The organism is Sulfitobacter undariae, from assembly GCF_014196805.1.
In the GTDB taxonomy this organism is placed as follows: domain Bacteria; phylum Pseudomonadota; class Alphaproteobacteria; order Rhodobacterales; family Rhodobacteraceae; genus Sulfitobacter; species Sulfitobacter undariae.
Map to the genome: position 1 here is coordinate 277006 of NZ_JACIEI010000002.1, position 56995 is coordinate 334000.

Sequence of the window (56995 nt, forward strand, 5' to 3'; positions counted from 1 at the left end):
TATGTTCATTCCTCCAATGAATGGTAAGGCTCCGTTGTCCGATACTGTGCTGCGCCTGGTGCAGCCGAATGCGGCCCAAAAGGACAAGTGGAACCCCGATATGATCAGGGTGTTCTATGAGCGCCAACTGGCCTTTACCGCGGCCCGCCCTGAGACAAAAAAAGAACCTGATGCTGTCATCTGGCCGGAAACGGCTATTCCATGGAACCTGAACGACAGCGGTGTTGTGCTGGAAGAAATCAGCGCCGCTGCGGGGGGCGTGCCCGTTGTTTTGGGGGCGCAGCGCCGTGACGGACTGCGCTATTTTAACGCGCTGGCGTTACTGGGGTCACAAGGCCAAGTGCTTCAAACCTATGATAAACATCACTTGGTGCCTTTCGGAGAATACATGCCTTTGGGCGATCTGGCTGCCCGTTTCGGGATTTATGGCATGGCATCACAAAACGGTGCAGGATTTACTGCAGGACCGGGGGCGCAGTTGATGGACTTGGGACCCGTTGGCCGTGCTTTGCCGCTGATCTGTTACGAAGCCGTTTTTCCCGATGACGTAAATGCGGCGCCGACGCGGCCTGATTTTATCATTCACGCCACTAATGATGCGTGGTTTGGTCCCTTTGCCGGGCCGCAACAGCATCTGGCACAGGCGCGGATGCGTGCGATTGAGCAGGGCTTGCCTGTTGCCCGTGCTGCGAACACAGGCATCTCTGCCATGATCGACCCATATGGCCGCGTGCTGGATCGTATCGGAATGGGGCAGGCAGGTTATCTTGATGCTGCACTGCCACTTCCGCTGGCGCCAACGTTGTATAGTCGCACGGGGGATGTACCGGCTGTTGTGTTGTTGGTTTTGCTTTTAGGCGCTTTGGCATTGCGTAATTTTGGGGTAACCCGCGAAATACGGGAATAGTGATTGACCTGCAACGCAGGGAAGCCTAATCGGTTTGGGTTGCACCACAACGGCTTCCTGACGTGGTGCTTTAATTCATTGGAGCACTTTCATGTCCCGCAAATCATATATTTTCACTTCGGAATCCGTTTCTGAGGGCCACCCCGATAAGGTCTGTGATCGGATCAGCGATGCAGTACTCGACGCATTTCTGGCAGAAGAGCCCGAAGCACGCGTTGCCGCCGAGACTTTTGCCACGACCAACCGCGTTGTGATTGGTGGAGAGGTCGGCCTATCGGATAGCGCCAAGCTACGCGATTACATGGGCAAGATTGAGGGTATTGCACGCGCCTGTATCAAAGATATCGGATACGAGCAGGACAAGTTCCACCACGAGACTGTAGAAGTCACGAACCTGCTGCACGAGCAGTCGGCGCATATCGCGCAGGGTGTCGATGCTGCTGCGAATAAGGATGAGGGCGCTGGCGATCAGGGCATCATGTTTGGCTATGCAACCGATGAAACGGATGTATTGATGCCCGCGCCTCTGCACTATGCACATGCCATTTTGCGCCGTCTTGCGGAGGTGCGCAAAGACGGTTCCGAGCCGACATTACGCCCTGACGCAAAGTCCCAGCTTTCGGTGCGCTATGAAGATGGAAAACCTGTGGGTGTGACTTCGATTGTGTTGAGCACTCAGCATGCAGATGCATCTCAAACCAGCGCAGACATTCGCGACATCGTAGAACCGTATATTCGCGAAGTTCTGCCCGATGGCTGGATCACGGATGCAACTGATTGGTGGGTGAACCCGACGGGTACATTTGTGATTGGCGGACCAGATGGTGATGCGGGCCTGACAGGGCGCAAAATCATTGTGGATACCTATGGTGGTGCGGCCCCGCATGGCGGCGGTGCTTTCTCGGGTAAAGACCCGACAAAAGTTGACCGTTCTGCGGCCTATGCCGCGCGGTATCTGGCGAAAAATGTTGTTGCGGCTGGGCTTGCGTCAAAGTGCACAATTCAGCTGAGCTATGCCATCGGCGTTAGCAAACCCTTGTCGATCTATTGCGATACATTTGGCACTGGTGAAGTGGATGCAGAAGCGATCGAACGCGCAATTGGGCAGGTCATGGACCTGACACCACGCGGTATTCGCACCCATTTGCAACTGAACAAGCCGATCTACCAGCGTACTGCGGCCTATGGTCACTTTGGTCGCGCACCAGATGCGGATGGCGGGTTTAGCTGGGAACGCACGGATATCGCAGAGGCGCTCAAGTCAGCTCTTTAATGCCGAGGGCGTGATCTATCGCGTTTCGCGTTAAATTTGAATCACCTAACGTTGGCTGAAACAATAGATTTCAACGCGTTAGGTGATGCCCGTGGAAATCAATTGAACTCGAAACGCTTTAGTCGGGCCGCCGTCGGAAAATCACGGGTGGTTTGACGGATTTCGTCTGGGGTGGTTTGGCGTTTTTGGAGGCGGGGAGCTTCGACGGCACACGTGCGTTGATGCTGGCAGTCAGCGAGGGGCGCAGGCCGCGTGCTGGTGGTATCGTTGGTCTGGCTGATTCTTTAGGTTTGCCTTCGTGGTCCAAGAAATCCAAAAACACCCATAGACGGCGCAATGTCACTCCGATGGTTTCAATACGCTCAAGCGCATTTGGGTGAGGCAATTGATCCATGTCGTGCAGAATCTGCATTTCACGAATCTCGCGCATCATTTGGCCTACGATGGGCTTGATGTCTTGCACGTATCCGCTGGAACGGTTGTCAGTCGGCTCAGAGGCCGCATTTCTATAGTCTTCATGGCGTGCGACACCTCCAAATTGTTTCGCCTTGGAGTAGGCGCTCTCGATCGCTTGGAGGAGGGTTTCCAGCGACATCGCCTCTATTGTGATGAAGGCGCCGAAACCTGATCCAAAAGCCTGAATCGTTGTATCAGGCTGGTTGCATTCAGCAATCATGATCGTTGACGCGTTTTGATTTGTACGGTTGGTACGGATGAGCATATTTGCGGCCAAACCCGTGCCGTCGGGCAGATTGTTCGCTACGAAAATACAATCAAATTTTTCATGCGCGATTTTTTGGCGCATGGTTTTAATATTGTCTACTTCAGTGATCGCGTTGGCGACACCAAGCTTGCGAAGCAACCCTTTCACGTGCAGGCGATTAGACGGCTGGGAATCTACAATCAGGACCTTGGCGTGCATTGCTGCCAAGGTGGGCTGCTGGCCTTCTGGTGTAGATATTTTCGCCTGTTGGACCATCTGTCGCTCCTGCCATGTGGGTGCCTAGAGCAAATCTATATGGAAAAGACTTAACAATTGGTCACTGACAGGGCATTGCAGCGCCGCATTATCCCCGCTACATCCGCATTTATGAGCATGCCAACCAGACCCCGCCGCAACTTTTATGGCCGCCTCAAGGGCCACAATCTCAAGCAATCCCAAAAGGATTATCTTGACGAAGACCTGAGCGCATTGTCACCCGGCCCGGTGGATTGGGAGGCGAACCCCTCACGCACGATGTTAGACCCCGATGCAATGTTCGGTGGAAAACCAGCGTGGCTTGAGGTCGGCTTTGGTGGCGGTGAACATATGGTGCATCAGGCGGCCACAAACCCTGATGTGGGGATCATTGGCTGTGAACCCTATATCAACGGTGTGGCGATGCTGCTGGGTAAAATCCGCCGTGCGGGTGTCGAGAACGTCAAAGTTCACCCCGGTGATGTACGGGATATGTTCGACGTGCTGCCGGCCGAAAGCATCTCAAAGGCATTTCTACTTTACCCTGATCCATGGCCCAAGACCCGCCATCACCGCCGCCGTTTCGTGACCGAAGAGCATCTGGTCCCGCTTCACGGCGTGCTAAAACCCGGAGCCATTTTCCGCGTTGCGACGGACATCGAAGACTATGTGCGTCAAACGTTGGAAGAAGTGCCGCGTTACGGGTTCGAATGGTTGGCAGAGCGCCCCGAGGATTGGCGCAAGCCGTGGGATGACTGGATTTCCACCCGCTATGAACAAAAAGCACTGCGCGAAGGCCGTGTGCCGCATTACTTGACGTTCCGGCGGATCTGAAGCGGTACGGGCTGCTGCCAAAAGCGCCTGCATCCCATGGACCAGCTAGGGCTTGCAGGTTAGAACAGTTCAGAATGCAAAATGAGGGCGCTTTTATGTCGGGCCACGGTGATCCTATTCCAATGACGTCAACTGCCTGCGGGCCGTTGAAAGGCACGGCAAATGTGCCGGGTGATAAATCCATTTCTCACCGCTCACTGATTTTTGGCGCAATGTGCATAGGTGAAACAACGATCACTGGCCTTCTTGAGGGCCAAGACGTGCTGGACACCGCCGCAGCGATGCGGGCTTTTGGCGCAGAGGTGACAGACCTTGGCGGCGGCAACTGGTCGGTGCGCGGTGTTGGTGTGGGGGGCTTTGCAGAACCCTCAGGCGTCATTGATTGCGGGAACTCTGGCACAGGTGTGCGCCTGATCATGGGCGCTATGGCGACCCAACCGATCACGGCAACCTTTTCAGGTGATGCAAGTTTGAACAGCCGTCCCATGGCACGTGTCACAGACCCGCTAGCGCTATTTGGCTGCCAGACAGTGGGCCGTACGGGCGGGCGTTTGCCGATGACGCTGGTTGGCGCACGTGAGCCTGTGCCTGCGCGTTATGTGGTGCCTGTGCCGTCCGCACAGGTAAAGTCCGCTGTCCTGCTGGCAGGGCTGAATGCCCCCGGTCAGACGGTCGTGATTGAAAAAGAAGCCACACGCGACCACACAGAGCGGATGCTGGAAGGCTTTGGCGCGGAAATAACCGTGCGTGAAACCGATGAGGCCCGTGAGATTACCCTGACGGGTCAGCCCGAGCTGAAGGCGCAGCACATCGAAGTGCCGCGTGATCCTTCCTCGGCTGCATTTCCTGTCTGTGCGGCATTGATTGTACCGGGTTCGGATGTCTTGGTGCCGGGGATCGGGTTGAACCCCACACGCGCTGGCCTGTTTACCACCCTGCGTGAAATGGGCGCTGATCTGACCTATGAGAACGAGCGCATCGAGGGTGGCGAGCCTGTTGCCGATTTGCGCGCTAAATTCTCACCGGACATGCATGGGATCGAGGTGCCACCGGCGCGCGCCGCCAGTATGATCGATGAATATCCGATCTTAAGTGTTGTGGCTTCTTACGCGCAAGGTCAGACTGTGATGCGCGGTGTGCGTGAATTGCGCGTCAAGGAGAGTGACCGGATTGACGCGATGGCGACGGGGCTGCGGGCCAATGGCATCACCGTTGAAGATGGCGAAGACTGGTGGATTGTTACGGGGGCAGGCCACGGTAATGTCACAGGCGGTGCCACTTGCGCCAGCCACCTTGATCACCGGATTGCCATGTCTTTTTTGATCCTTGGTATGGCTGCCAATGCTCCCGTTAGAGTGGATGATGGCGGCCCAATTTCCACGTCTTTCCCGATATTTGAACCGTTGATGACGACATTGGGTGCCAATGTGACCCGCGAAAAAACTAATTTGAAAGGGTGATTATGCAAAATGGATTTACAGTTGCAATTGATGGGCCAGCCGCAGCAGGCAAGGGCACAATCTCCAAGGCCGTAGCGGCGCATTTCGGCTTTGCGCATCTAGATACAGGGCTGCTCTATCGTGCGGTTGGCGCCAAGGTCTTGGCGGGTAAGGACGCTACTGAGGCGGCGCAAACGCTTATCGTAGAAGATCTGGAAGACGACAGCCTGCGCACATCCGAAGTGGCACAAGCGGCCAGCAAGGTTGCTGTGATTGCGGATGTCCGTGCTGCCTTGCTGGACTTCCAACGCAGCTTTGCTGCACGTCTGGGCGGTGCAGTCTTGGACGGGCGTGATATCGGAACGGTGATATGCCCCGAAGCGGCCGTAAAGCTGTTTGTCACGGCCAGCGCCGAGGTCCGTGCGCAGCGGCGTTTTGCAGAGCTGTCAGGCAAAGGCCATGCAGATACGTTTGAGCAGGTTTTGGCAGATGTACAGGCACGTGACGCACGCGATGCCGACCGCGTCGAAGCGCCCATGCGGCCAGCGCAGGACGCCATTTTAATCGATACCTCCGAGTTGTCGATTGAACAGGCCGTTGCCGAGGCGATTACCGCTGTGCAAGCCAAGCGCGACTGATTGCGGCCATAGGGCATAACAGTCGTTGAGAAACGGCTAATACGCGCTTCGCCGCATTTGGGTAAGTTAAGCTCTGACCTTGTCGATTGCGCGAAATTGCTTTGCCCTTTTGCGGGGGGGGGCAGGGAAGTCCGTCGCGTGCTTTGAAGGGCCCGAGTTTTTTCAATCTGTAGAACTAGAAAACAGTGTTTTCTTTGGTGAATAAAAAGGATTACGATCAGAGCTTGTATTGCTTAAGCGGGATCGGTCGTTATGCCATTTATTATTCTCATTCTGTCTGCCCTTGGCGGCGCGCTCTGGTTTTGGGCGCGCAATAATCCGCGTGACGCGATTAACGCAGCGCAAGATGCTGTGACAACGATCAAAAACGCCCCCAGACGTTTGGCATTCAGGCGGCAAACCAATGAACATCCGGTTGAAGGAATAGACGATTCCCGCATTGCTATCGGCGTCATGGCGCAAGCCTTTATTGAGCTGGATGATCTGCCGACCAAAGACCAACGTGAACACCTGAATGCGATGCTGAAGTCAAAATTGTATTGCTCAAGTGACGAAGCGCAGGAAATTCTGGTGCTGAGCAGATGGCTGATTGATCAATGCAAAGGGCCCGCACAAGCGATTCCGCGGGTTGCCCGACGGCTGTATAAACTAGAGGGCGATAAGTCTTGGACCGTTTTACAAGAAGTTCTGGCGGAACTTGTTGAGGGGGAGCTATCCTCCAAGCAAATTGGCGCTATTGATGACATTCGTCTGGCCTTGCGTAAGTGACGGGCTGGGCGTGATGGCATCCACTGTTTGCTGATCAACACATGGCTCAGCCCTTGCCACCTCGCTCACACTCCTTTATATGCGCGGTTGTCTAAGGGGCGGATACACGCACCGGGCACGATAAATCAGGCAGGGTCGGACATATCCGGCCCTCTTTGTGTATCGTGGTCGGTTTTTTCCTCCCGAGGTCCAATTTTCATTCAAGACCGGCGGAGACAACCGCACGGCCAGATACAACATATCAAAGGATACGATACGCTACATGGCGAATATGATGGACGAGTTTGAAGCACTCTTGAACGAAAGCTTCGAAATGGACACGCCCGATGAGGGTTCTGTTGTCAAAGGTAAGGTTATCGCGATCGAAGCGGGCCAAGCCATTATCGACGTAGGCTACAAGATGGAAGGCCGCGTCGAGCTTAAAGAATTTGCCGAACCAGGCGAAGCTCCCAAAGTTGAAGTCGGCGACGAAGTCGAAGTGTTCCTGCGTCAAGTAGAGAACTCCAAAGGCGAAGCTGTTATCTCTCGTGAGATGGCGCGCCGTGAGGAAGCTTGGGACCGTCTGGAGAAAGCCTACGCTGCTGAAGAGCGCGTTGAAGGTGCGATCTTTGGTCGTGTTAAAGGCGGCTTTACTGTTGATCTGGGCGGCGCTGTTGCGTTCTTGCCGGGCTCTCAGGTTGATGTACGCCCCGTGCGCGATGCTGGCCCATTGATGGGTCTCAAGCAGCCGTTCCAGGTTCTGAAAATGGACCGTCGCCGTGGTAACATCGTTGTATCGCGCCGTGCGATCCTCGAAGAATCACGTGCAGAACAGCGTGCCGAAGTCATCGGTAACCTTACCGAAGGCCAAGAAGTTGACGGCGTGGTCAAGAACATCACCGAATACGGTGCATTTGTTGACCTTGGCGGCGTAGACGGCTTGTTGCACGTAACAGACATGGCATGGCGTCGTGTAAACCACCCGTCCGAGATCCTGACAATTGGCGAGACCATCAAGGTTCAAGTCATCAAGATCAACAAAGAGACACACCGTATCTCCCTCGGTATGAAGCAATTGCAAGAAGATCCATGGGATGTTGTTGCTGCGAAATACCCACTGGAATCCTCACACACTGGCCGCGTGACCAACATCACCGATTACGGCGCCTTTGTTGAGCTGGAGCCAGGTGTTGAAGGTCTGGTTCACGTTTCAGAAATGTCTTGGACAAAGAAAAACGTACACCCAGGCAAAATCGTGTCTACTTCACAAGAAGTCGAAGTCATGGTTCTGGAAATCGATGGCGCCAAGCGTCGCGTTTCCCTTGGTCTGAAACAGACCATGCGCAACCCATGGGAAGTGTTTGCAGAAACACACCCTGAAGGCACAGAAGTTGAAGGCGAAGTCAAAAACATCACCGAATTCGGTCTGTTTGTTGGTCTTGCCGGCGACATCGACGGCATGGTTCACCTCTCTGATCTCTCATGGGACCAGCGCGGCGAAGAAGCGATCCAAGATTACCGCAAAGGTGATATGGTTCAGGCCGTTGTCTCCGAAGTTGACGTTGAGAAAGAGCGTATCTCGCTCTCCATCAAAGGTGTCGGCGGTGACAAATTCGCAGAAGCAGTGGGCGGCGTGAAGCGCGGTTCTGTTGTGACTGTGGCTGTGACTTCCATCGAAGAAGGCGGCATCGAAGTTGAATATGAAGGCATGAAAGCCTTTATCCGTCGCTCCGATCTGTCCCGTGACCGTGCCGAGCAGCGCCCAGAGCGCTTCTCAGTTGGCGACAAAGTTGATGTGCGCATCACCAATGTCGACGCAAAAGCACACCGTCTGGGCGTCTCAATCAAGGCGCGTGAAATCGCTGAAGAAAAAGAAGCCGTGGAACAGTATGGTTCCTCCGACTCGGGTGCATCGCTTGGCGATATCCTCGGTGCGGCGCTGAAATCCAGCGACGACTAATAGGGCAGGGCTTTGGCCCGCTCTGTAAAGAATTGGCCCCGTGCAGTGATGTGCGGGGCCTTTTTTGTTCCGAATCGGGTTTTGAGCCTGAGTTGTAAATGGTGAGGTTGGGGCGCAAATTGGCATAAACCCCATGAAAACCCCAAAAATATGAAGTGGTTTTGCGCTAAGGCTACGAAAACGCGATGTTTTTGGTTGTTTCAATTGCGTTTCGCAGGCTAGGCTGTTTCCCATAGTGTTAAATTAGTTGCGCAATATGCGGGGGAGAAAAGAATGATCCGGTCAGAGCTTGTCCAGAAGATCGCAGATGATAATCCACATCTATATCAACGTGATGTAGAGCGTATCGTGAACACTATATTTGATGAGATAACGACAGCCATGGCGCGGGGCGACCGTGTTGAGCTGCGCGGTTTTGGCGCCTTTTCAGTCAAGAAGCGCGATGCCCGTGTTGGCCGCAATCCGCGCACTGGTGAGACTGTCAATGTCGAAGAAAAACATGTACCGTTCTTCAAAACGGGGAAATTGCTCCGTGATCGGCTAAACGGGAATACCTAATGCGCTACGTCCGCTATCTATGCATCGCCATCTTCGCGGTGGCCTTAATCTCTGTTGCTTTGGCAAACCGTGGGTTGGTGTCTTTGCAAGTGCTTCCGACAGAATTGTCGGGCCTGTTTGCGATGAATCCTTCCATCCAGCTGCCACTGTTTGTTGTCATTCTGGGCAGCATTTTGGCGGGACTTCTGGTGGGTTTTGTCTGGGAGTGGATTCGCGAATACGGCGAGCGTGCGGAAGCCGCCAAACAAGCACGCGAAATGCGCCGCTTGCAACGTGAGATCGAAAAGCTGAAAGCAGAGAAACATCAGGGCAAAGACGAAGCTTTGGCGCTGCTGGAAAAAGCAAGTTAAGTTAGCAACATGCCAAGCGACATTGCAGTTAAGATATGCGGATTGCGCACTCACGCAGACATTGCCGCGGCAGCCGAGGCTGGCGCGCGCTATGTTGGGTTTGTGTTTTTTCCGAAATCGCCCAGAAACATTGAGATGTCAGATGCCGCCGTTCTGGCCGCACAGGCTCCCATAGGTCTGTGCAAGGTCGCCCTGACGGTCAACGCCGATGATGCCTTCTTGGATGCGCTGACGGCGGCTGTGCCGCTGGATATGTTGCAACTGCACGGCAGCGAATCGGTAGAGCGTGTGGCGGAAGTGAAAGCGCGTTATGGCTTGCCTGTAATGAAGGCCATCGGCGTGGCTGAACGCGCCGATCTTGCCCAGCTTGATCTTTATTCTGGGGTCGCGGATCAAATCTTGGTTGATACCAAAAAGCCCAAAGGCAGCGATCTGCCCGGCGGTAATGGCCTGACCTTTGATTGGAACCTGCTGTCGCGCCGTGTCTGGCGCTGTCCATGGATGCTGGCAGGGGGGCTGACCCCGCAAAATGTGGCCGAGGCGATCAAACGCACGGGCGCACAGCAGATTGATTTGTCGTCAGGTGTAGAGAGCAGCCCGGGTGTCAAAGACCCTGCGCTGATCCGTACCTTTATTCAGGCTGCACGCGACGCCTGACATAGACGATCTTTACCATTGGCCGCAGGGGCGATACTGCTGAACCCAACTTTATCCGAGAGGCACACGCGCAATGGCAGACGATCTTTTGAACAGCTTTATGACCGGCCCTGACGAAAATGGCCGTTTTGGTGATTTTGGTGGGCGTTTCGTTTCTGAAACCCTGATGCCACTGATCCTTGAGTTGCAGGACGAGTACGAAAAAGCCAAAACCGATGCGAGCTTCTGGGCCGAGATGGATGACCTGTGGGAACATTACGTTGGTCGCCCCAGCCCACTTTACCACGCTGAACGCCTGACCGAAGAACTTGGTGGCGCTAAAATCTATATGAAGCGTGACGAGCTGAACCACACAGGCGCGCATAAAATCAACAACGTGTTGGGCCAGATCATCCTTGCCCGCCGCATGGGTAAAAAGCGCATCATCGCTGAAACAGGCGCAGGCCAGCACGGTGTTGCCACGGCAACTGTCTGTGCAAAGTTCGGCCTGAAATGTGTGGTCTATATGGGCGCCCACGATGTTGAGCGTCAGGCCCCTAACGTTTTCCGCATGCGCCTGCTGGGCGCAGAGATTATCCCTGTCACGTCAGGCCGTGGTACGCTCAAGGATGCGATGAACGATGCAATGCGCGACTGGGTGACCAATGTGCGCGATACCTTCTATTGCATCGGGACAGTGGCAGGCCCGCACCCGTATCCCGCCATGGTGCGCGATTTCCAAGCGATCATCGGCAAAGAAGTCCGCACCCAGATGGAACGCGCCGAAGGCCGTTTGCCTGACACGCTGGTGGCAGCGATCGGTGGCGGCTCTAACGCAATGGGTCTGTTCTTTCCGTTCCTTGACGACAAAGCGGTGAACATCATCGGTGTTGAGGCGGGCGGCAAAGGTGTGACGGCCAAGATGGAGCATTGCGCCTCTCTGACTGGCGGCCGCCCCGGTGTATTGCATGGCAACCGCACCTATTTGCTGCAAGACGATGATGGCCAAATCCTCGAAGGCTTTTCCATCTCTGCGGGTCTTGATTACCCCGGTATCGGGCCAGAACACGCATGGCTGCATGAGATTGGCCGCGCCAAATATGTTGCGATCACCGATGTCGAAGCACTGGCGGCGTTCCAGAAATGTTGTGAGCTGGAAGGGATCATTCCCGCGCTTGAGCCGTCTCATGCGTTGGCCCATGTGATCAAGATCGCGCCGACCTTGCCCAAAGATCACATCATTTGCATGAACATGTGTGGCCGCGGCGACAAAGACATCTTTACCGTCGCGCGTGCGTTGGGTTTTGAGATGGGCGAATTCGCTTAATATCATCGCGGGCAGGGGCGCTACGCCCCTGCCATGCGGCCTTAGCGGGTCAGTTCCAGAATATCAAAATCGCTCTCTAACAGGGGCGCAGGGAACAACAGGCGGGCGCGGGTGTCTGATATCCGCTCAAACACCGCCACGTCGGGTGATATGGTGCCTGTCCCCTCAAAATCAGGTGCCAAATCTCCATAGCTTTGGGGTTGCTCGCTCGAGACATATCCAACCCCCAGATAGACCGCCCGCCCATTCCGCATTTCGATGCGACCAGAGGTACGCTGTGATCCTGTCAGCTTTTGAAAGGTGATGCCGGTGATGTCTAACGCCATGCTGCATTTGAAATTGCTATAGACCACCAGTTGCGGTGATCCGCCTAGTTTCAACGTGCGACAGTTCCAGTCGCCGCTCAGGGACGGGTCAAAGGCGACCTGTGGTGTACCTGACAAGGCTGTGGTTAGGGCTGCAACATCTGCGGCGCCCCCACCGGCCATGGCTTCCAGCAGGGCAGTGCCTGCTGTGCGTTCATAGCGGTCCAGTCTGGCCTGCTCTTGTGGTCTTATTTCCTGCGCCGACGCGCCACTTGCAAGCAACGCCGAGACGCAGATGATGAGTACCCGTTTCATTGGCTTTTCCCCGCTGCATGGGCCTGTAGGATGGCAAGCGGCACCACATCCAATGCGCGCTTGTGGGTGGCTGCCAGATGCACCAGTGGCGCACAGCCTTCATCTGCGGCTTGCAGGAACCGCAGGGCGCAGAGGCACCATGTATCCCCTGCTTTCAGCCCGTCAAAGCCGAAGGCAGGGTTGGGGGTGCTCAGATCATTCCCAACGTATTTTGAAAAGGCCAGAAATTCGGCGGTCATTACGGCACAAACCGTATGGTTGCCTTGGTCTGCGGCGCAGGTGTTGCACGATCCGTCGCGGTAAAATCCTGTGACCGGATCCGTGCCACATAAGGCCAGCACACCGCCGACCACATTGATGCTTTCTTCTGGTTCCATGGCGGGCTCCTTAAATGCTATTTGCGATGGCGCGAAAAAGGGCCACGTTCTGGTCCGATACACCGGGTTCACGGAATTTTCGATCCGCTGCATTGGTGGCAATCACGATGCCACGGGCGCGGTTGATATAGATGTACTGGCCATAGATGCCACGTGCCATAAATTCACCCGCAACAGCGCCCTGCGGGACCCACCATTGATACCCATATCCGATCTGCTGTTCAGCCGTAGGGGCGGAGGCGATCGTAGAGGCATCAACCCAAGCCGCAGGCACAATCTGTTGGCCGTTGTACATGCCGCGCTGCAAGAACATCTGCCCCATGCGGGCATAATCGCGGGTTGTGACGTTTAGCCCGCCCAGCACAAAGGCAGTGCCAAAGCCGTCGGTCAGGTAATAGGGTTCTTGCTCCAATCCCATCGGGGCGATGATTTTTTCACTTAACAGCTCGGCAATCGGGCGATCTATTGCGCCGCGCACAACCATGGACAGTACATGTGTATCAATTGATACATATTGCCACTGCGTCCCCGCTGGTGTGAAGGTTTGGGTCATGCTGGCCGCGAAATCGTCCATGCTACCACCCAGTGCCAGCACACGGCCCATTTTGTTGATGTCGGATTTGCTGTCCAGATAATCTTCGTCAAACACCACGCCGCTGGCCATGTTTAATACGTTGCGGATGCTTGCACCATCATAAGCACCCCCGATCAACGCCGGTGCGTATTGGGTGACCGGATCGTCGATAGAAGCAATAACGCCTTCCTCCAAAAGCACACCGATCAGTGCGGAGAGGTAGCTTTTGGCGACTGACCAAGAAATCCGCAGATCATCGGGCGCGGTGCCTTTGTAATAGCTCTCATGTACGATATCGCCGTCTTTTAGCACGACCAGCGCGGTAACATTACGGGCTGTCACCCAGTCGGCTACCTCCGCAGGTAGGGTCGCATCTGCGCCATAAGCCAACTCGCTGGTTGGACCCGTGCCACGCGAGACAGGAGTTGTCAGAAACGCGGCATCCATATGCGAAAAATTATTCACAATTTTATCTTCGGAGAACAATGAATTGACGGCGAGCAGCCGTGTGATTTGTTCACGTTGCCATAGGCCAACAACAACTGCGGCCAGAACAAGCATCACTAGGATGCGCAAAACCGACTTGCCGAATGTACCCATGTTATCAACTCCCTTGACGTTTGGCCCAGTCAATCACGGCGGCCAATGACAGACCAGCAGAAGTTCAGCCTGTCTGCGCTACATCATAGTGCCAGTCGACCCACCGACCATGAAAATCCGCACGCCCCAAGGCCAGCGTGATATCTCCGGGCCAAAGCCGCAAGGTGATTGCAGCGCCTTTGCCACCCGTCGCATCGCCGTCACTCTCCATCGAGAGCCACGCCAGCGGGCGGTCAGCGGTGGCTTGCGCCCCTGCGGCTTCGATCAATGCAGTGCCTCTGGCTTGTACCTCTTCGGGGAAATATTGCCATGCGACTGAATGCTGGATCAGATGCAATTGCCCTTGTGGCGCGGTGGCCAAACGGGTGGCCAGCCAGTCAATCGCGTCGGATTTATCAATCTGGGCCGTCATCACCGATGCAGCAGCGCGTGTCAGGGCAAGGCGATCGGGTTGATCGGCCCAAAGATAGGCAGTGAGACGTAAGAGGTCAGTTTCATCTTGCGGGTCTAGCGGATTCAAATCGGCACCAGAGCGGTCAACTATGTGCACAGTCTTGGCGGGGGGAGCCTTCCCCGTCCATTTGGGTGCAAGTGTCAACGCGGCCTTGTCAGGGCCAAAGCGCTGATCCATCACCTCAAGAGCGTAATGATCCCACATCAAATTCAACCCGCCACTGGCACCTAGTTCGCTCAGGTGTACAGGCAGGTCAAAATGCGTGACAGCCACTTGCGCACCCGCGATCAAAACGGCTGAACGGCGCACTTCGTTGGTTTGCGGTGGACTGTTGGTCCATTCCAGCAGAAAATCTTGGTGGGTTTCAAGCGCCGCCAAAACCGCATCGCGTAGGGCGGTATCGGTGGGGCGGTGCGGGGGATAGGTGGCAATCAGCCCCGCATCACGCTGGGTCAACACCAGTGCATGCAACCCACCCGCTATGCGCAGTGGCAAGGAATGCCCCGCAGGCCCGATATTGCCCTCAAAGGCGGAAAATTTATGTGCCAAGGCGCTGTTTTGGGGCCAGTTTTCTGCCAGCACCGACAGTAGCTGCGCCATAAACGGGCTGCCCAGATTGGCACAGGCCTTTGCCTGATGACGCAGGGCTTCAGGCAGGCTCACTTGAAGCGGTCCATCAATTTTTGCATCGCGCTACGCTCATCACTTACCTTTGGCTGCTCAACATTGGGTGTTTTAGTGGGGGATTTAGCTGCTGGGCTGGTCGGTGCTTTGGCTGGCCCTTTGGTGCCAGTCGAGGGGCGGGCAGGGGCGGTGCGCAGGCTGACGGCATTCATGAACTTGGCGCCATCCCCTAGTGCCAGATATGGCGCCCCGTCTGAGAGGCCCCGCATCACATCATCTAGCCAATCTGCCTCGGCTTTGGCAAAATCGCCCAGCACATAATTCGCTACACGGTCCTTATGACCGGGGTGGCCGATGCCCAAGCGCACACGCCCGTATTCCGGCCCCAAATGGCTGTGGATTGAGCGCAGGCCATTGTGCCCTGCATGACCGCCGCCGATCTTGAACTTCACCTTACCGGGGGCGAGGTCCAATTCATCATGCAGGACGATCACATCTTCTGGCTCCAGCTTGTAAAACCGCATCGCCGCAGCGACGCTATCACCGGATTTATTCATAAAGGTTTCGGGTTTTAGCAATACCGCGCGGGTAGAGCCAAAACGCCCCTCGGTCAGGGTGCCTTGGTGTTTGGCTTTCCACGCAGGAAAACCATGATCTGCAGCCATTTGTTCAACCGCCATAAAGCCGATGTTATGACGGTTCTTCGCGTATTTGCTGCCCGGATTTCCAAGGCCAACGATCAGTTTCATGGTGCTTCTCCGCTGCTTGGGCGCATCATATGGCGCAGGCAGCGGAGCGTCCAGCAGCTAGGGGGGGCCAGTGGCGGCAAATCGGTCACGGTCCAACGGGCGCAGTGGCGTTTCAGGCAAGTAAGAGCCGATCCGCGCTTCGTTGGTACACAAGCGAGGGGAAGGCGGGCAGTTGTACAAGTAACTGGCCCTCATGTGCGGCTAGAAATACGGTGCGTAGGCGGGTACGAGCCTGTTTGATCTGCCGCAGATAGACGGCGATCACAACGATCACAGGCAAGGACGCCACGCATAGATCAACCAAAACAGCTTCGGCACTGGACTGGGGTAAGCCCAGCAAACGGGACGCCCCACGGATTTCACGGACGAAATACAAAATGCCAAAGATGCTGGCCAAAGATAGAGGTAAAAGTACCGCCAGCCAAGTAATGGCGTTTCCTTGCACACGGGCAAGCGTCTGGCCAATGCCGCGCGGTGGAGAAGGGCGTTTCATAGGCTAAATATATGCGGCAGATTCGTGATGCACAAAGAAAAACGGGGCCGCCCAAAGGTGACCCCGTTCAAATACGCTACAAAGTCAGTGAAGATTACTCTTCGCCGCCCTCTGCTGCTGCGGCTTCTTCGCCTTCTTCTTCATCGTCAGCGGCAACCAGACCGGATGGTGCGGAAACCTGTGCGATAACAAAGTCGCGGTCGATGACAGGCTTGGCGCCTGCTGGCAGTTTCACGTCGGAAATTGTCAGGTTATCACCGATTTCCAGTGCGGAGATGTCGATAACGAGGCTTTCAGGAATGTCAGCCGCAGTTACAACCAGCTCAACCTCAGGACGTACGAGGTTCAGCGTACCGCCTTTTTTCAGGCCTGGGCACTCTTCTTCACCTGTCACTTCGACGTTGATGAACAAGTTGATTTTTGTTGTACGCTTCAGACGCATGAAATCGACGTGCGTTGGCAGGTCTTTTACAACGTGGCGCTGTACATCGCGGCAGATAACGCGAACGTCATCGTGGCCTTCGACTTTCAGGTTGAACAAAGTCGCTTTAAAGCGGCCTTTGCGCAACATTGTCAGCAGCTTGTTGAAATCCAGTTGGATCGGCAGCGGGTCAACGTCACCACCAAAAACAATACCTGGTACCAAGCCGTCGCGGCGTGCTTGACGAGCGGCGCCCTTGCCTGTCCCCGTACGTGCTTGAACTTCGAGATCTGGGATCTGTCCGGCCATAATAATTCTCCATAATATAAGGGTGGAACGCCTCCAAGGCTGTCGTTCCACGTGAAGTCGCGCGTATAGACGGGAATCGCTTTCAGGGAAAGAGAAAATCACTAGGTGAGGGGATAATGGAACTGCATGGTATTTACAGCGGTTAAAAGAGGCCATGTTTTCCAGCATAATTGTACCGAGGTCTGCGGCCTTTGTGCAAAGAGTATACGTTATAGGCTTTTACAAAGTAACCAGACGCATTAACCATCGCAGTCTTTGTTATTCAGGTACATATCATGGCGCAGAAATCCACCATCTACAAAGTTGAACTGTCCGTTTCCGATATGGACCGTCACTATTATGAGACCCACAAGCTGACGGTTGCCAAACACCCGTCAGAGACCGACGAACGGTTAATGGTGCGCCTTCTTGCTTTTGCACTGAATGCCAATGAGCAATTAGAGCTTACCAAAGGGCTCTCTACGGATGAAGAGCCAGACATCTGGCAGAAAAGTCTCAGTGGTGAGCTGGAGCTATGGGTGGCTCTGGGGCTGCCGAGTGAGAAGGTGGTGCGTCAATCCTGCGGTAAAGCTGACAAAGTGATTGTCTATTGCTATGGCGGCAACACGGCAGAGATGTGGTGGGACAAAATCAAGAACAGCACGACCCGTTTTGACAACCTTCAGGTTGTGAATTTTTCAGAGACCGACACTCACGAACTGGAAAAACTGGCAAGCCGCTCAATGAAGCTACAGGTCAACATTCAAGACGGCAGTGTGATGGTGAGTGTTGACGAAGGCATTGTTTACGTGACGCCGGTTGAATGGAAAGCGGCCAAGTAGTGTGCCCCTCAATCTATGGAGATTCCCATAAATTGAAGAGCAATAGCGCTGCTACAGCGATGCCTTGAAGAGCTGTTGGGTGTAGGGGTGCGTTGCGTTCATGGCGCGCAGGGCGTCTACGCTCATGATTTCGACGATGTCACCACTTTTCATAACGGCAAGACGGTCACACATATGCGCGACCACCGATAGGTCATGCGAGACCATCAAATAGGTCAGGCCACGGTCGGCACGCAAATCGGTGAGCAGATTGAGGATTTCGGCCTGCACTGAAACATCCAGTGCCGAGGTCGGTTCATCCAGCAAAAGCAGCTCTGGTTCTGGCGCAAGGGCGCGTGCAATGGCGACGCGCTGGCGTTGACCACCAGAGAGTTGATGCGGATAGCGAAACCGGAATTTCTGGCCAAGGCCGACATCATCCAGCAGTTTCACCACCCGAGTGTCGATGTCTTGAAAACCATGCAGATGTAGTGTTTCGCCCAATACCTGATCGACAGAATGGCGGGGGTGTAGGGAGGCGTATGGGTCTTGGAACACCATTTGCACTTGTTTAAAGAATGTCTTTGGGCGTTTTTTGGCGATGGGCTGGCCCTCAATGCTAAGGGTGCCAGACCAATCAGGGGCCAGTCCTGTGATCGCACGCAGGATCGTGGATTTCCCCGAGCCGCTTTCGCCGACAAGGCCAAAGCTTTCGCCGCGTGCCACTTGGAATGTCGCGCCTTTTACAGCGTCCACCCGTTCGAGGTGTTTTCCGAACCATACGTTCAGGCCATCTACGTCTAACATGCTCATACCCGACCACTCACGCTTGGCGCTTTTGACCACTCTGGGTCGCGCTGTAATACTTCAAGCCGTTTGCTTGGCTCGTCCAGACGGGGCAGGGAATTCAAAAGCCCTCTGGTGTAGGGGTGCTTGGCTTCATGCAGGTTTTTAGCATCACAGACTTCAACCACACGGCCCGCATACATGATCAACACGCGGTCACAAAAGTCGGCAACAAGGTTCAGGTCATGGCTGATAAAGATCAGGCCCATGCCGCGCTCTTTTACAAGCTTGTCCATAATATCCAGTACCTGTCGTTGAACAGACACATCCAAGGCCGAGGTCGGTTCATCCGCGATTAGGATTTCAGGGTTTGGGATCAGCATCATGGCGATCATGATACGTTGTCCCATGCCGCCAGACATTTCGTGCGGATAAGCGCGCATCACGCGTTCCGGGTCGTTGATTGAAACGGCTTCAAGCATCTCCACTGATTTGCGATAAGCATCTGCTTTGCTTGCTGAATTATGCAAGCGGTAGGCTTCGATGATCTGATCGCCGATGGTGATCACCGGATTGAGCGAGAATTTGGGGTCTTGCATGACCATGCTGATCCGCTGCCCCCGCACGGCGCGCATTTCTTTTTCGGTTTTGCCAAGCAAATCAACGCCATCCAGTTTGATGTGATCTGCTTCGACAATACCGGGTTTGCGGATAAGTCGCAAAATGGCGCGTCCTGTCATGGATTTACCTGACCCGCTTTCGCCAACAATCCCCAAGCGCTCGCGCCCGAGGGTAAAGGACACGCCCCGCACAGCGTCAAAGACGCCATTGCGGTTGGGGAATTTCACCCAGAGGTTTTCGACATCAAGTAGGTTATTCATCATTCACCCGCCTTTGGATCAAGGACATCGCGCAGCCCGTCGCCCAACAGATTGAAGGCCAGCGAAACGGTGAAAATGGCAAGTCCGGGAACCGTGGCCACCCACCAGTAATCCAGAATAAACCGACGTCCTTCAGAAATCATGGCACCCCATTCAGGGCTGGGGGGCTGTGCGCCAAGTCCCAGAAAACCAAGGCCAGCCGCGGCGAGAATGATACCCGCCATGTCGAGTGTGACGCGTACGATCAGTGAGGAAATGCACAGGGGCCAGATGTGTTTGGTGATAATCCGAAAGGCACCTGCACCTTGCAGTTGGATGGCGCTGATATAGTCGGAAGAGCGGATTGTCAGGGTTTCCGCACGTGAAATCCGTGCATAGGGGGGCCATGCGGTCAGTGAGATTGCGAGCACCGCGTTCTCAATCCCCGCACCCAAGGCGGCGACAAAGGCCAAGGCCAGAATCAAACGTGGGAAGGCAAGGAAAATGTCGGTGATCCGCATCAAAACGGCATCCGTCCAGCCGCCAACATATCCCGATACGGTCCCGACAAGCAGTCCCGCAATAGGCGCGATGAGCGCGACCAAAGCAACGATATAAAGCGTAATGCGCGATCCGTAGATCAGGCGGGACAGGATATCACGGCCAAGGCTGTCGGTGCCAAACACATGGCCCTCGGTCCCCAGCGGGGCAAGGCGATTGCCCAAGTCCTGCACAAACGGGTCATGGGGAGCAAGCAGAGGGGCAGCCGCCGCGACAAAGAGCATCAGCACCAATATGCCCAGCCCGATCATGGCCATCGTGTTTGAGCGCAGGGTGAGCCAGCCTTGGTAAAAGGCGGAAATTTTTGCGTGCCGTCGTGATGTTGGAGTCTCGGTAAGAAGCCACTCGCGTAGCGTTTGTGTATCAGACATAACTGAACCGCCCTTCTATTTCGCTCGGGGGTCAAAGATCTTGTAGAGAAGATCTGAGAAGATATTGAGTAGGATAAAGATCAGCCCGACAACAACCGTGCCGCCCATGACGGCGTTCATATCCGCGCTAAGCAGCGCAGTTGTGATATAGCTGCCGATCCCGGGCCAGCTAAAGATGATCTCGGTCAAAACCGATCCTTCCAGCAAACCCGCATAGCTGAGCGCGATGACTGTGATCAGTTGCACGCGGATGTTTTTGAAAGCGTGCTTCCACACGACATCCCATTCGGACATGCCTTTGACACGTGCTGTGGTCACATATTCCGCGCTGAGTTGTTCCAGCATGAAGGACCGTGTCATTCGGCTGATATAAGCCAGTGAATAATATCCCAGCAGCGAGGCCGGCAAAACGATGTGGCTAAAGGCGCTTTTGAACACGTCCCAATTGCCGTCCAGCAAAGCATCAACAAGGATGAGACCTGTCACACTGGGCACAACATCGACGTAAAAGATACCAACACGGCCCGGTCCGCCGACCCATCCGAGTATCCCATAGAAAATCAGCAACCCGATCAGGCCCAGCCAGAAAATCGGCATAGAATACCCGACCAAGGCAATGACCCGTGCAATCTGGTCGATCCATTTGCCTTTGTTCACAGCGGCAAGAACACCCAGCGGCACGCCCAGAACAATCCCAAAGATGATCCCGATGGTGGCAAGCTCAAGCGTGGCGGGAAAGACGCGGGCAATGTCATCAGCGACAGGGCGCGACGTCAGCAATGATGTGCCAAAGTCGAGATGGATCACATCCCATAAATAATAAAGAAACTGCATCAACAGCGGCTTATCCAGCCCCATCTGTAGATACACGGCATCATAGGTTTCTTTTGACGCGCGTTCCCCCACAATGGAAAGAACGGGATCAATCGGCATGATGCGACCGATGATAAAGGTGACAAACAGCAAACCTAGTAGCGTGATTGCAATGCTTGCCAAGGTGCTAAGCACAGGCTTCAGGATAGACCAAAGCCTGCTAAGAAGAGGCGCCCGCATTGGGCGCCCCTCGTGATTGTTTTCGGTCAATGCCATTTACTTGGTGACCTGCCAGTACGCAGCGGAAGATACCGCTTGGCCTGTCGAGAAGTTCATCACGTTGTCGCGCATGGCTGATTGCTCGATACGTTGGAACATCACGATAAACGGCGATGTATCGCGGAAGTCTTTTTGAATATCCTGATACAATTGGACCCGCTTTTCACGGTCGCCTTCGGTGACCGCTGCTTCGACCGCTGCGTTCATTTCAGGGGTGACTTCCCAAGCTGTGCGCCATGCCAGAAAGCCTGTTGCACCTGCTTCTTCGGAATTGTCGGGGTTATACGCAAATGTGCCTGCGTTGGTTTGTGGATCAGGATAGTCTGGTCCCCAGATTCCGACATACATATCCAATTCACGCGCGCGGTAGCGGCCCAGAATTTGCTTTGCTGTACCAACTGTGATGTTCAGCGTGATGCCTGCCTGAGCCAGCGTGTTTTGCATGGTTTGTGCAATCTCGATCCGCTCTTGTGCTTCACGAACACCTGCTTCGATCACCAGACCTTCAACACCCGCTTCGGCCAACAGTTCTTTGGCCTTTTCAATGTTCAAAGAAAATGGGTTTTCAGTGGATGCACCAAGGTATGTGGCAGGCAAGAAGTTTTGGTGAGTGGTGTACTGACCTTTCAGGAAGCTGTCTTGCATACCTGCGTAATCAACCAGATATTTGAACGCTTGGCGTACTTTTGGCTTGGACAGAACGGGGTGGTTGCCGTTCAGGGCCAGATACATCAGATGGCCTTTCAGCTCGTCTTCTACCTTCACGCCACCTGCTTCGGTGGCCCCTACAATATCTTCGGGGTTCAGGTTGCGGGCAATGTCGATATCGCCACGCTCAAGCAACAAACGCTGAGAGGCGCTCTCGGTTACGTGGCGTACGATGACACGTTCCATTGCCGGCTTTTCACCCGAGAAGTTAGGGTTCAGTGACAGTGTGACACTGTCGTTCGGTTTCCAGCTGTCCAGCTTGTAGGGGCCGGAACCAGCGGAGTTGGTTTTGAGCCATGTGTTGCCCATGTCACCGTCAACTTCATTGGCCATAACCGTCTTTTTGTCGACAATAGCGCCGATGGTTGCCGTCAGACAGTTCAGGATAAACGACGTCGCGTATTTACGATCCGTTGTGATCGTGAGCGTGTTGCCTTCCGCTTTGATCGTTTCGGCGATGTTTTCAGGTGTGAAACCAAACTGCGTCAGGATGAACGATGGCGTTTTGTTCAAGATGACAGCCCGCTGCAAAGAGAATGCTGCGTCTTCAGCCGTGACAGGGTTGCCAGATTCAAATGTGTTGCCTTCGCTGATGACGAAGGTGATGGATTTACCATCTTCTGACACTGTCCAGCTTTCTGCCAGACCGGGCTTGTAGCCTGCTTCCAGATCCAATGGGTCCAGATAGACAAGGCGGCTGTAAATGTTACGGCTGACATCGGAGCCCGCAAACTCAAAGCTCTCGGCGGGGTCAATTGTGATGATGTCATCAATGCGGTTTGCGATAACCAGCATGTTGGCTGGTGTTTCCGCATATGCCGCAAAGGATGACATGCTGACGGCAGTGCCAATCGCGGCGCTTGTCAGTAGTCGGTTAAATAAATTCATGTGTGAACCTCTCCTGTTCGGTATTTTAAAGCTGTGTGCAAACTGGGGATTATTTTCCCCATGTTTTTTCCAACACACGCAGCCAGTTTTCGTTGCAAAGTTTGGCAATCAACGCATCTTCGTAGCCGTGATCTTTCATTGCCTGCCTTAGTTTGGGCAGACCTGCGCAAGAGGTCAAGTCTTGTGGCACAACCGCCCCGTCATAGTCAGAGCCCAAACCAACCCGATCTTCACCAAGATGGGAGATCAAATAATCAAGGTGACGCAACATTTGCTCCAGCGGCACATCGGCCAACATTTGACCGTCTTCGCGCAAAAACGCGACTGCAAAGTTCAACCCGACCATGCCGTCGCTCTCTTTGATCGCGGCAAGCTGCTTATCGGTCAGGTTCCTGCTGTGAGGGCAAATTGCGTGGGCATTTGAATGTGTTGCAACCAAGGGTTTGGTCGAATGTTGTGCAACATCCCAGAAACCTGCCTCATTTAGGTGCGAAAGGTCGACCATGATTCCCAATTCATTGCAGCGCTTGACCAGACGGACGCCATGCTCGGTCAGGCCTTCGCCGGTGTCGGGGGTGGCGGGGTATCTGAACGGAACGCCGTGGCCAAAAATGGTCGGGCGGCTCCATACTGGCCCAATGGAGCGCAGGCCCGCTTGGTACAAGATTTCCAGCGTATTGAGGTCTGGATCAATCGCCTCGGCACCTTCCATGTGAAGGATTGCCGCCATTTTACCTGATTTCAGAGCGCCGCGAAGGTCGGCTGTTGTCCGGCAGATGGTTAACGCGCCGCGCTTTTCCAGATCAAACAAAAGGGCGGCCTGTGCCATCACCACAGGGATCGCGTCTTTGTAGTCGATGGGGGCGGGCAGGGGGAGATCATACTCGGGCTTGGTCATCTCATCCATTTTGTCGTCCAGATCATAAGGCGAGGGGACATAAACAGCAAAGAATCCCCCCCCAAATCCGCCCGCGGCGGCAGAAACGGAATCAATCGCACCATCACGGCCCGTCAAAAAATCTGCGGTGGCAGACAGGCCACCAGCGTTGTGCAATTTCAAGAGAACGTCATTGTGGCCATCAAAGATCACAGGTGATGTTGTGTTGGGCATTTGTTGGTACCTCCAGAAATGCAGGTGAATCGGTCGAGGAAAGGTGAGTGTAGTTTGTTTCAGATATCCAATACTAGCCCATATATTCAATGGCTTAACGTCTAACCTGTTTTGCAAAACCCGTTTCCGTGATCAAATGCAGTTTCGGGTACCGTGAAAATGGACGGGGATTGGCCAAACGGTCAGAACCGTATGAGGAAAACTTGGGTGCGATAGTTACCGTAGTCCAGAGTTTGGATTGTGGACGGCAGACGCTGCGCCCTCAGCGTGTCGTGATCTGTGCGTAGGGAATTTGCCGCAAACTTGTGATGATGCAGCCTGAGTAAAAGGCTGTGACACACGGCGTGTACAAACAGGCAAAAACGGGATGAGTTTGCCTGTTTGTTTTTATATCTTAAGGCTGTGTATCAAAGATCAGACGCATGGTCACAGGGCTTACGCGCGTGATGCTGTCTAGGCTGGCCAGTTCTTGCAGTGTGTTGATGCCTTCAGAGAGGCCTGCTTCTTCGAGATCAAGCATAATCATGCCGTCTGTTGTGACCAGAACACGATTTTCGCTGAGGCGCATGACAAAAAGTGCAGCATCCAGAGCGGTATCTGTTCCGAGCAAGCTCAGTGTGCCTTCTGACTCAACAGTTGTTGCTTCACCAACGGACAGTTTGTTCAATTCAGCCATATCCACTTGGGCTGAGATCGTAGCGGCAACCGCATTTTTAAAAACCTGAGCAACCATGCGCTCGTTGCGTACCTCGATCATGGTTTGAACAGACGGAAGCCCGATTTTAAGGGTCACTGCGCCATCGTTATTCACGGCGCCGTTGATGTCGTTGAAGGTGTGGGATTCACCAATGCTGTCATTTTTGATCGAACCGAAAGAAATTTTTGAAACGCTTGCGTCCAGCGTCCATGTTTCAGCATAAGAAATTGTGGCTGCGGCGCAGAGCGTGATTGCAGTGACGAAAGTAGTAAGTTTGGACATGGTGTTTTCTTTCTGGGTAAAAGCCAAATCTGGCATATTCTTTAAACAGCCGGACTACGTGGACCCGGTTGCTACATTTTAAGCATGTTAACGGTGTGGTGGGTAACAGTTAATTTAACTGCCGCTGGTGATCTTAAACTCGATCCGGCGGTTTCTTTCGCGGCCGGACGTTGTTTCGTTGTCTGCTATGGGCTGCGCTTCTCCCAACCCGATGTATGAAAGGCGATTGGCACTAATGCCGCCCCGCATCAAAAGGTTAACAACCGTACGTGCCCGCGATTCCGATAGCTCTTGATTGGAAGCGCTGGAGCCGGTGCTGTCCGTATGCCCAGAGACCTGAATGCTCATGTCAGTGCACCGCGCTACAATCCCTGTCAGAGTGCTGAGCAGGGGCATGCTTTCTGCGTCTAACGTTGCGCTGTTGGAGGCAAAGGTGATGCGGCCACTGCGTGACAACGCGTCGAATCGTGTTGCGCATTCATCGGCGTTAAACGTGCCGCTTGTTTCGGATGAAACAGCAACGGGAGCGCGGGCAGAGAAGGTGCCGATCTGCTGGGATTGCAGGGGCGTATTGCGCCCGAATGCAAAGTTGAAAGACACTGTTGCAGAGGGGATGACATCCACCTCTGCTGTTTGTTCAAGTTTTCGCAGGCCATCCGTCAATTCAAAATCTTCGACAAGAATAGAGATCGGGAAGGCAGACGCGACGGCCACCGTGTTATAGTCAATCAACGTGACGATGACTTCAGCTTCCAGTTGTTTCTGAATCCCTACCAACTCTAGTGTATAGGGGAGGACCATACGCTTGCGACGCACATCTCGCAGGTCCTCCAGTGCTTCTGGTGGGACTTGTAGAGTGATCGAAGCTGTCGGGTGATCGAATGTTTCGAACAGCAAAAAGCGCAATCGCACATTCCGAAGATCGACTTTCGTATCTACGCTGTCCATACGGATCGTAACGCGCGCCTCGCCGTTTTCGTCGATCTGGCCCTCATAGTCGAGGAAGGAAGACAGCTCTACCTTGTTGTCGTTTTTGATTGTCTGAAAACTGAGCACTGAATTTTGTGGCTGTAACATCCAGCCTGATGTAAACGCGCTATCGGCGGCGGCGGCGGATGTCATGCCCGCAAATGCAACTATAGATAGAGGCATCCGCCATGATTTTAACAACATCTAGATAAACTCCCAAGATCATACTCTTTACGACGTAACTAACACACTATCGTGTGTTTCCTTGGTAGCGTTCGGGCATTTTTTGTGCAACACGAAGCGGGTACAAAATCCCGCAGTGGAGAAAATATGCGACTGTTTGTTATTGGTGCCGCCGTTGTTTTGGCATGTGTTGTTTTGGTAAGTAGGCAGTTCTCTTCGAGCGCTGCCACGGAAGTGAAGGGAACCGCCTCGGAGCTGAGGGCGGCGGTTGCCGGTGCATTGCAAGGTGCTGGCGCATCGCAAGGTAAAGATAAAAGCGACGAGATTGAACCCGAAGTAGAAGTGGTAATCGACTCTGCTGCTGTGCCAGAAACTATCCCTGCAGCGGGCGGCGCAGAGCAAACTGACCCTGATACGCAGGATTGGCAAAGCGCGGCAGCTAGCAACGATCCGATGCATGTTGTCGCCTACCTGAGTGGAAATCCCGCAGGCAAGTACCGCGACGAGGCTTTGGCGCTTTTGGCCGAGCTTTTGGCCAATGATGAAATCACACGCAACTCACCCGAATTGTTGGTGACGCAGCCGTCTGCTGTCGATTTTGGCGGGGCGCTGAATGCGGCGACGTTAGAGGTGTTGCTGACCAGCTCTCCCAAATACCCGCCGATTGAAGGTTTGCGTGCGGAACTTTGGGAAAACAAAAGCTGTAAAAACTGCCACAATTGGGACATCGAAAGTCTCTGTACACAGGCAACTTTTTATCAAAAGCCCAGCTTTGATCCGAAAACAGAGAGCCCGCATCCCTTTGGCGTCGATTTCAGAGTATCGCTGCGCGACTGGTCTGTGAAAGGCTGTCAATAAAAGGCAAGGCCCCCCTTCTATAATGAGAAAGAGGGGCCAAGCGCGTTTATTCAGGGGTGATCCGATAGATTGCGTTGTTGCGGTCTGCCGCGACATAGATTGTCCCGTCCGCATCTACTGCAAGGCCGGTTGGCAGGTAGGTGGGCGGAAGACCCGGACCTGCTTCCAGCCCGATGGGAAGGTCTGTGACAAGGATGGTGGTTTCTCCGGTAGAGATATCAACCTTTGTCAGACGACCGGCAGCCGCTTCGGCAACCACCAAATTACCGTCAGGCAGTTCTGCCAGCCCCTCTGGCAGGGTCAGGCCTTCGGCGATAGTTTTCATGGACCAATCTTGTGGATCAACCTGTGAAATCCGGCCTGCTGCTTCTGTCACATACAGCATGTCGTTGCTGGCTTTGATGATTTGCACGGGGCCCTGCAAGCCTGTCACAACTGGCGTCTTGTCGCCCCAATCCTCGCCACTGGCTTGGACCAGATTACCAGTAGCGATTTCGGTGACCAGCAAGGAACCATCCGCCAAAACCAGCGCGTCGGTCGGGGCTGCAAAGCCATGCGCCATTCCTGCGGTCGACATATCCGCACGGTTGAAAACCTGGACAGTATTTGTGAACCACGACGTACCCAGAACGTAGTCAGCAGACAGACCTACAGCAAAAGGATACTCCAGATCGCTTTCTTGCATCCGACGATAATCGGTTACTTCGCCGCTGGTCGTATCCAGAGAACGCATGGCAAAGGCATCCGCGAAATAAAGCGTCTTGCCATCTTCGGACAGTTTTAGCCCGGTGGGCACAGCAGCTTTGCCTGAGATCACAACACGGGTTTCACCTGTTTCGCCATTGACCTGTGTGATTGAGTGATCGGCCATATTCGACACGAAAATATTGTCGTCGGCATCAATGGCAAGATTATCCATAGATGTCGCCATAGGCACGACACGCCCTTTTTCACCCGTTGCAGGATCAAGCTGGACCAGTTCGCCTGCTTTGGTATCGACAACCCACAAGCTACCTTTTGAGTCAAAGTTCACAGCGGCGGGAACAGCAAACCCGTCGGCAATGATCGTGATTTCACCGCTGTCCGGATTGATCTTGGCGACCTGTCCCTTGAACCACAATGGTCCATAGAGCATGCCGTCCGCGCCGACTTCAAATCCGTTGAAACCGCCCATCCCTTCGGCGATCAAACGAGGTTCGGTCGCGCCTGTCGGGTCAATCTCATAAAGGCCATCGGCCAAGAAGACCTGCGAGGCAAAAAGGCGGCCCGATTTTTGATCAAAGGCGGCCGAGTTGATGCCGGGCAGGCCAGTGGCCAAATCAATGATTTCCGCATCATCGCTAACGCGCATGCGCAGAACGCCTTGCAGGAAGGAGGTCCAGACGAGCTCGCCTTTGGGGCCAATGGCGATGTCATCTGCTTGGCCAACAGGGCCATCAATAAAGACGGATGCGTCGCCCGATGTCTGATCAACCGACCAAATCTGATTTCCCAGCACGGTTCCCGCCAACAGGCGGCCTTTGCTATCGATGGCCAATCCGTGCACGCCGGTGAAGGCCGACGGGGGCAGTATGGCTTCTGGTGCATTATAACCATCCGCAAGGATGCTGCTGGCGGCTAAGGAAAATGCCGCTGATAGTATTAACTTCTTCATATTAACTCCCTTGGTTTTCATCTGTCACGGCCCGATGTCTAAGGCTCAAGATTGACCACTGGATTGTCTGCAAACGTCCTCCCCGACGTGGCAGACCCAGCATGGATCAAATCTTGCCAGCTATTTCTGGCATATGCTTTTCCAAAGCGAAAGGGGAGCAGGGGCTGGACCCGTCTCAAGCATATGCGCAAATATCAACTAAGGGTCACAAAGTGACCGTGCACCATGCACAGTCGTGATCCGATAGGGGTTTTCCGTTCTCGTGCACTGCGCTGAGTATGCCATTCGCCTGACAGGTCAGACCACGGCCTGCAAACCAATCCAGCTTCATCACGCGGTCTGGATGTGGGGTGATCAGGCTGGGGCGGGTTGTGGGGCCATCTGCGGTGAAACTCCAGTCATAGCCATGATCTTCAGCTAACTTGAACAAACTCTCGTCGCGCCAATCAAATTTGGGTGGCAGGTGGTTGCCTGTGTTCAAATCGCCGCCAATCAGCACTGGCATGTCAGGTGCAAAACCGTCAATCGCGTCCAGCAAGATGGTAAATTGCCCGTGACGGTGCTTTGCGTCGGCGTTGCTCTCCAGATGGGTAGACACCACACAGAGCGGGCCAGCATGCGTTTGCACTATCGCCGCGATAGCCATGCGGCCACCGACACGCGGTTGCTGCGCGTCTACGTTACCCTCTTCGCTGGCAAACCAATGGCCATGATCATCCAAACGGATCATCGCGATTTTTTCAAACGGAACCGAGGAAAGGATCGCATTGCCATGCCAGCCCAAAGCGTTGAAATCATCGTTGCAAAATACGCGCTCGGTTGGGCCGCCAAGGTCCAGTTCATGGAACTCGACGCTGTAAGCATAGGTCATCCCCAAAGCCTGCGCCATGGCTTCGGTGGTATGGCGTTGCTGGGTGCGGGCCATGCCGTGGTCGACTTCGGATAGCAGAACGATTTGCGGTGAAATCGGGCCAAGATGTGCTGCCGTGTCTTCAGGGAAAAGGCAGCGTTCCACATTCCACGCCGCGACGGTGAAGCCTGCTGGTAAAACCTCGGCTTGCGCAGTGCCGCCAACCTGAACCGCATTCATCGCAGGAATTGCACCCAGCAATACGCGGTGGGCGGCGGCGGTGCGCGGCGCGTCCATTATGCGCGCGCGCTCTGCCTTTGTGACCTGCGGCAGGATCGCAACTTGGGTGGTGATCACAGGGCGACACCCGTTTCGGCGTCAAACAATACCACCGCGTCAGGGTTGATCGAGATGCGGATCGGGCCTGCCACGGCTGCCACGTCTTTGCCGATGTGGATGGTGAAATCTTGCCCCGCCAACTTACCGTGCAACAAGCGATGTGCGCCCAATTCTTCAACGATGTCGATGGTAAAGGGCATGTCACACGTCGGCCCTATTTCCACATCTTCGGGGCGGATGCCCATGGTCACTGCGCCCGTCCCCTGCGCGTCAGCCACAGGCGTATCACCGTCAATCACAACGCGCCCGTCTTTGACCTGCGCATCAATCAGGTTCATCGGCGGTGCACCCATGAAACTTGCGACAAAGGTAGAGGCCGGGCGGTGATAGATTTCTGCGGGTGTGCCAATCTGCTCAATGCGGCCTGCATTCAACACGATGATGCGGTCGGCCATGGTCATCGCTTCAACTTGGTCGTGGGTCACATAGATCGAGGTGACGCCGAGGCGGCGCTGGAGTGCTTTGATCTCGATCCGCATCTGGTGACGCAGTTTGGCGTCGAGGTTTGACAAAGGTTCGTCAAATAAGAACAGCGCAGGGTCACGCACCACGGCGCGCCCCATGGCCACACGCTGGCGCTGACCGCCAGACAATTGGCTTGGCTTGCGCTCAAGGTACTCGGTCAGGTTCAGCATTTTGGCTGCTTCCTGCACCTTCTTTTCAATCTCGGCGGCAGGGATTTTGCGGTTTTTCAAACCATACCCGATGTTTTTGCGCACGGTCATATGCGGATAGAGTGCGTAGTTCTGGAACACCATCGCGATGTCGCGCTCGGCGGGGTCTACGTGGTTCACGTTGCTATCCCCGATGGACAGTGTGCCCTCGGAAATATCCTCTAGCCCTGCAACCATACGCAGCAATGTGGACTTGCCGCAGCCAGACGGCCCGACAAGCACGACAAATTCACCGTCGGCGATGCTGAAGCTCAGCGGTTCTACGGCTTCATTACCATTGGGATAGACTTTGCGGATATTGTTCAGTGTTACTTGTGCCATGTTCGGGCCCTTACTTGTCGGATTCTGTCAGGCCCTTGACGAACCAACTTTGGAAGAAAATTACGATCAGCACAGGCGGCAGGATCGCGATGAGCGCCAGCATATTGGCGCGGCCATATTGGGGGATGGATGTGCCCTCTAGGTCTTGGGTCAGTTGCTTGATACCACGCACCAGCGTGTACATATCCTCATCCGTGGTCACCATTGTGGGCCAGAGGTACTGGTTCCAACCGTAAACAAACATGATGATAAACATCGCCGCGATCATGGTCTGAGACAGAGGCACCAGAATATCGATGAAAAACCTCACCGGACCCGCGCCATCAATCCGCGCCGCCTCAACCAGTTCTTCGGGGATTGAGCGAAAATATTGGCGGAAAAAGAATGTCGCGGTGGCTGAGGCAATCAGCGGCACGATAAGACCCGTGTAGGTATTCAGCAGCCCCAGCTTTTGCGCGATCTCGTAAGAAGGCAGGATGCGCACCTCAAGTGGCAGCAGTAGGGTTGTAAAAATCAGCCAGAAAGCGAAAGTGGCAAAGCGCAGGCGGAAATAGACCAGCGCATAGGCCGCCATCATTCCGATAACAATCTTACCCACAGCAAATCCGATCCCGAGGATCATGGAATTCATTAGCATGCGCATGCCAGTGTTCTCGCCGGAAAATCCCGAGGCTTTGAACATTGCTGCCATGAAGTTGTCATCGATCCGATTGCCGATGACAAATTGGGGACCGTTTTTGATGGTATCCAGATCGGGTGTGGTGGTGGTTTGCAGCACCATCAATAAAGGCACCAGCAAAAACAAGGACCCAAGGATCAGCACCGCATGATCCATGATCGTGCTCCACCTGAACGGGCGTTTGGCAAGGGGCGGTTGGTTGGGTGTGATATCAGTCATGACAGGCCCCTATGTGTAATGGATGCGGCGTTCGACCAGCCTGAACTGGACAACGGTGAGGGCAAGAACAAGCACCATCAAAACGACGGACTGCGCAGAGGAACCGCCCAGATCATTGCCACGGAAACCATCGACGTAAACCTTGTAAACAAGGGTCATCGGGTTATTTCCCGGCTCGCCTTTGACCAAAGTATCGACGATGCCAAAAGTGTCGAACAACGCGTAGGTGATGTTGATGATCAGCAAGAAGAACCCTGTAGGGGCCAGTAGCGGAAAGGTGACATCCCAAAAGCGGCGTATGGCAGAGGCGCAGTCAATCAGTGCGGCTTCGCGTACGGATTTGGGGATAGATTGCAGGCCCGACAGGAAGAAGATGAAATTCACAGGCACTTGTTTCCAGACCGACACAAGAACCATCGCAGCGGCGGTGTCGGTGGCGTTCACACCAAGGGTGAAGTCCCAACCAAAGGACTTGGCAAGCTCGGTCAGTGGCCCCCAACTTTGGTTGAACATCAACAACCCGATGAAACCAGCAACAGGAGGGGCAACGGCATAAACCCACATCAACAAGGTGCGGTAAGACTTTGCACCGCGAATGACTTTATCGGCTTTCACAGCCAGCAGCAGCGCCAGCGCGAGGGAAAAGAAGGTCACAAGGATGGTAAACACCAGCGTAAATCGCGCGATTTTGGCGTATTCCGTGCTCTGGGCCAGATAAGTGTAATTGTCCAAGCCCACAAAAGTAGAGCCGAAGCCGAAAGGGTCCTCGAGGTAAAAAGACGATTGCACAGCTTGTGCAGCTGGCCAGTAGAAAAAGACGATAATGACTGCCAGTTGCGGTAGTAGCAAAAGCATTGGAAGCCAGCGTGTGGTAAAGCCTGCGCGTTTCATATTTCCCCCAGAAAACGGCGAGACGGCCGCAAGGTCTGCGGCCGTCGTTGGTATGGCACGTTATGTGCTTAGTTTTGTGTTTTTGCGAAGCGGGCCAACAGTTCGTTGGACTCTTTCTCGATCGCGTTGAACGCATCGTCCACAGATGTTTCACCTGTAAAGATGCGGCCAAATTCACGGTTCATTACGTCGCGGATTTGAACGTAAAAGCCCATGCGATAGCCGGCTGTGTTTTCGCTCGCGTCCAGCGACAATTGCAGAATACCTGTTTCGGCAGCTGGGAAACGGTCATAGTGGCCGTCGGCTTTTGCCAGTTCATAAGCGGCTGTTGTGATTGGCACATAGCCTGTTTCACGGTGCCACATGTACTGAACTTCAGGAGATGTCAGGTATTCGAAGAAGGCGGTTGTCGCTTTGTTTTCCGCGTCAGACTTGCCCGACATTGCGAACAATGCTGCGCCGCCGATGAAGGTCTGCTTGGGCTCTGTTGTGACAGATTCCCAGTACGGCAGGTATGTCGCAGAGAAATCAAATGGCAGGTCTTGCTTGGACAGGCCGCCAAAAGAACCGGAGGAACCGAACCAAATGCCAACTTTACCTTGCTCGAACGGTGTCTGGTTGTCGCCCCAACCTGTGCCGAACCACTCAAAATAACCTTTTTCTTTCCAGTCAGCCATGGCGGTAAACTGGGCCTTCAACTCTGGTGTGTTGACCAGAATTTTGGTGCCGTCTGCACCGTCATAGCCGTTATTGTTTGTGGCGAATGGCTGATCGTTACGTGACATGAAGTTTTCAACGAAAATCCATGGCAGGTGCGACTGCGTCATCGCGATGTAACCGGCATCTTTCAGGGCAGGGGCGGTCACGGACTGGAATTCTTCCCATGTCTTGGGAGGTGTCACGCCAGCTTTTTCCAACGCTTGTACGTTGTAATACATAACCGGTGAGGAGGAGTTGAACGGCATGCCGATCATTTTGCCGTCAGCATCGGCAAAGAAATAGCGTACGCCAGAGATGTAATCTTCGATGTTGAAGTCAACACCGTTGGATTCCAACAGGTCCTGCACGGGAACAGTTGCGCCTTTGGCACCGATGACCGTGGCTGCGCCCGCGTCGAATACTTGCAAGACGTTAGGCTGCTCGCCCGCGCGGAAAGCAGCGATGCCTGCTGTCAACGTCTCTTCGTAAGTGCCTTTGAACGCAGGGGTGATTTTATACTCGTCTTGGCTTTCGTTGAAACCTTTTGCGATTTCATTGACAGTATCGCCAAGGGCGCCGCCCATGCCGTGCCACCATGTGATTTCGGTTTCGGCAAATGCAGTGTTTGCCATCAGGGTCAGCGCAGCGGCTGTGCCTAGCGTGAGTTTTTTCATTGTCGTACTCCGGTTGTTGTCTGGCCACTGACACTCAGCAGGCCGCACAATCGAGGGATCAGGGCCATCGGCCCCAAGCGAATATGACTCCGTCAACAGGGCAGCCCCGTTGCGAAGGACGCACAGATCATCTGCACATGCGGCCAATTAGCCTTGGTATGTGACAGATTCGTGAAGGTTCTCAGAGGGGGGCAAAACGAAGCTAATCTGCACGAGAACTTCATCAAACTGTTACCTCACTGTCATGTTCCCTCCACGACCATGGGCAATGCTGCGCGATGACAAAGAACACTTTGGGGGACATACAATGTCACTACGACTTCTCAGCATGACATCCGCGCTGGCGATCATCGCAACAGGCGCTGCCGCTGATATGAATTTTAACCGCATCAGCAGCTTTGCAACTTTTGCCAATAACCAAGACCCATCTGTTGAATCCTCAGCCGAGATCATCAGCGTCTCGGGCGACGGCATGACATTGGTTTATTCCGACAGCCCCCTTGGTGTGATTGGCATGATCGACATCACCGACCCCAAAGCGCCCACCGCTAAAGGTAACATTGACGTGGGCGGTGAACCAACAGCGGTTTCCGTTCTGGGTAATGTTGCGATGGCAGGGGTGAATACCTCAGTCAGCTACACAGAGCCTTCTGGCATGTTGAAAGCCTATGACCTGACGACAAAGCAACAAGTCGCGGCCTGTGATCTGGGCGGTCAACCTGACAGCACCGCCATCGCACCCGACGGCAGCTTTATCGTGATCGCCATTGAAAACGAGCGCGACGAAGATTTGGGTGACGGGCGCACAGGACAAATGCCCGGCGGTTATGTCGCAATACTCGACATTGCGGATGGGCTCCCTATTTGTGACAGCTTGGTCAAAGCCAACGTAAACGATTTGGCGGAAATCTCACCCGAGGACCCCGAACCAGAGTTTGTGGATGTGAATGCCGCAGGCGAAATCGTTGTGACGATGCAAGAAAACAACCACATGGTTGTGATGACCAAGACGGGCGAAATCCTCAACCATTTCTCTGCAGGTGCCGTTGATCTGGATCAGATTGACACCACAGACGAACGCGGTGCGTTGCTGTTTACCCAGTCCCAAAAAGGCCGCCTACGTGAGCCAGACGGGGTGCAGTGGCTTGATGATACTCACTTTGCGATTTCCAATGAAGGCGACATGGACGGTGGCGCACGCGGTTGGACGATCTTTAACAAAGACGGCACAGAAGTGTTTGAGGCGGGCAATACCTTTGAACATGCGATCATCCAGATGGGGCATTACCCTGACAAGCGCTCTGATTCCAAAGGCGTGGAACCGGAAGGTATGGAATTTGCTACGTTCAACGACACCCCCTACGTCTTTATTCTGGCCGAGCGCGCTTCGACCGTTGGCGTCTATGATGTGAGCACGCCAGCTGCTCCCGTACTCAAACAAATGCTGCCGTCGGGCATTGCGCCAGAAGGGGCGATTGCGATCCCGTCGCGCAATCTGTTCATCACCGCAAACGAGGCGGATTTGATCGAGGATGGCGGCGCGCGCAGCCATGTAATGATCTATGAATACCAAGATGCCCCCGCGGCCTATCCACAGTTGACGTCGGCGGGTGCCGATGAATTGATCGGCTGGGGTGCGATCTCGGGTATGGTAGCGGGTGATGACGGCCTGGTTTATGCGGTAAATGACAGTTTTTATGGCTATCAGCCGACGATTTTCACAATAGATACCAAAGTCACACCGGCACAGATCATCAAAGCCTTGCCCGTGACACGTGGCGGTGCTGCAGCGCAAAAGTTGGACCTTGAAGGCATCACGCGGGACGGCAAAGGCGGCTTTTGGCTGGCCTCTGAAGGCCGTACAGACCGGATGATCCCGCATGGCATTTACCGCGTGAATGCTGAAGGTGTGATCGACACGGAAATCAGCCTGCCTGCTGAATTGTTGGCGGTTGAAAAACGTTTCGGGTTGGAAGGCATCACTTTGGTAGAGGACACCTTGTGGATGGCAATTCAACGCGAGTGGGCGGATGACCCTGCGGATCACGTGAAACTGCTGTCTTACAACATCAAATCCAAAGAGTGGGGCGCAGTGCTTTATCCTAAAACGGCGGTAGACAAGGGTTGGACCGGCCTGTCGGAGATCACAGCCTATAACGGTGATTTCTACGTGATTGAGCGTGACAACCAAATCGGCGATAACGCGGCGATCAAGAAGCTATACCGCATCGCGGGCGACCAGATGGTGCCTGCTGCGTTGGGTGGTGAACTGCCTGTTGTGACCAAAGAAGAAGTCATGGATTTCATTCCTGCGCTGAAATCCGGCAACGGCTATGTGGTGGACAAAGTTGAGGGTCTGGCGATTTTTGCGGATGGTACCGCATGGGCTAGCACGGACAATGATGGTGTTGATGACAGCTCGGGCGAGACATTCTTCTGGTCGCTAGGGAAGCTTTAATCCTAAAGCGGATTTATGAAAAAATAGATGCGCAGCGGTGGCTGCGCATCTTTGTGCGAAAGTAGGGAATTGATTTGGGTACGCGCGCTGGCGTTATCCGAGCAACGACATGAGTTGCATGTAATAAAGTGCAAGGGGTGCCGTAGTTGTCGCCACACCGCCCAACGACAAGCCGGCGACGAAAACGCCCAGCCGCAACCAGTTTGATTTGCTTTTCTTGCCGAACAGGCTTTGCCCCAACGCGATCAAAAGCATGAGTGCCATCAAGAGCAAACTCAGGGCAGCAAAGCCGATCAGCACAGTGAAAACAAGCGTTGCTGCTGGAATTCCAGCTGACATGTCGTCGGTAATCCGCTCGTAATTCACGTTCATGAAGGTTGTCGTCATGGCAAAGGCGAACCCTAAAAGGCCATAAAAAATAACGGCGATTGGCCCAATGGGTTTAGATGAACTGAGCGCGGGTAGTACAGGGGGCGTTGTTGTGTTGTGTCCGCTGGTGCCTGAAAGCCGCATTAAACGTTGCTCAAAAGTGATGTCCATTTTCCTCAACCTTTTATTCTGCCATGCCCTCCATAGACCCACCCAAAACATCCTGTTTGGGGCGTGACGGGGGTATCCAACAGGTGGTGCTCTGAGAGAATATTATCAGCGTTTTATGGCGGATTGTGGGACGCTATGTGGCACTATCAAGATGGCCGCCTGATTCCACCACACGGTCATGTAGGGTGATTTCATCGGCGTAATGTGCCTTAAACGCGGCTAGGGTCGCGGGTGTGATTGGCGTGGAAGCGGCGGGTGATACGTTCTGCGGCTTGAAGGCGATCTCTGCGCCCATGCGGATTTCGAGCCAGCCACGCAATACGGGCTGGGATTCATAGGCAAACAGATGAGTGATCCCTAATTTGCCTTTTGGTCCTGTCAGAAAGTTGAACTGTGATCCGATCTGCGCCCATTCTGGCGGTGACGGTGCAATTACTGCCTGCACAAACCCGTCAAAATCAACCTCCAGCGTGGCCGCGCGGTAGCGATACCAGCTGCGCAGATGTTCCAACGGATCACGGATCACGGCCATGGTTTCAGGCTCCAACCCATAAGCCTCACGCAAAAACGGCGCGATCTTGCGTTGATAGCGGCCCACAGGTGTATGTTTGCGTTGTTTATAAAACGCAATATCTGCCCATGGTTTGAGCGCCACTTCCATCGCGGTAGAACCGGTTTTTGGCACCGAGAAAAGCACGAGGTTCTGCTCGGTGAAAACCAGCATCAGTCTTGCCAGTCGCCTTCAAAGCCTTTGGGGACCAGCAGGTTGTGACGCCCCAGATCGGTGACTTTGGTCTCGCCGCATAGGGCCATGGTGGTGTCCATTTCTTTGTGGATCACTTCCAAGGCGCGGGTCACGCCCGCTTGGCCCATCGCGCCCAACCCGTAAATGAACGCGCGGCCGATGTAGGTGCCTTTGGCACCCATGGCCATTGCTTTCAGCACGTCCTGACCCGAGCGGATGCCACTGTCCATGTGTACTTCGATCTGATCACCCACCGCATCCAAAATGGCGGGCAGGGCGCGGATGGAGCTGATTGCCCCGTCCAACTGCCGTCCGCCATGGTTGCTAACGATAATCGCATCAGCGCCGACTTTCAGCGCCATTTTGGCATCTTCAGCGTCTAGAATACCCTTTAGGATCACCTTGCCGCCCCATTGTTCTTTGATTTTGGCGATCTTGCCCCAATCAAGGGTCGGGTCGAATTGCTCGGTTGTCCATGAACTCAGGTCTGCTGCGTCCGAGATGTTATCCACATGGCCCACGATATTACCAAAGCTGCGGTTTTTGGTTTGCAGCATTTCAATGCCCCAACGCCATTTGGTCATCAGATTGGCGATGGTTGACGGTGTCAGTTTTGGCGGGGCGGAGAGGCCGTTTTTGATGTCTTTATGGCGCTGCCCCAAGATTTGCAGGTCCAGGGTGATCACAAGTGCTGAACATTTCGCGGCGCGTGCGCGCTCGATCAAGCGGCTGACGTAATCTTGATCCCGCATGGTGTAGAGCTGGAACCAAAAGGGTTTGTTGGTCGCTGATGCCACGTCCTCAATAGAGTTGATGGACATGGTCGATAAGGTAAAAGGCACGCCAAAGGCCTCGGCGGCGCGCGCGGCTTTCATCTCGCCATCTGCATGTTGCATCCCTGTCAGGCCGACAGGGGCCAGCGCAACTGGCATGGCGACATCTTGGCCGATCATCTGGGTTGCAGTGCTGCGCCCTGACATATCCACCGCCACCCGTTGGCGCAGGCGGATTTGGTCGAAATCTGATGTGTTCTCACGGAAAGTTTGTTCGGTCCAGCTGCCGCTTTCGGCATAGTCATAAAACATCTTTGGCACCCGCCGACGGTGGATGCGTTTCAGATCGTTGATGTTGGTAATGACGGGCATCGTGGCTTCCCCTGTGATTGGTTATGTTTGTTTACCAATCACAGGGGAGCAAATCAACGCAGCAATTCTTTAGGCTGAATGCGCCCCGTCGGCCAATGCTTTCACAAAGGCCAGAACTTCCGCAGTGCTTTTACCGTCAGCGATCTGGCTCACGATGGCAGAGCCTACAACCACGCCATCCGCCACTGCGGCAATGGTGCGTGATTTCTCTGGTGTGTTCACGCCAAAGCCCACGATGACGGGCAGGCCTGTCGCCTCGCGGATGCGCGCCACGGCGGGGGACACATCGCTTGCGTCTGCTTCGGCGGTGCCCGTGATGCCTGTGATGGACACGTAGTAAACAAAGCCGGATGTGTTTTGTGCCACGCGCTTTAGGCGCTTGTCATCGGTGGTGGGCGTGGCAAGGCGGATAAAGTTCAATCCGGCTTCTTGCGCTGGCAGGCACAGCTCGGTGTCTTCTTCTGGGGGCAGATCCACGATGATCAAACCGTCGATGCCTGCTTCTTTTGCAGCGGTCAGAAACGTCGGCACACCCATGGAATAAATCGGGTTGTAATAGCCCATTAGTACAATCGGCGTTGTATCATCGCCTTTGCGAAACTCGGTCACCAACTCCAGCGTGCGCTTTAGCGTCATGCCGCCATCCAAAGTGCGCTGACCTGCCAGTTGGATTGTCGGGCCATCGGCCATCGGATCAGTAAAGGGCAGGCCCAGTTCAATGATGTCCACGCCTGCGCCGGGCAGGCCACGCACGATTTCCAAAGATTTGTCAAAATCGGGATCACCCGCCATCACATAAGACACAAATGCCTTTTTGCCTTTGGCTTTCAGGTCAGCGAATTTGGCGTCAATACGGGTCATGGAACAGGCCTTTTCGGAATGTGTTTCCCCAGCAATGCCCAATTCAGACGCGGAAATCAATGCACGACTGTACCACTCTATCCCTCACCAGACACTTGCACTGAACGCTCTGACGCCCTAACACGGCGAAAACGCTTATAAGGACGTCGTCATGGGTTTCAAAATGGGTATCGTCGGTCTGCCGAATGTTGGCAAATCAACGCTTTTCAACGCGCTTACTCGCACGGCCGCCGCGCAGGCTGCTAACTTCCCGTTCTGCACGATTGAGCCGAACGTCGGCGAGGTTGCTGTACCGGACGCGCGTCTGGATAAATTAGTCGAAATCGCCAAGTCCCAATCCATCATCCCAACGCGGATGACCTTTGTGGATATCGCGGGTCTGGTCAAAGGCGCGTCCAAAGGCGAAGGCTTGGGCAACCAGTTCCTTGCCAACATCCGCGAGACTGATGCAATTGCGCACGTTCTGCGTTGCTTTGAGGATGATGATGTCACCCATGTCGAAGACCGTGTTGATCCTGTGGCCGATGCTGAAACCATCGACACGGAATTGATGCTGGCCGATCTGGAGAGCATCGAGAAACGTCGTGCAGGTCTGGTGCGTAAAATCAAAGGCAATGACAAAGACGCCGTGCAGCAGGACCGCCTTTTGGCTCAAGCCCAAGCCGCCATTGAAGACGGTCAACCCGCCCGTGTGGTTGAAGTAGACGAAGATGACGCGAAGGCATGGCGGATGCTGCAACTGCTGACCACCAAACCCGTTCTGTATGTGTGTAACGTGGGCGTAGATGACGCTGCCAAAGGCAATGCACATTCTGCCGCTGTTGCCGCCATGGCCGAAGCGCAAGGCAATTCCGCGGTGGTTATCTCGGCCCAGATCGAAGAAGAGATCAGCCAGCTTGATGCAGATGACGCGCAGATGTTCCTTGATGATATGAACCTCGAAGAAGCAGGGTTGGATCGCTTGATCCGAGCGGGCTATGAGCTACTGCACCTTGAAACATATTTCACCGTTGGCCCGAAAGAAGCCCGCGCGTGGACCATCAAACAGGGCACGTCAGCCCCCAAAGCCGCAGGCGTCATTCACGGCGATTTTGAAAAAGGCTTCATCCGCGCCGAGACGATTGCCTATGATGATTTCGTCACGCTAGGCGGCGAAGGCCCTGCAAAAGAAGCAGGTAAAATGCGTGCAGAAGGCAAAAGCTATATCGTCAAAGATGGCGACGTGCTGCACTTCTTGTTTAACACCTAAGACGTGACACGCTTGTTCAGGCAAGCTGGACAATTTGCACAACGGCCACCGCTTCGGGAAAGTGGTGGCCGTTTTCTTTTGTACTGATCCAGCGCGAACCATGCGGCCCTAGATCAATCGGGCAGGCGAATAGGGCCATATGTAGCATATGCATCGCGCGGAGAGGGATTGCCTGCATGGGATGCTCCGCCAAAATGGTGAATGATCCCTGAAACTGCGTTTAGCGAGGTCTGCACCGCGCCCTCGACCCATGCAGGGGTCCAGCTGACACCGTCACCTGCAAGGAAAATACCGCGTTCCGAGGCGGGCAGGTCGTCCTGCATGAAATGACCAAACATACGGTGGTTATAGCGGTAATGCCCCGGCAGCGCGCCTTTGAACGCCCCAAGGAAGTTTTCATCGGCTTCCCAGCTAACCGTAATCGGGTTGCCTAAAATGTGGCTGCGTATGTCCAGCGTCGGATAAATCTTGTTCAGTGACGACAGCGCCAGATCAACACGTTTTTCTACAGGCAGAGGCAGCACTTTGAGCGCGTCTGTCATCCATGAATAACTCAGGCAAATCACAGAGGGTTTGTCGGGGCCATTGTCGAACAGGTAGGTGCCTCGGGTCATGCGGTCGGTCAATGTCATCGACATTACATCGCGGCCTGTTTCCGGGTCCTTGTCCTTCCAGAATGCGCGATCAACCATCACAAAGGTCTTGGCCGACTGCATGTACCGCGTGCGATCCAGTGCCATCCACAAATCCTGCGAAAATAGGGATTCTTCAGTGTCGATCTGGGTCGATAAAAGGTGGCTCTGGCAGGTGACCAAAACCGCCCCGAAATCTTCGCTGCGGCCCCATTTGTCGGTGACTTCGATGGTGCCATCAGGCTGACGGCGAATGCGCGCGGCACCGGCGCGGGTTGCGCCGCCATTGAGGCTGGCCAAGCTGGTGCCAGCGGGCCAATGCACACAGCCCTCGGGTGTATGCGCCCAAAGCTGGCGGGGGACTTGTTCGACGCCGCCCACCACATAGCGCTGGTGGTCGTCACATTCCGTCACATTGACGCGTAGAATTTCCAGCATGGAATTGGGGAAATCGGAATCCCATCCGCCTGTGCCAAACCCGACCTGACCAAAGACTTCGCGGTGGTGGAATGATAGTTTTTGGAAGGCGTCGGATGAGGCGACAAAATCATAGAATGTACGTTCGTCCCATGCGGCGACCAGCGGGTCCCAGATTTCTTTGATGCGGGGGATGTCACGATCCCGAATGGCCTGTTTTAGGGCCGCAAAATTTGCCCCCTCTTCAAGGGCAGCATCATAGGCTTGTGCCACTTCGCTAAACAGCGCGGGCAGATCGGCCAGCGTTTGCGCGTAATGGGTTTGACCCAGTAGATCGACCACTGTTGAACCCGCGGCAGGTGTCAGAGGGTTGGGGAATGGCGCTGTTTCCAGTCCCAACATTTCGATATAGTGGTAAAATCCCGTAGAAGAGACGGGGAAACGCATGCCGCCCAACTCTGCAATGACACCCTCTACACCCTCAAAGGGTTGCGACCGAAGCCTGCCGCCAAACTGACCAGATTCGAACAAGATGGGGCGCAGGCCAAGTTTCATCAGCTCATACCCTGCGATCACACCGGCAGCGCCTGCACCGATGATGGCAACTGTTTCGCCGTGTGCGTTGTCGGGTAGGGTGCCTAGCCCCGAAGGATGTTTGATCCAGTCATCATAGGCAAAAGGGAAGTCAGGGCCAAAAACGCTTACGGGGTTCATCTGTCGTCTCCATATAAATCGGGCCTACGGTCCTGTAGGTGGGTCTGGCTTTGGCGGGTGTCTTCTAAGGTGGTGTGGCTCAGTGTCGCGTAAAAAAGACCTGTGGCGCATGTGTCAGCGCGGGTTTGGTCCTGCCCGTCAGGGCCGCAGACACATGATAACCCGTTGTAAGAAAATTCACCTTCCGCGCCAACGTAATTGCAATAAGCCACATAGACCGCATTTTCCTCGGCGCGTGCTGCAACGAGGCGTGTTGCGACCGTATCGAAGGGTTCCATATTTGCGGTTGGCGTAACGATCAGATCCGCACCGCGCAAGGCAAGATCACGCGCGACTTCGGGGAACTCGATATCGTAGCAAATTGCCAATCCGATGCGCCAGCCAGCCAGCTCGAACACTGGCGACAATTGTTCGCCAGCTGTGAATTGAGCGCGGTCTGTATCGCCGAAAAGATGGGTTTTGTGATAGCGGGCGCATTCAACACCGTTCGCGTCAATGGCGATGCAACCGTTGTAGGGCAGGGGCGTTGCGGGAATGGCAACACCGATGACCAGCGCGATTTCATGCTGCGCTGCAAGGCGACACAGCGCCCTGCGTATTTCATCAAACTCTGCGGCATGCGCATGGATACGCGCGGGGCCGATGTTGTAGCCGCCGATGAACATCTCGGGAGTGACAAACACATCTGCTCCTGCAGCCGCAGCCACGGCGATTGTCTCTTTAAGCTGTGCAAGGCAGGCCTGCACGTCCCCACAAGGGGATGTTTGCCAAAGCGCAATTGTCAGGGGCGTGTTCTGTGATGGGGGGGGAGACATTCAGGACCTCATTTTAGATGCCGGATAACCTTCGACTTGGGGCGTTCTTAACTTTTATAACAATTGGGTTAGCTTTTCAGCGACAAAGGGACGCTTTTGTACTGCCAACCACAAGAGCGCGCAGACGGTGCCGACCACGATGAGCAAGATTCCGTAGGAGCCTGTGAGGTTTTGCGACTGAGTGGAAACGATTTGAATGCCTGCTGCCCCCATTATTGTCACGCTGAACTGGATCAATGCGGCGGCTGATCCGGTATCTTGCGATTGTTGTTCCAGCAGCAGGTTAACACCGGGGACACGCACTGCGATGACCGCAATTGATACTGCCGCCGCAATGGGCGCGAAAATCCACGGGGTCATCCATCCGCCCCAAAGCATTAGGATGCCGCCCGAAACGATAACTGCAAAGCAGCCCGAAATAATGTTTTGCACATGAAACTTGCGGGACAGACGCAGGTATATTTGCGGACCGAGCATCGCAAAAGCAGCATTCATCGCGAAGATAAAGCCGAACGCCTGTTCAGTCATGCCAAAGTCATCGACATAGACATAAGCGGCGATCCCGATGAAGGACATCAGACACATGGGCACCGTGGAAAATATCAGCAACAGATAGGCAAATCTGGGGTTCTTGAGCACAACCCCCAAACGCCCCCACGCCATCAGCAACGGTCCTGTCGATTTTTCCTCAAGCGTTTCTTGATACAGCGCGACAAGACATGCAGCGAAACAGGCGAAAACGGCCAGAGCGACAAACATCATATGCCATGAGGCGATTTTCAGCAAAAAGGCACCAAGGATGGGGGCAATCATCGGGGCGATGATGACCAGTGACATGATTGTGGCCATCACCTTTTCGCGCTCGCGCCCATCAAACAGGTCTTTGACAATTGTGGTGCCGACGACAGTCACACCGCCACCAGCTAATCCTTGCACTATGCGAAACGCAATCAAGCCCTCGATGGAGTAGGTCATTGCACATAACAAACTGGCCGCAATGTAGAGGGAGAGGGCGATAAACAGGATCGGCTTTCGCCCAGTGCGTTCGCTAAGGGGCCCCCAGAACAACATGCCAATGGCAAAGGCGATCATATAAGTGCCCAGCGTCAGGTTGACCATGCTGTGACTGGTTTGGAATACATCTGCCATCTGCGGTAACGCTGGCAAGTAGAGGTCCATCGTCAACGGCGGAAACGCCCCCAGAATAATCAGCAAAAGCATCGTGCCTTTTCGTCCCAGTTTGGGTTGCTCGACTTTCATAATGCGATGTCCTTTTGCGTGATGTGCGCGACCCAACATGGCGCACGGCGGGGGCGTATCTGAAAACACACAGAATAGGTGCTGCACCCAATCCAGTTTTAATCAGCCTTTAGTAGGCCCATTTGGCTTTGTGCATTAGGCCGATTGTAGACGCGCTTCAACCTTTGAGTGAAGAAGAGGGCTGCCCAAAATGAAGGCATGTTCAGCATTTTTCCAGTGGTAAGCTGACACGTGCCTGCAATCCCCCTTCGGGCAAGTTTTCAAGCGTGATCTTGCCCCCGTGGGCAAGGATGATTGTGCGCGAAATGGCAAGCCCCAAACCCGCACCGCCCGTTTCAAGGCTGCGGCTGTGGTCGCCACGGGTGAAGGGTTGAAACATTGCATCCAACTGATCTGGGGGAATGCCCGGCCCGTCGTCTTTGATGGTTACAATTGCGTTTTGACCATCGGTCCTCAAGGTGACTGCCGCTTCGCTGCCGTACCTTAGGGCGTTGTCGATCAGATTTCCAAAGGCACGCCCAAGTCCAACACGGCGGCCCCTGACCAATGCATCCAGTTCGGCATCACATGGCACGCCACGATCCGCGCAAATCTGGGTGAGCTGGGGGCCAAGAACCAGCGGGATCATCTTTTCCCCTTCTTGTCCTTCTTTTGCATAAGTAACCAAGCCATCAGCCATCACGGTCATCTCGTCCAATGTGCGCACCATGGCTTCGCGTTGGCTGTCATCATCCAGCATTTCTGCACGGATGCGCAGGCTGGTCATCGGGGTGCGCAAGTCATGCCCCACTGCGGCCAACATGCGCACACGTTCTGCATCAAATTGGGAAATCTCGGCCTGCATTGCGTTAAATGCTTGCGCGGCTTTCCGCATCTCGCGGGGGCCGCCTTCGGGCACACGCGCCGTGCGGTCACCGCGTCCGGCAGCTTCGGCCGCTTGTGATAGCTGTGCAAGTGGCTTGGTCAGTTGGCCAGCCAGCATGATGGACACGCCCAGAACACACAACAGGGATAAACCAAGGACCGTGAAAAAGGGTTTTGCGTCAAAGCGGTCTTTTCGCGGGGCGGCGGCGCTGGTTACAATATTCAGCCATTCTTGCTGTCCGTTTCGTGCGGTCAATGGTGTGGTAACGGCAATGACCTTTTTCGAAACATTGTGGCCCTTCGGCTTTGGAGGCCCTTTGGAAGTGACACGTTCAACAATCGCTACTCTGACGTCCTCCAGACCAAGAGTGTCCGTGAGAACCTGCGCGATATACTCCGAGCGGCTGTCAGTTGCGGTTTGCTCCAGCAACGGCGTTCCCTCGACTTGCACACGCGCAAATCGGGATGTGGCGTCTTTGGCGATGATTTGGCGCACCTGATCGTCAACGGCTTGCATCGCAGGGATAAGGGCGACGATGCGCTCAATCTGGCGGTCTTCGCTGGCGTGTTTGTCAAAACGTTGTTGCTGAAAGCCAAGGACCAGCAGCGCAATGAGGTTGGCGATGATGATCGTGCTGATCAACAGCAAGATGATACGCCCCGCAAGGCCATGCGGGAACAGGCGTGTGACGGCGCGGATCATGGGGCCACCTCCACATCTGCCACCAGACGATATCCGCCCCCCCATTCCGTCACGAGGATTTGCGGGTTTTTCGGGTCCGGTTCGATTTTGCGGCGTAGGCGGCTGATTTGGTTGTCGATGGCACGATCATATACTTTTGCTTCGCGCCCCGCCGTTAGGTCCAGCAGGGTTGCCCGACTGAGCACTGTGCGTGGTTGATCCAGAAAGATGCTCAAAAGGCGGTTCTCGGCAGTTGTTATGTCGATCAGTTGCCCGTCAGCGTGCTGCAATTTGAGGGCATCAGGATCATGGGTCCAATTTGCAAACTTGCGCTTGCCGCTGGGCGTTGGCGCGATCTCGGGGGGGGATCTGCGCAAAACGGCGCGTACTCTTGCAAGCAATTCGCGTGGATTGAACGGTTTGACCAAATAGTCATCCGCGCCCAGCTCCAGCCCGACAATGCGGTCGGTCTCATCTGCCATTGCGGTCAAAAGCAGGACAGGCGGCCCGCCTTGCGCCACCAGCCAGCGGCACAGGCTTAACCCGTCTTCTCCGGGCATCATGATGTCGAGGATCACAAAGTGAATGGCTGCATCCGCTAGAATCTCACGCGCCTCTGCCGCATTTGCGGCCAAACGCGTGCGGTATCCCTGCTTGCGCATGTATTGGCCAAGGGGTTCACGAATGTCTCGGGCATCGTCGACGATCAGGATTTGTGGGGCTATCGGGTCGGTCATTGCTATTCTCCCCCGTCGGGTTTGTCCCTTCGGTGTCTCTTATTGCGCTGTCTTCCCATCATAAATCAACCATCAGGCGCGGGTTGTGGGCGCTCAATTGTCGCAAAATGTATCAGGATGCAGGGTTGCGACAAATGGCGACAAACGGGCATTGGTGCTGACAAACCTTTTGCCGCAAGACCGCCTAAGTAAGGATCACCGAGGCGATGGATGCCTCACTGAGTTCTTGAAAGGACATAACATGACAAACTCCAAAATTCTTCCTGGCAGCTTTCTCGCCGTTGCGGCGCTTTTGTCTGGTCTGACAGTTGCCACAGCGCAAACCACACAAGAAGCCGCCCCTGTTCAAGCCGAAGTGACCAGCGATGCGCCAGATGCAAAACCGCACGGTATGCGCAAAGGTCATGGCGCTCGCGGGGAACGTGGCGGACGTGGCATGATGGGAATGATCATGAAAAAGGCTGATGCGAACGGTGATCGCGCAGTGACACAAGAAGAGATTGATACATTCCGCGCAGGTCTGGTGTCGGGCGCGGATGTGTCGGGCGAGGGTAATCTGTCACTTGACGAGTTCGACACAATCTACATGGAGATGATCCGCGAGAAGATGGTTGATGCGTTTCAAAAGCTAGACGCGGATGGCGATGGCCAGATCACCCAAGCTGAAATGGACAAGCGGTTTGGCAATATGGTTGAACGTATGGACCGGAACAAAGACGGCCAATTGGACCGTGATGACCGCGCCAAGCGGAGCCACGGCAAAAACCGCGGCGACCATGACGGCAAAGGCCACGGTGATCGCGATGGCAAGCAACAACGTGACCATGACCGCAAGCCTGCCAAAGACGCCCGCGACTAAAAAAGGTGCAGCGGGGCATCCGTGGCTCGCTGACGTCCCCGTGATGTGATGCCAACACGTTTCAAGGTGGAATAGCGTTGCACGATAGCTATGTTCCATGTCGTATAGAGAAGCGGTGTGGTCACGTGATCGGGCACCAAGAACCGAATAGGCGCACCATTCTGAGATGTCTGGTGCGCCCTTTCATTAAGATTATTTCGAGCGGCAGATGGCGCTGGACAGACTGATAGGGACGATTCAAATGCGTATGCTTGGGACATTGCTTGCCGTGGTGGTGATACTTGCCGGCTCTTATTACGTCAGCTTTGGCATGCCAGCGCCTGTTGCGGACCTTTTGGGTGTCGAGCAGAGCAGCGCAAGCAACCCTGATGCAGGTGCTTCTGGTGCTCAAAGGGGCGCACGCGGTGCAGGCGGCGGTGGGCGCGGTGCAACTGTCGTTGTGACGTCACCTGTTGAAATGGCGCCTTATGAAGATGTTATGCGTGCGGTTGGCAGTGCCGCTGCCTTGCGCAGCGTGAATGTCGTCACAGAGGTTTCCGGCGCTGTGATAGAGACCAATCTGTCGGCCAACAGAGAGGTCGTGGCAGGTGAGGTTCTGGTCAAGCTGGATGCACGTACAGAGGCGTTGAACCTTGAAATCGCGCAGGCCGAGTTGGAGCAAGCCCAATCCACCTTTCAGAGGTATGAGCGTCTGGGGTCATCTGGTAACTCAACGATAACAGATGTGGCAAAATCCGAAGCGAATGTGGCGCAGCGCCTTGCAGAAGCAAAAGTAGGGCTGGCCGAAATTGCTTTGGAAGAACGCACCATTCGCGCGCCTATTTCCGGACGGCTGGGGCTCAGTGATTTGATGGTCGGGGATATTCTCGCGGCCAATTCGGTTATCGGCACCATCGACGATTCCGAAGTCCTTTTGGTTGAGTTTGAACTCCCTGAACGTTCTATTGGCATGCTGACGCCCGAGCAGCGGGTATTGGCAAGCACCCCCACATTACGTGGCCGCACGTTTGAAGGTGAAATTGTAGAGTTCGACAGCCGCATTGATAGCGTGACACGCAGTGTGACGGTCAAGATGCGCGTGGACAACTCTGACGGGTTGCTGTGGCCAGGGATGACCTTCTCTGTGCGGATCAACCATCAAAGCGCGCCGATGTCGGTGCTGCCGTCAACCGCGATTACGTGGTCGCGCAGTGGCTCAAGCGTCTGGGTGGATAATGAAGGCAAAGCCGAACAGGTGCCTGTGACAATTGTGTTTAGGCGCGATGATCAGGTCTGGATTGATGCGGATATCGCAGTGGGTGCAATGGTTGTGACCGAAGGCGCGCTGAAATTGCGTGCGGGTGCAAGCATCACCTCGGCCTCTCGTAGCAGAACACCAAAGGAACCATCATGAGCACGCCTTCTGCCCCTAGCACAAAGTCTGGGTTCGCCAGCCTCTTTGTAGCACGGCCCTTGTTCGGTATTGTGATTAACTTGCTGATACTCATCGCAGGTTTGGCGGCGCTTGCATCGGTGGATGTGCGCGAAATGCCGGATGTGGACCAACCCGTTTTGTCCATTCGCACCAGTTACGAAGGCGCAGTGCCAGCCACAGTTGATGAACAGGTGACGCAGGTTCTTGAGGACGCGCTGAGTGCGCTTGAGGGGCTTTCCTATATCGAGTCCAGCTCAACCACAGGCTCCAGCAGGATCACCATTGACCTGTCAGAAGGCACCGATGTTGACATCGCCGCAAACGAAGCGCGTGAAATCGTATCGGCGACATTGCGGCAGCTTCCTGATGATATTGATGATCCGACAGTGACAAAAAGCGACAGCAACGCAGATGCTATTATTCGTTTGGCCTTGCTGGGGGATGCCACCTTTAACGAGATGACCGAGTTGGCCGAAGGGATGATCTATGACCGCCTGTCACTGATCGACGGCATCGCCGAAGTGACGGTGCGGGGCAACCGTGCAAACGAATTTCGCGTGTCGCTGGATATGCCTTCGCTGTTGAGCCGCGGATTGACAGTATTTGATGTTTCCGAGGCGTTGACCGCACTGCGCGATGACACCCCTCTGGGCACGTTGGAGGCGAACTCCCAAACCCTCGCCTTGCGTGTGGGTAATGCGGATGTGACGGTTGAGAGCGTCGGGCAGGTTCTTGTTAACGCGACGACCCGTGTCTCCGATGTGGCCTTTGTGCAAGTGGTGCCAGAGGACAGCGATGTGTTTGCGCGTGTGAACGGTAAGGCAGCCGTCGGGATGGACATCAGCCGTCAATCGGTTGGGAATACGTTGGAGATTTCCAAAGCCGTGCGCGTAGCTGTGGCAGAATTGCGCGCAGAGCTGCCGGAGAATGTAGAACTGATTGTGACCTCTGATGATGGCATCTTCATCGAGGGGTCCATCAACGAGGTGATCAAGTCCATTGGGCTGGCGACCTTGATTGTGGTGTCGGTGATCTTTGCTTTCTTGCGCTCGTTCCGTGCAACATTGATCCCTGCGGTGACCATTCCTGTCGCATTGATAGGGACCATTGCCGCGATCTGGATTACCGGATTTTCTGTTAACACCATCAGCCTTTTGGCGCTGGTACTGGCAACGGGCATGGTAGTGGATGATGCCATCGTTGTGATCGAAAATATCGTGCGCAAACGTAAACAAGGCATGGGAGCCTTTGCCGCTGCTGCTGCTGGCACAAACGAGGTGTTCTTCGCTGTGATCTCGACAACCGCGACACTGGCGGCTGTCTTTATCCCGATTTCCTTCTTGCCGGGGCAGGCAGGGGGCGTGTTCAGTGAATTCGGCTTTGTTTTGGCCTTTGCCGTGACCCTATCCTCGATTACGGCCCTCACGCTGGCCCCTGTGCTTGCTGCCTTTCTGGACCCCGGCAAACCGGATCCGAAAGCGACAAATGTTGTCGTAAAGCAGGGCGCGTTGTCGCGTGGTTTCGACTTTGTCATGGATCATGCAATCCGTGCACCCATGATTGTACTGGCCACTGCTGTGGGCTTTGCCCTTATCGCTGGAGGCGCGGCAAGCACCTTGACGTCCAGCATCACGCCCAGCGAGGACAGGGGATTTTTCCTAGTTCAAGCGCGGGGGGCATCGGACACAACGGTTGAGTACCTTGCAACCCAAGTCACCCTTGTCGAAGAAATCCTAACCCCATACCGTCTGCGCGGTGATATCTCAGCGGTGCAGAGCATCATTGGCGTCGGCGGTGGTACAAGTGCGTTTATTATTGTGCGCTTGCCAGATTGGTCGGATCGCGACCTGACCCAACAAGAGATCGTGGCGCAGGTAAGCCGCCAACTCTCGGATGTACCGGGCGTTCAGGTGAGTGCGCGCTCGACAAACAGTCTGAACATTCGTGGCGCTGGGCGGGGTTTGCAATTCGCAGTCACAGGGACGGATGTAGAAGCGATGACAAGTGCGGCAGACGATCTGATCGCGGCGATGTCATCTGATGCTACCTTCCTCAACCCGCAGCTGTCTGACGACAGTGTGCAGGCGCAATATGAATTGCGGGTAGACCCAGATATGGCCCGTGTCTTTGGCCTGACCGAGGCGGAAATCGCGGCAACTGTCAGTGCGATGGTACAGGGGAAAGTGGCCGTCAGCGTGTTTCAGGACGATGTGGAAACAGATGTGAATGTCGTTCCCGGTGGCCCGCCGATCAATGATCCTAGTGATCTAGAGAGCATCTATGTCCGTCTACCTGATGGCGCATACATCCCCGTTTCTGCGGCAGCTACGATGGTTCCGGTGGTCAGCCAGTCCAAGATTGAACGTCAGGGCGGATCGCTTGCCGTGTCGGTGCAATCCAACCTTGGTGAAGGCATCGATTTGGGAACATCAATGGAGCGGTTGACCGAGATTGCTGCGCAGACATTGCCCAGCGGGATGGGGATTGCCTTTACAGGCGAGGCGGCAACACTGACAGACGGGCAAGCTGGCATGTACATGGTGTTTGGCGTCGCTTTTGTCGTGGTTTTCCTTGTGCTGGCCGCCCAGTTTGAAAGCGTCGCAAGTGCGGTTGTGATCATGCTGACGGTGCCTTTCGGCTTTGCCGCAGCTTTGCTGGCAATCACATTGTCTGGCGGTTCTCTGAACTATTACAGTCAAATCGGCTTGGTTATGTTGATCGGGGTTATGGCCAAAAACGGTATTCTGATCGTCGAATTCGCAAACCAGTTGCGAGAGGCGGGGCAGGACATCGACAGTGCAATCCGCGATGCGCTGCGCTTGCGGATTAGACCTGTGATGATGACAATGGTTTCGACCGTGTTCGGCGGCTTGCCGTTGATCCTGACATCGGGCGCAGGGGCCGAAGCGCGTATCGCAGTGGGTTGGGTGATTGTTGGTGGCCTTGGCTTTGCCACCGTATTCACCTTGTTCCTGACGCCTGTATTCTATCGCTGGATCGCTGTCTGGGGGGCGGAGCCGGGCATGGCGTCCAAGCGTCTGGCCAAGGAAAACGCGGAAATGACATAGGGTGCATAGGCATAATCTTTGCCTTGCACCCTATGAGATCAGTCGCGCTGGCCTTTGGTCATAAGCGTCCCTGCAATGCCGCGCGGAAAGAAATAGACCAGCAGAATAAAGATAATGCCCAGCCAAAGCAGCCAGCGATCAGGGGCCAGCAGCTCTGGCAGGAGGGGAATACCTGCAGTGGCCTCTGACGCCGCGCCCATCAGGTCACGCAGATAATATTGCGCCATGACCATCAAAACGGCCCCAATCACAGCCCCCCACATTGTGCCCATGCCACCGATGACAACCATCAATAAAATGTCGATCATGATCGCAAAAGAAAGCGCCGTATCCGGCCCTGTGTACTTTAGCCAAACCGCATAAATGGACCCCGCCAAAGAGGCCGCAACAGCCGAAAGGCAAAATACAAACGTGCGGTAGGCAACAACGCGGTAGCCAATCGCCTCGGCGCGGGCTTCGTTTTCGCGGATGGCCTTTAACACTGTCCCCAGCGGCGAAACGGTAACGCGTAGCATGATCAAAAACAGCGTCAGAGACGTGAAAAAGACAAAGTAATAGCCCGCCAACTTGCCGTTCAGTTTGACGCCGAACCAGCGCACAACTTTACCATTTTCATCTACCATCAACTTATTTGCGGTTTTGAAAACCTCGGGCGCACGGTAGGTGATCCCGTCTTCGCCGCCTGTCAGTTGTGAGAGTTGCGAGGCCAGCACCAAAACGACCGAGGCAGCGGCCAGTGTGATCATCGCAAAGAAAATCGCTTTGACGCGTAGACTGACCAAGCCAATCACAGTGGCGATGACCAATGATATCAGCACCCCGGCCAAGGTGCCAACGGCCACAGCATCCAAACCCGGTCCCATCTTTTTTAGGGCGATGGCCGCGCCATAAGAGCCAAATCCAAAGAACATCGTATGTGCGAAGCTGACGATGCCCGTATAGCCAATCAACAAGTCATAGCTGGCGACCAAAACGATAAAGATACAAATACGCGCCGCGACTTCCAGTGCGCGCACATCCTGAAACAAGAAGGGCGCGAATAGCAATGCCGCAGCAATCATGATCATCACAGCTTTGATCGCCAGCGCGCCGTAGGTGACTTTTACTTGGGTCATGTTATTTCACCGCCGGACGCAGGCCACTGGGCCGCCACATTAGAATTGCCATCATCAGTAACATGTTTGATGCAAGCGCGAGTTTGGGCGCGAGATAGCCGATGTAATTGGCTGTGAGCCCGACAATGATCGCACCCAACAACGTGCCCTCGATTGAGCCGAGCCCACCAATGATAACCACGATGAACACCACAATCATCATCTCGCCGCCCAATGCTGGAGTGATCAGAGTCTCATACCCCGCCCACATAGCCCCGCCCAAAGCAGCCAAAGCTGATCCCAGCATAAACACACCGATGAACAGACGGTTTATTTTGAAGCCGAGGCTTTCTACCATTTCACGGTTCTCAACACCTGCGCGGATCAACAGCCCGACACGGGTGCGGTTTAACAAAGCCAGCAAGCCTGCAAAAACAACAGCGCCGATGCCAAAGGCGAAGATGCGGTATTTTTCAATGCTGACGTCACCGATGATCCACGCGCCGTCCAGAAATGAGGGGCGCGGTACGGTGACAGGGGTGCCCCCCCAAACAGCCAAAATGATCTGCTCGGAGACAATCAACGCGCCCATGGTGATCAGGATTTGACGCAGGTGATCCCGGTAGACAGGGCGGATGATGACGGTTTCAAAGAACAACCCCGCTGCAAGGCCAAAGGCGATGGCGGCAATCAGGGCAAGGGCAAGGGCGGCGCAGGCCAGCAGGATACTGTCACTGTCCAGCCAGCCGCCAAGTGCCGCCAATACGCTGGCCGCGACAAAGGCGCCGAAGCTGATGAACGCCGAATGGCCAAAGTTCATCACGTCCATCAATCCGAAAACAAGGCTGAGGCCAGAGGCCATCAGAAAGACCATCATGCCCATGGATAGGCCCGCAATGGTCAGTGTCACCCAAGACGAGGGTGCGCCGATCAGGACAAATGCAATCGCCGCCAAGGCAACGGGCAGCAGGTTTACGCCGCCGAACCGGCCCAGCGTATCCGTGAGTTTATTCATGACATTCCTCATGCAGAGAGACCCAATAACTGGCCTTGCAGCGCTTTGTCGGCGGCAAAATCCACCATGGAGCCACTGTGTACAACGCGGCCATCGTCAATCACGGCCATGTCACGGCCAAGGCTTCGGGCGAAGTTGAAGTTTTGTTCGACCAACAAGATGGTTGTTGTCTGCGCGATTTCGCGAAACGCTTCGCCCATCGCGGCAACAATCGATGGGGCGAGGCCTTTGGTTGGCTCGTCTACAAGGATCAAGGCGCGTGGTTCGATGATTGCACGGGCAACAGCCAGCATTTGCTTTTGCCCACCTGACAGGCTCCATGCTTGTTTGGTCCAGAATTTTTCAATTGCGGGAAACAGGTCGTAAATCCGCTGTAACCGTTGTTTGTCAAATTTGCCTTTTGCTGTGGCAAGGATCAGGTTTTCTTCAACCGTGAGGCCCCCGAATATGCCCATGTTTTCGGGAACGTAGGCGATGCCTTTGCGTGCGATATCGGCGGTTCCCATTCCGGCTATCACCTGACCTTGAAACGTGACCGACCCCGCCGAGGGCTGCCACAACCCCATGATCGCGCGCAGCGTGGTTGTTTTGCCCGCACCGTTGCGGCCCAGCAGAACAAATACGCCGCCTTCGGGCACATCAAAGCTGATGCCATGCAGGACAGCGTATTGATCGATGTTCGCTTTCATGTCTTTCACGCTAAGCAGGGTCACGCTGTTTCCTCCGTGGCAGAGCCAAGGTAGACGTCCCGCACGATCTGGCTGGCCATCACCTCGGCGGGCGCGCCATCTGCCAACAACTCGCCATTGTGCAAAACGATGATCCTGTCAGCCAATGCACGCACCACATCCATCTTATGCTCAACCAACAGAACCGTTTTGTCAGGGTCGGCTTTGATCTGTGCAATCAGGTCCAGTACGGCGGGGGCCTGATCCAGTGACATGCCCGCAGTGGGTTCATCGAACATGTAAATTTTCGGCTCCATTGCCATCAAAAGAGCGACCTCTAGCTTGCGTTGACCCCCATGGGGCAGGGCAGACGCAGGCATGTAGGCTTTGTCCTCAAGCTGTGCGGCTGCCAGATATTTCTCGGCGCTTTGCTTGAGCTGTGTTAACTTATGGGCAGGGCGGAACAGTCCCCAGCCCGCCCCAGAACGCGCCTGCACCGCCAAGCGGATGTTTTCCAGCACCGAGAGTTGTGGGAAGAGATTGGTCAGCTGGAACGCCCGCCCGATGCCATGGCGTGCCCGTGACGAGGGTGACATGCTGGTGATGTCTGTATCCCCCAAATGCACGGTGCCAGACGTGGCGGGCAATTGGCCAGAGATCAGATTGAAATAGGTTGTCTTGCCAGCGCCGTTCGGGCCAACGATCACCGTGGTTTCGCCGGGGTGAAAGGCGCAAGTGACTTGGTTGACGGCAACGTGACCACCAAAGCGGATCGTTAGATCGCTTGTCATTAGAGAGGGTTGGGGCATGGGGGCGCTCTTTACTAGGGTGTCGGGCCCGCAGACAGGGCAGCAGGCCCGACAAGTAGATTAGTTGTTATTGCGACCGATTGGGATGTTCATTTCATCCGCTTCAATGATGCGCACCAGATCGGGGATTGCCCATTCAACATCTTCGTCTACACGGATTTTGAAATGCACCATGGACTGCAAAGCCTGATGATCTTCGGGGCGGAACGTCATGACGCCTTTGGGGGTGTCCCATGACATGCCTTCCATCGCTGTGATCAGGTTTTCGGTGTCATAGCTGGTTGCGGTTTGCAGTGTTTTCACCACAGCAAGGGCTGCTGACATGCCGCCGGCAGTAAAGAAGTCCGGTGGGCTGTCAAAGCGTTCCATATGGGTTTTCACCAGCCAGTTGTTCACTGGATTGTCGTAGGCTTCATAGTAGTAATAGACCGCGCCTTCCATGCCGGGGAAGCGTTTGTAAGTTGGCAGAACGGGTAGAATGTGCCCGCCCATCGAGATTTCGATGCCGTAGCGATCAGGATCAAGCGCCTGAATTTTACCCGGCGCATCGCCGCCGCCTGCAACATAGACCAGAATGACCTTGCGGCCTTCTTTGTCTTTCAACGCATTGAACATACGCTCTGTGGCAGCGGTGAAATCGGCTGTGCCTTGGGGTACATATTCTTCGGTAACAACGGTTGCTCCGCTGCCTTCTAGTGCGGTTTTGAAGGCTTCGATGCCGTCACGGCCAAAGGCGTAATCTTCGGCCAATGTGGCGACGAACAGGTTTTCATCAGGCTGCAAGGCAATCGCTTGGGCTTGCATATCCATTGATGAATTGCGCGAGGTCTTAAAGACATAGCGATTGCTGTCAGGGCCCGTCAGGCTATCTGCAA

General features: G+C 54.7%; 53 protein-coding genes, 1 pseudogene and 1 riboswitch (2 of these 55 running past the window's edge). Of the genes and pseudogenes, 18 read left to right on the forward strand and 36 right to left on the reverse strand.

Annotated elements, in window-relative coordinates:
- Positions 1–907, forward strand: the 3' portion of a protein-coding gene (lnt, locus tag GGR95_RS04880; protein WP_246423283.1) for an apolipoprotein N-acyltransferase. The gene continues 578 nt to the left of window position 1, outside the view; only the last 907 of its 1485 coding nucleotides appear in the window; its start codon lies off the left edge, out of view; the stop codon is at positions 905–907.
- A gap of 38 nt (positions 908–945) precedes the next feature.
- A riboswitch (SAM-SAH riboswitch) is annotated at positions 946–993 on the forward strand.
- Between the two features lie 5 nt (positions 994–998).
- Positions 999–2180: a methionine adenosyltransferase gene (gene metK / locus GGR95_RS04885; RefSeq protein ID WP_184563377.1), complete on the forward strand. Its 1182-nt coding sequence runs from the start codon at positions 999–1001 to the stop codon at positions 2178–2180.
- Positions 2181–2298: 118 nt separating this feature from the next.
- Here the strand turns inward: metK and GGR95_RS04890 are convergent, their stop codons facing one another.
- Positions 2299–3159, reverse strand: coding sequence for a response regulator (locus GGR95_RS04890; protein WP_184563379.1), 861 nt, complete (start codon positions 3157–3159; stop codon positions 2299–2301).
- A gap of 111 nt (positions 3160–3270) precedes the next feature.
- On the opposite strand from GGR95_RS04890, the gene trmB reads away from it, so the two are divergent.
- The 9 genes and pseudogenes from trmB (at position 3271) to trpB (ending at position 11627) form a co-directional block, all read left to right on the forward strand.
- Positions 3271–3972 carry a tRNA (guanine(46)-N(7))-methyltransferase TrmB gene (gene trmB, locus GGR95_RS04895; protein ID WP_184563381.1) on the forward strand — a complete coding sequence of 234 codons (702 nt, stop codon included), beginning with the start codon at positions 3271–3273 and terminating at the stop codon, positions 3970–3972.
- Between the two features lie 95 nt (positions 3973–4067).
- Positions 4068–5432 carry a 3-phosphoshikimate 1-carboxyvinyltransferase gene (gene aroA, locus GGR95_RS04900; RefSeq protein ID WP_184563712.1) on the forward strand — a complete coding sequence of 455 codons (1365 nt, stop codon included), beginning with the start codon at positions 4068–4070 and terminating at the stop codon, positions 5430–5432.
- 2 nt (positions 5433–5434) lie between these two features.
- Positions 5435–6049 carry a (d)CMP kinase gene (locus GGR95_RS04905; RefSeq protein ID WP_184563383.1) on the forward strand — a complete coding sequence of 205 codons (615 nt, stop codon included), beginning with the start codon at positions 5435–5437 and terminating at the stop codon, positions 6047–6049.
- A 252-nt stretch (positions 6050–6301) separates the two neighbouring features.
- On the forward strand, positions 6302–6817 hold the full coding sequence (locus tag GGR95_RS04910; RefSeq protein WP_184563386.1) for a hypothetical protein: 516 nt from the start codon (positions 6302–6304) through the stop codon (positions 6815–6817).
- Between the two features lie 262 nt (positions 6818–7079).
- Positions 7080–8756: a 30S ribosomal protein S1 gene (gene rpsA, locus GGR95_RS04915; RefSeq protein WP_184563388.1), complete on the forward strand. Its 1677-nt coding sequence runs from the start codon at positions 7080–7082 to the stop codon at positions 8754–8756.
- 249 nt (positions 8757–9005) lie between these two features.
- Positions 9006–9314, forward strand: a pseudogene (ihfB, locus tag GGR95_RS04920) (integration host factor subunit beta); the annotation flags it as partial.
- Positions 9314–9664, forward strand: coding sequence for a lipopolysaccharide assembly protein LapA domain-containing protein (locus GGR95_RS04925; RefSeq protein WP_184563392.1), 351 nt, complete (start codon positions 9314–9316; stop codon positions 9662–9664). The pseudogene ihfB and the gene GGR95_RS04925, both read left to right, overlap by 1 nt.
- A gap of 9 nt (positions 9665–9673) precedes the next feature.
- Positions 9674–10321, forward strand: coding sequence for a phosphoribosylanthranilate isomerase (locus GGR95_RS04930; protein ID WP_184563394.1), 648 nt, complete (start codon positions 9674–9676; stop codon positions 10319–10321).
- A 73-nt stretch (positions 10322–10394) separates the two neighbouring features.
- The gene (gene trpB / locus GGR95_RS04935; protein WP_184563396.1) at positions 10395–11627 is read left to right on the forward strand and encodes a tryptophan synthase subunit beta; all 1233 of its coding nucleotides are present in this window, start codon (positions 10395–10397) and stop codon (positions 11625–11627) included.
- A 41-nt stretch (positions 11628–11668) separates the two neighbouring features.
- Here trpB and GGR95_RS04940 read toward each other — a convergent pair whose 3' ends face one another.
- The 7 genes from GGR95_RS04940 to GGR95_RS04970 all read right to left on the reverse strand — a co-directional run bounded on the left by GGR95_RS04940 (position 11669) and on the right by GGR95_RS04970 (position 16848).
- Positions 11669–12247, reverse strand: coding sequence for a DUF4893 domain-containing protein (locus GGR95_RS04940; protein ID WP_184563398.1), 579 nt, complete (start codon positions 12245–12247; stop codon positions 11669–11671).
- Positions 12244–12624 carry a DUF2237 family protein gene (locus GGR95_RS04945; protein ID WP_184563401.1) on the reverse strand — a complete coding sequence of 127 codons (381 nt, stop codon included), beginning with the start codon at positions 12622–12624 and terminating at the stop codon, positions 12244–12246. The genes GGR95_RS04940 and GGR95_RS04945 overlap by 4 nt, the downstream gene beginning before the upstream one ends.
- 10 nt (positions 12625–12634) lie before the next feature.
- Complete coding sequence (locus GGR95_RS04950; protein WP_184563403.1) at positions 12635–13798, reverse strand: serine hydrolase domain-containing protein; 1164 nt, start codon at positions 13796–13798, stop codon at positions 12635–12637.
- A 64-nt stretch (positions 13799–13862) separates the two neighbouring features.
- On the reverse strand, positions 13863–14915 hold the full coding sequence (locus tag GGR95_RS04955) for a DUF2332 family protein (RefSeq protein WP_184563405.1): 1053 nt from the start codon (positions 14913–14915) through the stop codon (positions 13863–13865).
- Positions 14912–15625, reverse strand: a complete 714-nt coding sequence (gene pth, locus GGR95_RS04960; RefSeq protein ID WP_184563407.1) for an aminoacyl-tRNA hydrolase — start codon at positions 15623–15625, stop codon at positions 14912–14914. Before pth ends, GGR95_RS04955 begins: the two co-directional genes overlap by 4 nt.
- Before the next feature lie 112 nt (positions 15626–15737).
- Positions 15738–16118 (reverse strand): hypothetical protein, encoded by a 381-nt coding sequence (locus GGR95_RS04965; RefSeq protein WP_184563409.1) that lies wholly within the window; start codon positions 16116–16118, stop codon positions 15738–15740.
- 94 nt (positions 16119–16212) lie between these two features.
- Positions 16213–16848 carry a 50S ribosomal protein L25/general stress protein Ctc gene (locus GGR95_RS04970; protein ID WP_184563411.1) on the reverse strand — a complete coding sequence of 212 codons (636 nt, stop codon included), beginning with the start codon at positions 16846–16848 and terminating at the stop codon, positions 16213–16215.
- A gap of 275 nt (positions 16849–17123) precedes the next feature.
- Here GGR95_RS04970 and GGR95_RS04975 point away from each other — a divergent pair, with 275 nt between their 5' ends.
- Positions 17124–17669 carry a YaeQ family protein gene (locus GGR95_RS04975; protein WP_184563413.1) on the forward strand — a complete coding sequence of 182 codons (546 nt, stop codon included), beginning with the start codon at positions 17124–17126 and terminating at the stop codon, positions 17667–17669.
- A 51-nt stretch (positions 17670–17720) separates the two neighbouring features.
- On the opposite strand, the gene GGR95_RS04980 is transcribed toward GGR95_RS04975, so the two are convergent.
- The 8 genes from GGR95_RS04980 to GGR95_RS05015 all read right to left on the reverse strand — a co-directional run bounded on the left by GGR95_RS04980 (position 17721) and on the right by GGR95_RS05015 (position 26156).
- Positions 17721–18461: an ABC transporter ATP-binding protein gene (locus GGR95_RS04980; RefSeq protein ID WP_184563415.1), complete on the reverse strand. Its 741-nt coding sequence runs from the start codon at positions 18459–18461 to the stop codon at positions 17721–17723.
- Complete coding sequence (locus GGR95_RS04985; protein ID WP_184563714.1) at positions 18458–19315, reverse strand: ABC transporter ATP-binding protein; 858 nt, start codon at positions 19313–19315, stop codon at positions 18458–18460. The genes GGR95_RS04980 and GGR95_RS04985 overlap by 4 nt, the downstream gene beginning before the upstream one ends.
- A complete protein-coding gene (locus GGR95_RS04990) occupies positions 19315–20226 on the reverse strand; it encodes an ABC transporter permease (RefSeq protein ID WP_184563417.1) in 912 nt (303 codons plus the stop codon). Before GGR95_RS04990 ends, GGR95_RS04985 begins: the two co-directional genes overlap by 1 nt.
- A 15-nt stretch (positions 20227–20241) precedes the next feature.
- Entirely contained in the window at positions 20242–21279 is a 1038-nt protein-coding gene (locus GGR95_RS04995) for an ABC transporter permease (RefSeq protein WP_246423284.1), read from the reverse strand.
- Between the two features lie 36 nt (positions 21280–21315).
- Entirely contained in the window at positions 21316–22914 is a 1599-nt protein-coding gene (locus tag GGR95_RS05000) for an ABC transporter substrate-binding protein (RefSeq protein ID WP_184563421.1), read from the reverse strand.
- 49 nt (positions 22915–22963) lie between these two features.
- Entirely contained in the window at positions 22964–24025 is a 1062-nt protein-coding gene (locus GGR95_RS05005; RefSeq protein ID WP_184563422.1) for a dipeptidase, read from the reverse strand.
- Between the two features lie 394 nt (positions 24026–24419).
- A complete protein-coding gene (locus GGR95_RS05010) occupies positions 24420–25004 on the reverse strand; it encodes a YceI family protein (RefSeq protein WP_184563424.1) in 585 nt (194 codons plus the stop codon).
- Positions 25005–25118: 114 nt separating this feature from the next.
- Positions 25119–26156 (reverse strand): OmpA family protein, encoded by a 1038-nt coding sequence (locus GGR95_RS05015; RefSeq protein WP_184563426.1) that lies wholly within the window; start codon positions 26154–26156, stop codon positions 25119–25121.
- 147 nt (positions 26157–26303) lie between these two features.
- Here GGR95_RS05015 and GGR95_RS05020 point away from each other — a divergent pair, with 147 nt between their 5' ends.
- The gene (locus GGR95_RS05020; protein ID WP_184563428.1) at positions 26304–27014 is read left to right on the forward strand and encodes a hypothetical protein; all 711 of its coding nucleotides are present in this window, start codon (positions 26304–26306) and stop codon (positions 27012–27014) included.
- A gap of 46 nt (positions 27015–27060) precedes the next feature.
- On the opposite strand, the gene GGR95_RS05025 is transcribed toward GGR95_RS05020, so the two are convergent.
- The 6 genes from GGR95_RS05025 to GGR95_RS05050 form a co-directional block, all read right to left on the reverse strand.
- The gene (locus GGR95_RS05025; protein ID WP_184563430.1) at positions 27061–28668 is read right to left on the reverse strand and encodes an SMP-30/gluconolactonase/LRE family protein; all 1608 of its coding nucleotides are present in this window, start codon (positions 28666–28668) and stop codon (positions 27061–27063) included.
- A 205-nt stretch (positions 28669–28873) separates the two neighbouring features.
- On the reverse strand, positions 28874–29875 hold the full coding sequence (locus GGR95_RS05030; RefSeq protein WP_343042073.1) for an endonuclease/exonuclease/phosphatase family protein: 1002 nt from the start codon (positions 29873–29875) through the stop codon (positions 28874–28876).
- Positions 29872–30912 (reverse strand): ABC transporter ATP-binding protein, encoded by a 1041-nt coding sequence (locus GGR95_RS05035; protein ID WP_184563432.1) that lies wholly within the window; start codon positions 30910–30912, stop codon positions 29872–29874. The genes GGR95_RS05030 and GGR95_RS05035 overlap by 4 nt, the downstream gene beginning before the upstream one ends.
- Positions 30913–30922: 10 nt before the next feature.
- Positions 30923–31810, reverse strand: coding sequence for an ABC transporter permease subunit (locus GGR95_RS05040; RefSeq protein WP_184563434.1), 888 nt, complete (start codon positions 31808–31810; stop codon positions 30923–30925).
- A 9-nt stretch (positions 31811–31819) separates the two neighbouring features.
- Positions 31820–32701 (reverse strand): ABC transporter permease subunit, encoded by an 882-nt coding sequence (locus tag GGR95_RS05045; RefSeq protein WP_184563436.1) that lies wholly within the window; start codon positions 32699–32701, stop codon positions 31820–31822.
- A 68-nt stretch (positions 32702–32769) separates the two neighbouring features.
- Entirely contained in the window at positions 32770–34074 is a 1305-nt protein-coding gene (locus GGR95_RS05050; RefSeq protein ID WP_184563438.1) for an extracellular solute-binding protein, read from the reverse strand.
- A 307-nt stretch (positions 34075–34381) separates the two neighbouring features.
- On the opposite strand from GGR95_RS05050, the gene GGR95_RS05055 reads away from it, so the two are divergent.
- Positions 34382–36532, forward strand: coding sequence for an esterase-like activity of phytase family protein (locus GGR95_RS05055; protein WP_184563440.1), 2151 nt, complete (start codon positions 34382–34384; stop codon positions 36530–36532).
- 93 nt (positions 36533–36625) lie between these two features.
- Here the strand turns inward: GGR95_RS05055 and GGR95_RS05060 are convergent, their stop codons facing one another.
- From GGR95_RS05060 to trpA, 4 genes are all read right to left on the reverse strand, one after another.
- A complete protein-coding gene (locus tag GGR95_RS05060; RefSeq protein ID WP_184563442.1) occupies positions 36626–37072 on the reverse strand; it encodes a hypothetical protein in 447 nt (148 codons plus the stop codon).
- A 133-nt stretch (positions 37073–37205) separates the two neighbouring features.
- Positions 37206–37796, reverse strand: coding sequence for a hypothetical protein (locus GGR95_RS05065; protein ID WP_184563444.1), 591 nt, complete (start codon positions 37794–37796; stop codon positions 37206–37208).
- Complete coding sequence (locus GGR95_RS05070; protein WP_184563446.1) at positions 37796–38962, reverse strand: alpha-hydroxy acid oxidase; 1167 nt, start codon at positions 38960–38962, stop codon at positions 37796–37798. The genes GGR95_RS05065 and GGR95_RS05070 overlap by 1 nt, the downstream gene beginning before the upstream one ends.
- A gap of 69 nt (positions 38963–39031) precedes the next feature.
- Positions 39032–39823 (reverse strand): tryptophan synthase subunit alpha, encoded by a 792-nt coding sequence (trpA, locus tag GGR95_RS05075; protein WP_184563448.1) that lies wholly within the window; start codon positions 39821–39823, stop codon positions 39032–39034.
- A gap of 151 nt (positions 39824–39974) precedes the next feature.
- On the opposite strand from trpA, the gene ychF reads away from it, so the two are divergent.
- Complete coding sequence (gene ychF / locus GGR95_RS05080) at positions 39975–41072, forward strand: redox-regulated ATPase YchF (protein ID WP_184563449.1); 1098 nt, start codon at positions 39975–39977, stop codon at positions 41070–41072.
- 113 nt (positions 41073–41185) lie between these two features.
- On the opposite strand, the gene GGR95_RS05085 is transcribed toward ychF, so the two are convergent.
- The 5 genes from GGR95_RS05085 to GGR95_RS05105 form a co-directional block, all read right to left on the reverse strand.
- Positions 41186–42835: a flavin monoamine oxidase family protein gene (locus tag GGR95_RS05085; protein ID WP_184563451.1), complete on the reverse strand. Its 1650-nt coding sequence runs from the start codon at positions 42833–42835 to the stop codon at positions 41186–41188.
- On the reverse strand, positions 42832–43650 hold the full coding sequence (locus GGR95_RS05090) for a carbon-nitrogen hydrolase family protein (RefSeq protein WP_246423285.1): 819 nt from the start codon (positions 43648–43650) through the stop codon (positions 42832–42834). Before GGR95_RS05090 ends, GGR95_RS05085 begins: the two co-directional genes overlap by 4 nt.
- Before the next feature lie 54 nt (positions 43651–43704).
- On the reverse strand, positions 43705–44910 hold the full coding sequence (locus GGR95_RS05095) for a multidrug effflux MFS transporter (RefSeq protein WP_184563454.1): 1206 nt from the start codon (positions 44908–44910) through the stop codon (positions 43705–43707).
- A gap of 202 nt (positions 44911–45112) precedes the next feature.
- Positions 45113–46477 carry an ATP-binding protein gene (locus GGR95_RS05100; protein ID WP_184563456.1) on the reverse strand — a complete coding sequence of 455 codons (1365 nt, stop codon included), beginning with the start codon at positions 46475–46477 and terminating at the stop codon, positions 45113–45115.
- Entirely contained in the window at positions 46474–47193 is a 720-nt protein-coding gene (locus GGR95_RS05105; protein ID WP_184563458.1) for a response regulator, read from the reverse strand. The genes GGR95_RS05100 and GGR95_RS05105 overlap by 4 nt, the downstream gene beginning before the upstream one ends.
- Before the next feature lie 241 nt (positions 47194–47434).
- On the opposite strand from GGR95_RS05105, the gene GGR95_RS05110 reads away from it, so the two are divergent.
- The 3 genes from GGR95_RS05110 to GGR95_RS05120 all read left to right on the forward strand — a co-directional run bounded on the left by GGR95_RS05110 (position 47435) and on the right by GGR95_RS05120 (position 52534).
- Positions 47435–48052, forward strand: coding sequence for an EF-hand domain-containing protein (locus GGR95_RS05110; protein WP_184563460.1), 618 nt, complete (start codon positions 47435–47437; stop codon positions 48050–48052).
- A 241-nt stretch (positions 48053–48293) separates the two neighbouring features.
- On the forward strand, positions 48294–49445 hold the full coding sequence (locus GGR95_RS05115) for an efflux RND transporter periplasmic adaptor subunit (protein WP_184563462.1): 1152 nt from the start codon (positions 48294–48296) through the stop codon (positions 49443–49445).
- A complete protein-coding gene (locus GGR95_RS05120; protein WP_221384705.1) occupies positions 49442–52534 on the forward strand; it encodes an efflux RND transporter permease subunit in 3093 nt (1030 codons plus the stop codon). Before GGR95_RS05115 ends, GGR95_RS05120 begins: the two co-directional genes overlap by 4 nt.
- A 38-nt stretch (positions 52535–52572) precedes the next feature.
- On the opposite strand, the gene GGR95_RS05125 is transcribed toward GGR95_RS05120, so the two are convergent.
- The 5 genes in view from GGR95_RS05125 to GGR95_RS05145 are tightly spaced (at most 60 nt apart) and all read right to left on the reverse strand, a layout consistent with a single transcriptional unit that may run on beyond the window.
- Complete coding sequence (locus GGR95_RS05125; protein WP_184563464.1) at positions 52573–53649, reverse strand: branched-chain amino acid ABC transporter permease; 1077 nt, start codon at positions 53647–53649, stop codon at positions 52573–52575.
- Position 53650: 1 nt separating this feature from the next.
- Positions 53651–54643 carry a branched-chain amino acid ABC transporter permease gene (locus GGR95_RS05130; RefSeq protein ID WP_184563466.1) on the reverse strand — a complete coding sequence of 331 codons (993 nt, stop codon included), beginning with the start codon at positions 54641–54643 and terminating at the stop codon, positions 53651–53653.
- A gap of 8 nt (positions 54644–54651) precedes the next feature.
- Positions 54652–55356 (reverse strand): ATP-binding cassette domain-containing protein, encoded by a 705-nt coding sequence (locus tag GGR95_RS05135; RefSeq protein ID WP_184563468.1) that lies wholly within the window; start codon positions 55354–55356, stop codon positions 54652–54654.
- Positions 55353–56120: an ABC transporter ATP-binding protein gene (locus tag GGR95_RS05140; RefSeq protein ID WP_184563470.1), complete on the reverse strand. Its 768-nt coding sequence runs from the start codon at positions 56118–56120 to the stop codon at positions 55353–55355. The genes GGR95_RS05135 and GGR95_RS05140 overlap by 4 nt, the downstream gene beginning before the upstream one ends.
- Before the next feature lie 60 nt (positions 56121–56180).
- On the reverse strand, positions 56181–56995 hold the 3' portion of the coding sequence (locus GGR95_RS05145) for a substrate-binding domain-containing protein (RefSeq protein ID WP_184563472.1). It continues 385 nt past the right edge of the window; the window shows 815 of its 1200 coding nt (coding positions 386–1200); its start codon lies off the right edge, out of view — the gene reads right to left on this strand; it ends in the stop codon at positions 56181–56183.

Excerpts from the sequence above, each read along its gene's own strand:
- metK (WP_184563377.1), top strand. The coding sequence starts at position 999 with ATGTCCCGCAAATCATATATTTTCACTTCGGAATCCGTTTCTGAGGGC.
- GGR95_RS04890 (WP_184563379.1), bottom strand. The coding sequence starts at position 3,159 with ATGGTCCAACAGGCGAAAATATCTACACCAGAAGGCCAGCAGCCCACC.
- trmB (WP_184563381.1), top strand. The coding sequence starts at position 3,271 with ATGAGCATGCCAACCAGACCCCGCCGCAACTTTTATGGCCGCCTCAAG.
- aroA (WP_184563712.1), top strand. The coding sequence starts at position 4,068 with ATGTCGGGCCACGGTGATCCTATTCCAATGACGTCAACTGCCTGCGGG.
- GGR95_RS04905 (WP_184563383.1), top strand. The coding sequence starts at position 5,435 with ATGCAAAATGGATTTACAGTTGCAATTGATGGGCCAGCCGCAGCAGGC.
- GGR95_RS04910 (WP_184563386.1), top strand. The coding sequence starts at position 6,302 with ATGCCATTTATTATTCTCATTCTGTCTGCCCTTGGCGGCGCGCTCTGG.
- rpsA (WP_184563388.1), top strand. The coding sequence starts at position 7,080 with ATGGCGAATATGATGGACGAGTTTGAAGCACTCTTGAACGAAAGCTTC.
- GGR95_RS04925 (WP_184563392.1), top strand. The coding sequence starts at position 9,314 with ATGCGCTACGTCCGCTATCTATGCATCGCCATCTTCGCGGTGGCCTTA.
- GGR95_RS04930 (WP_184563394.1), top strand. The coding sequence starts at position 9,674 with ATGCCAAGCGACATTGCAGTTAAGATATGCGGATTGCGCACTCACGCA.
- trpB (WP_184563396.1), top strand. The coding sequence starts at position 10,395 with ATGGCAGACGATCTTTTGAACAGCTTTATGACCGGCCCTGACGAAAAT.
- GGR95_RS04940 (WP_184563398.1), bottom strand. The coding sequence starts at position 12,247 with ATGAAACGGGTACTCATCATCTGCGTCTCGGCGTTGCTTGCAAGTGGC.
- GGR95_RS04945 (WP_184563401.1), bottom strand. The coding sequence starts at position 12,624 with ATGGAACCAGAAGAAAGCATCAATGTGGTCGGCGGTGTGCTGGCCTTA.
- GGR95_RS04950 (WP_184563403.1), bottom strand. The coding sequence starts at position 13,798 with ATGGGTACATTCGGCAAGTCGGTTTTGCGCATCCTAGTGATGCTTGTT.
- pth (WP_184563407.1), bottom strand. The coding sequence starts at position 15,625 with ATGAAACTGATCGTTGGCCTTGGAAATCCGGGCAGCAAATACGCGAAG.
- GGR95_RS04965 (WP_184563409.1), bottom strand. The coding sequence starts at position 16,118 with ATGAAACGCCCTTCTCCACCGCGCGGCATTGGCCAGACGCTTGCCCGT.
- GGR95_RS04970 (WP_184563411.1), bottom strand. The coding sequence starts at position 16,848 with ATGGCCGGACAGATCCCAGATCTCGAAGTTCAAGCACGTACGGGGACA.
- GGR95_RS04975 (WP_184563413.1), top strand. The coding sequence starts at position 17,124 with ATGGCGCAGAAATCCACCATCTACAAAGTTGAACTGTCCGTTTCCGAT.
- GGR95_RS04980 (WP_184563415.1), bottom strand. The coding sequence starts at position 18,461 with ATGAGCATGTTAGACGTAGATGGCCTGAACGTATGGTTCGGAAAACAC.
- GGR95_RS04985 (WP_184563714.1), bottom strand. The coding sequence starts at position 19,315 with ATGAATAACCTACTTGATGTCGAAAACCTCTGGGTGAAATTCCCCAAC.
- GGR95_RS04990 (WP_184563417.1), bottom strand. The coding sequence starts at position 20,226 with ATGTCTGATACACAAACGCTACGCGAGTGGCTTCTTACCGAGACTCCA.
- GGR95_RS04995 (WP_246423284.1), bottom strand. The coding sequence starts at position 21,279 with ATGCGGGCGCCTCTTCTTAGCAGGCTTTGGTCTATCCTGAAGCCTGTG.
- GGR95_RS05000 (WP_184563421.1), bottom strand. The coding sequence starts at position 22,914 with ATGAATTTATTTAACCGACTACTGACAAGCGCCGCGATTGGCACTGCC.
- GGR95_RS05005 (WP_184563422.1), bottom strand. The coding sequence starts at position 24,025 with ATGCCCAACACAACATCACCTGTGATCTTTGATGGCCACAATGACGTT.
- GGR95_RS05010 (WP_184563424.1), bottom strand. The coding sequence starts at position 25,004 with ATGTCCAAACTTACTACTTTCGTCACTGCAATCACGCTCTGCGCCGCA.
- GGR95_RS05015 (WP_184563426.1), bottom strand. The coding sequence starts at position 26,156 with ATGCCTCTATCTATAGTTGCATTTGCGGGCATGACATCCGCCGCCGCC.
- GGR95_RS05020 (WP_184563428.1), top strand. The coding sequence starts at position 26,304 with ATGCGACTGTTTGTTATTGGTGCCGCCGTTGTTTTGGCATGTGTTGTT.
- GGR95_RS05025 (WP_184563430.1), bottom strand. The coding sequence starts at position 28,668 with ATGAAGAAGTTAATACTATCAGCGGCATTTTCCTTAGCCGCCAGCAGC.
- GGR95_RS05035 (WP_184563432.1), bottom strand. The coding sequence starts at position 30,912 with ATGGCACAAGTAACACTGAACAATATCCGCAAAGTCTATCCCAATGGT.
- GGR95_RS05040 (WP_184563434.1), bottom strand. The coding sequence starts at position 31,810 with ATGACTGATATCACACCCAACCAACCGCCCCTTGCCAAACGCCCGTTC.
- GGR95_RS05045 (WP_184563436.1), bottom strand. The coding sequence starts at position 32,701 with ATGAAACGCGCAGGCTTTACCACACGCTGGCTTCCAATGCTTTTGCTA.
- GGR95_RS05050 (WP_184563438.1), bottom strand. The coding sequence starts at position 34,074 with ATGAAAAAACTCACGCTAGGCACAGCCGCTGCGCTGACCCTGATGGCA.
- GGR95_RS05055 (WP_184563440.1), top strand. The coding sequence starts at position 34,382 with ATGTCACTACGACTTCTCAGCATGACATCCGCGCTGGCGATCATCGCA.
- GGR95_RS05060 (WP_184563442.1), bottom strand. The coding sequence starts at position 37,072 with ATGGACATCACTTTTGAGCAACGTTTAATGCGGCTTTCAGGCACCAGC.
- GGR95_RS05065 (WP_184563444.1), bottom strand. The coding sequence starts at position 37,796 with ATGCTGGTTTTCACCGAGCAGAACCTCGTGCTTTTCTCGGTGCCAAAA.
- GGR95_RS05070 (WP_184563446.1), bottom strand. The coding sequence starts at position 38,962 with ATGCCCGTCATTACCAACATCAACGATCTGAAACGCATCCACCGTCGG.
- trpA (WP_184563448.1), bottom strand. The coding sequence starts at position 39,823 with ATGACCCGTATTGACGCCAAATTCGCTGACCTGAAAGCCAAAGGCAAA.
- ychF (WP_184563449.1), top strand. The coding sequence starts at position 39,975 with ATGGGTTTCAAAATGGGTATCGTCGGTCTGCCGAATGTTGGCAAATCA.
- GGR95_RS05085 (WP_184563451.1), bottom strand. The coding sequence starts at position 42,835 with ATGAACCCCGTAAGCGTTTTTGGCCCTGACTTCCCTTTTGCCTATGAT.
- GGR95_RS05090 (WP_246423285.1), bottom strand. The coding sequence starts at position 43,650 with ATGTCTCCCCCCCCATCACAGAACACGCCCCTGACAATTGCGCTTTGG.
- GGR95_RS05095 (WP_184563454.1), bottom strand. The coding sequence starts at position 44,910 with ATGAAAGTCGAGCAACCCAAACTGGGACGAAAAGGCACGATGCTTTTG.
- GGR95_RS05100 (WP_184563456.1), bottom strand. The coding sequence starts at position 46,477 with ATGATCCGCGCCGTCACACGCCTGTTCCCGCATGGCCTTGCGGGGCGT.
- GGR95_RS05105 (WP_184563458.1), bottom strand. The coding sequence starts at position 47,193 with ATGACCGACCCGATAGCCCCACAAATCCTGATCGTCGACGATGCCCGA.
- GGR95_RS05110 (WP_184563460.1), top strand. The coding sequence starts at position 47,435 with ATGACAAACTCCAAAATTCTTCCTGGCAGCTTTCTCGCCGTTGCGGCG.
- GGR95_RS05115 (WP_184563462.1), top strand. The coding sequence starts at position 48,294 with ATGCGTATGCTTGGGACATTGCTTGCCGTGGTGGTGATACTTGCCGGC.
- GGR95_RS05120 (WP_221384705.1), top strand. The coding sequence starts at position 49,442 with ATGAGCACGCCTTCTGCCCCTAGCACAAAGTCTGGGTTCGCCAGCCTC.
- GGR95_RS05125 (WP_184563464.1), bottom strand. The coding sequence starts at position 53,649 with ATGACCCAAGTAAAAGTCACCTACGGCGCGCTGGCGATCAAAGCTGTG.
- GGR95_RS05130 (WP_184563466.1), bottom strand. The coding sequence starts at position 54,643 with ATGAATAAACTCACGGATACGCTGGGCCGGTTCGGCGGCGTAAACCTG.
- GGR95_RS05140 (WP_184563470.1), bottom strand. The coding sequence starts at position 56,120 with ATGCCCCAACCCTCTCTAATGACAAGCGATCTAACGATCCGCTTTGGT.